47 protein-coding genes are annotated in these 51,863 nt (G+C 66.7%); 13 read left to right on the top strand and 34 right to left on the bottom strand.

The window, feature by feature from the left end; all coding sequences use genetic code 11:
* Nucleotides 1-39: 39 nt before the first annotated feature.
* From AX708_RS18510 to AX708_RS18490, 5 genes are all read right to left on the bottom strand, one after another.
* Entirely contained in the window at nucleotides 40-894 is an 855-nt protein-coding gene (locus tag AX708_RS18510; protein WP_067490575.1) for a DUF6492 family protein, read from the bottom strand.
* Nucleotides 891-2,288: a hypothetical protein gene (locus tag AX708_RS18505; protein ID WP_066529701.1), complete on the bottom strand. Its 1,398-nt coding sequence runs from the start codon at nucleotides 2,286-2,288 to the stop codon at nucleotides 891-893. Before AX708_RS18505 ends, AX708_RS18510 begins: the two co-directional genes overlap by 4 nt.
* Before the next feature lie 162 nt (nucleotides 2,289-2,450).
* Nucleotides 2,451-3,323: a glycosyltransferase gene (locus AX708_RS18500; protein ID WP_066529696.1), complete on the bottom strand. Its 873-nt coding sequence runs from the start codon at nucleotides 3,321-3,323 to the stop codon at nucleotides 2,451-2,453.
* Between the two features lie 275 nt (nucleotides 3,324-3,598).
* Entirely contained in the window at nucleotides 3,599-5,806 is a 2,208-nt protein-coding gene (locus tag AX708_RS18495) for a polysaccharide biosynthesis tyrosine autokinase (protein WP_066529694.1), read from the bottom strand.
* Between the two features lie 101 nt (nucleotides 5,807-5,907).
* On the bottom strand, nucleotides 5,908-6,633 hold the full coding sequence (locus tag AX708_RS18490) for a polysaccharide biosynthesis/export family protein (RefSeq protein WP_197426080.1): 726 nt from the start codon (nucleotides 6,631-6,633) through the stop codon (nucleotides 5,908-5,910).
* A gap of 196 nt (nucleotides 6,634-6,829) precedes the next feature.
* Here AX708_RS18490 and AX708_RS18485 point away from each other — a divergent pair, with 196 nt between their 5' ends.
* The gene (locus tag AX708_RS18485) at nucleotides 6,830-7,381 is read left to right on the top strand and encodes a hypothetical protein (RefSeq protein ID WP_066529693.1); all 552 of its coding nucleotides are present in this window, start codon (nucleotides 6,830-6,832) and stop codon (nucleotides 7,379-7,381) included.
* Nucleotides 7,382-7,390: 9 nt separating this feature from the next.
* On the opposite strand, the gene wecB is transcribed toward AX708_RS18485, so the two are convergent.
* The 5 genes from wecB to AX708_RS18460 form a co-directional block, all read right to left on the bottom strand.
* Nucleotides 7,391-8,527 carry a non-hydrolyzing UDP-N-acetylglucosamine 2-epimerase gene (gene wecB, locus AX708_RS18480; RefSeq protein WP_066529691.1) on the bottom strand — a complete coding sequence of 379 codons (1,137 nt, stop codon included), beginning with the start codon at nucleotides 8,525-8,527 and terminating at the stop codon, nucleotides 7,391-7,393.
* A complete protein-coding gene (wecC, locus tag AX708_RS18475) occupies nucleotides 8,524-9,828 on the bottom strand; it encodes a UDP-N-acetyl-D-mannosamine dehydrogenase (protein ID WP_082745573.1) in 1,305 nt (434 codons plus the stop codon). The genes wecB and wecC overlap by 4 nt, the downstream gene beginning before the upstream one ends.
* Nucleotides 9,829-9,948: 120 nt before the next feature.
* On the bottom strand, nucleotides 9,949-10,737 hold the full coding sequence (locus tag AX708_RS18470) for a WecB/TagA/CpsF family glycosyltransferase (protein ID WP_156443397.1): 789 nt from the start codon (nucleotides 10,735-10,737) through the stop codon (nucleotides 9,949-9,951).
* Between the two features lie 450 nt (nucleotides 10,738-11,187).
* Nucleotides 11,188-12,438: a glycosyltransferase family 4 protein gene (locus tag AX708_RS18465; RefSeq protein WP_082745572.1), complete on the bottom strand. Its 1,251-nt coding sequence runs from the start codon at nucleotides 12,436-12,438 to the stop codon at nucleotides 11,188-11,190.
* 2 nt (nucleotides 12,439-12,440) lie between these two features.
* Complete coding sequence (locus tag AX708_RS18460; protein ID WP_066529689.1) at nucleotides 12,441-13,706, bottom strand: nucleotide sugar dehydrogenase; 1,266 nt, start codon at nucleotides 13,704-13,706, stop codon at nucleotides 12,441-12,443.
* Nucleotides 13,707-13,903: 197 nt separating this feature from the next.
* On the opposite strand from AX708_RS18460, the gene AX708_RS18455 reads away from it, so the two are divergent.
* Genes AX708_RS18455 through AX708_RS18445 form a run of 3 tightly spaced genes read left to right on the top strand, consistent with a single transcriptional unit; the run spans nucleotide 13,904 to nucleotide 16,072 of the window.
* Entirely contained in the window at nucleotides 13,904-14,986 is a 1,083-nt protein-coding gene (locus AX708_RS18455) for a CaiB/BaiF CoA-transferase family protein (protein WP_066529687.1), read from the top strand.
* Nucleotides 14,986-15,435: a MaoC family dehydratase gene (locus AX708_RS18450; RefSeq protein ID WP_066529685.1), complete on the top strand. Its 450-nt coding sequence runs from the start codon at nucleotides 14,986-14,988 to the stop codon at nucleotides 15,433-15,435. Before AX708_RS18455 ends, AX708_RS18450 begins: the two co-directional genes overlap by 1 nt.
* Nucleotides 15,436-15,478: 43 nt before the next feature.
* On the top strand, nucleotides 15,479-16,072 hold the full coding sequence (locus AX708_RS18445; protein WP_066529682.1) for an exopolysaccharide biosynthesis protein: 594 nt from the start codon (nucleotides 15,479-15,481) through the stop codon (nucleotides 16,070-16,072).
* A 203-nt stretch (nucleotides 16,073-16,275) separates the two neighbouring features.
* Here the strand turns inward: AX708_RS18445 and AX708_RS18440 are convergent, their stop codons facing one another.
* From AX708_RS18440 to AX708_RS18425, 4 genes are read right to left on the bottom strand one after another with little or no spacing between them, the layout of a single operon-like run.
* The gene (locus AX708_RS18440) at nucleotides 16,276-17,682 is read right to left on the bottom strand and encodes an efflux transporter outer membrane subunit (protein ID WP_066529680.1); all 1,407 of its coding nucleotides are present in this window, start codon (nucleotides 17,680-17,682) and stop codon (nucleotides 16,276-16,278) included.
* A gap of 4 nt (nucleotides 17,683-17,686) precedes the next feature.
* Nucleotides 17,687-18,673 (bottom strand): efflux RND transporter periplasmic adaptor subunit, encoded by a 987-nt coding sequence (locus tag AX708_RS18435; protein WP_066529678.1) that lies wholly within the window; start codon nucleotides 18,671-18,673, stop codon nucleotides 17,687-17,689.
* A gap of 42 nt (nucleotides 18,674-18,715) precedes the next feature.
* The gene (locus tag AX708_RS18430; RefSeq protein WP_066529673.1) at nucleotides 18,716-19,447 is read right to left on the bottom strand and encodes an ABC transporter ATP-binding protein; all 732 of its coding nucleotides are present in this window, start codon (nucleotides 19,445-19,447) and stop codon (nucleotides 18,716-18,718) included.
* 14 nt (nucleotides 19,448-19,461) lie between these two features.
* Nucleotides 19,462-20,598, bottom strand: coding sequence for an FtsX-like permease family protein (locus tag AX708_RS18425; RefSeq protein WP_066529671.1), 1,137 nt, complete (start codon nucleotides 20,596-20,598; stop codon nucleotides 19,462-19,464).
* A gap of 94 nt (nucleotides 20,599-20,692) precedes the next feature.
* Here AX708_RS18425 and AX708_RS18420 point away from each other — a divergent pair, with 94 nt between their 5' ends.
* The 3 genes from AX708_RS18420 (at nucleotide 20,693) to AX708_RS18410 (ending at nucleotide 23,977) form a co-directional block, all read left to right on the top strand.
* Complete coding sequence (locus AX708_RS18420; RefSeq protein WP_066529668.1) at nucleotides 20,693-21,355, top strand: TetR/AcrR family transcriptional regulator; 663 nt, start codon at nucleotides 20,693-20,695, stop codon at nucleotides 21,353-21,355.
* A gap of 108 nt (nucleotides 21,356-21,463) precedes the next feature.
* Nucleotides 21,464-23,431 carry an ATP-dependent zinc metalloprotease FtsH gene (ftsH, locus tag AX708_RS18415; protein ID WP_066529666.1) on the top strand — a complete coding sequence of 656 codons (1,968 nt, stop codon included), beginning with the start codon at nucleotides 21,464-21,466 and terminating at the stop codon, nucleotides 23,429-23,431.
* A gap of 129 nt (nucleotides 23,432-23,560) precedes the next feature.
* Nucleotides 23,561-23,977, top strand: a complete 417-nt coding sequence (locus AX708_RS18410; RefSeq protein WP_156443396.1) for a hypothetical protein — start codon at nucleotides 23,561-23,563, stop codon at nucleotides 23,975-23,977.
* Here the strand turns inward: AX708_RS18410 and AX708_RS18405 are convergent, their stop codons facing one another.
* From AX708_RS18405 to AX708_RS18340, 14 genes are all read right to left on the bottom strand, one after another.
* A complete protein-coding gene (locus AX708_RS18405) occupies nucleotides 23,978-24,736 on the bottom strand; it encodes a ParA family protein (RefSeq protein ID WP_066529662.1) in 759 nt (252 codons plus the stop codon). It abuts the gene before it with no gap.
* A gap of 104 nt (nucleotides 24,737-24,840) precedes the next feature.
* Nucleotides 24,841-25,905 (bottom strand): DUF3667 domain-containing protein, encoded by a 1,065-nt coding sequence (locus AX708_RS18400; protein WP_066529660.1) that lies wholly within the window; start codon nucleotides 25,903-25,905, stop codon nucleotides 24,841-24,843.
* 97 nt (nucleotides 25,906-26,002) lie between these two features.
* Complete coding sequence (locus AX708_RS18395; RefSeq protein WP_066529658.1) at nucleotides 26,003-26,734, bottom strand: ParA family protein; 732 nt, start codon at nucleotides 26,732-26,734, stop codon at nucleotides 26,003-26,005.
* Between the two features lie 201 nt (nucleotides 26,735-26,935).
* Complete coding sequence (gene rpoZ, locus AX708_RS18390) at nucleotides 26,936-27,280, bottom strand: DNA-directed RNA polymerase subunit omega (RefSeq protein ID WP_066529655.1); 345 nt, start codon at nucleotides 27,278-27,280, stop codon at nucleotides 26,936-26,938.
* Nucleotides 27,281-27,376: 96 nt separating this feature from the next.
* Complete coding sequence (locus AX708_RS18385) at nucleotides 27,377-28,591, bottom strand: methyl-accepting chemotaxis protein (RefSeq protein WP_156443395.1); 1,215 nt, start codon at nucleotides 28,589-28,591, stop codon at nucleotides 27,377-27,379.
* 20 nt (nucleotides 28,592-28,611) lie between these two features.
* Nucleotides 28,612-28,989, bottom strand: a complete 378-nt coding sequence (locus AX708_RS18380; protein WP_066529769.1) for a response regulator — start codon at nucleotides 28,987-28,989, stop codon at nucleotides 28,612-28,614.
* 131 nt (nucleotides 28,990-29,120) lie between these two features.
* Nucleotides 29,121-29,462, bottom strand: a complete 342-nt coding sequence (locus tag AX708_RS18375; RefSeq protein ID WP_197426079.1) for a hypothetical protein — start codon at nucleotides 29,460-29,462, stop codon at nucleotides 29,121-29,123.
* Nucleotides 29,462-31,699: a chemotaxis protein CheA gene (locus AX708_RS18370; protein WP_066529649.1), complete on the bottom strand. Its 2,238-nt coding sequence runs from the start codon at nucleotides 31,697-31,699 to the stop codon at nucleotides 29,462-29,464. The genes AX708_RS18375 and AX708_RS18370 overlap by 1 nt, the downstream gene beginning before the upstream one ends.
* Nucleotides 31,690-32,118, bottom strand: coding sequence for a response regulator (locus AX708_RS18365; protein ID WP_066529646.1), 429 nt, complete (start codon nucleotides 32,116-32,118; stop codon nucleotides 31,690-31,692). Before AX708_RS18365 ends, AX708_RS18370 begins: the two co-directional genes overlap by 10 nt.
* Nucleotides 32,115-32,990 carry a protein-glutamate O-methyltransferase CheR gene (locus AX708_RS18360; RefSeq protein ID WP_082745571.1) on the bottom strand — a complete coding sequence of 292 codons (876 nt, stop codon included), beginning with the start codon at nucleotides 32,988-32,990 and terminating at the stop codon, nucleotides 32,115-32,117. The genes AX708_RS18365 and AX708_RS18360 overlap by 4 nt, the downstream gene beginning before the upstream one ends.
* A 14-nt stretch (nucleotides 32,991-33,004) precedes the next feature.
* Entirely contained in the window at nucleotides 33,005-33,625 is a 621-nt protein-coding gene (locus AX708_RS18355; RefSeq protein WP_066529644.1) for a HEAT repeat domain-containing protein, read from the bottom strand.
* On the bottom strand, nucleotides 33,616-34,731 hold the full coding sequence (gene cheB, locus AX708_RS18350; protein WP_082745570.1) for a chemotaxis-specific protein-glutamate methyltransferase CheB: 1,116 nt from the start codon (nucleotides 34,729-34,731) through the stop codon (nucleotides 33,616-33,618). Before cheB ends, AX708_RS18355 begins: the two co-directional genes overlap by 10 nt.
* A gap of 20 nt (nucleotides 34,732-34,751) precedes the next feature.
* On the bottom strand, nucleotides 34,752-36,338 hold the full coding sequence (locus AX708_RS18345; protein WP_066529641.1) for a chemotaxis protein CheW: 1,587 nt from the start codon (nucleotides 36,336-36,338) through the stop codon (nucleotides 34,752-34,754).
* 29 nt (nucleotides 36,339-36,367) lie between these two features.
* A complete protein-coding gene (locus AX708_RS18340; RefSeq protein WP_066529764.1) occupies nucleotides 36,368-38,332 on the bottom strand; it encodes a methyl-accepting chemotaxis protein in 1,965 nt (654 codons plus the stop codon).
* 214 nt (nucleotides 38,333-38,546) lie between these two features.
* On the opposite strand from AX708_RS18340, the gene AX708_RS18335 reads away from it, so the two are divergent.
* From AX708_RS18335 to chrA, 3 genes are all read left to right on the top strand, one after another.
* The gene (locus AX708_RS18335; RefSeq protein WP_066529637.1) at nucleotides 38,547-39,353 is read left to right on the top strand and encodes a helix-turn-helix domain-containing protein; all 807 of its coding nucleotides are present in this window, start codon (nucleotides 38,547-38,549) and stop codon (nucleotides 39,351-39,353) included.
* A 61-nt stretch (nucleotides 39,354-39,414) separates the two neighbouring features.
* Nucleotides 39,415-39,759 carry a hypothetical protein gene (locus AX708_RS18330; RefSeq protein ID WP_066529635.1) on the top strand — a complete coding sequence of 115 codons (345 nt, stop codon included), beginning with the start codon at nucleotides 39,415-39,417 and terminating at the stop codon, nucleotides 39,757-39,759.
* Nucleotides 39,760-39,919: 160 nt separating this feature from the next.
* Nucleotides 39,920-41,269 (top strand): chromate efflux transporter, encoded by a 1,350-nt coding sequence (gene chrA / locus AX708_RS18325; RefSeq protein ID WP_082745576.1) that lies wholly within the window; start codon nucleotides 39,920-39,922, stop codon nucleotides 41,267-41,269.
* Here chrA and AX708_RS18320 read toward each other — a convergent pair.
* The 5 genes from AX708_RS18320 to AX708_RS18305 all read right to left on the bottom strand — a co-directional run bounded on the left by AX708_RS18320 (nucleotide 41,266) and on the right by AX708_RS18305 (nucleotide 46,220).
* Complete coding sequence (locus AX708_RS18320; protein WP_066529631.1) at nucleotides 41,266-42,069, bottom strand: lipid II flippase family protein; 804 nt, start codon at nucleotides 42,067-42,069, stop codon at nucleotides 41,266-41,268. The two genes, chrA and AX708_RS18320, sit on opposite strands and share 4 nt — an antisense overlap.
* 36 nt (nucleotides 42,070-42,105) lie before the next feature.
* Nucleotides 42,106-42,879, bottom strand: a complete 774-nt coding sequence (locus tag AX708_RS18315) for a sulfite exporter TauE/SafE family protein (protein ID WP_066529622.1) — start codon at nucleotides 42,877-42,879, stop codon at nucleotides 42,106-42,108.
* A 37-nt stretch (nucleotides 42,880-42,916) separates the two neighbouring features.
* On the bottom strand, nucleotides 42,917-45,361 hold the full coding sequence (locus AX708_RS18310; protein ID WP_066529621.1) for a TonB-dependent receptor: 2,445 nt from the start codon (nucleotides 45,359-45,361) through the stop codon (nucleotides 42,917-42,919).
* A 91-nt stretch (nucleotides 45,362-45,452) separates the two neighbouring features.
* Entirely contained in the window at nucleotides 45,453-45,620 is a 168-nt protein-coding gene (locus AX708_RS20135; RefSeq protein WP_082745569.1) for a YezD family protein, read from the bottom strand.
* Between the two features lie 159 nt (nucleotides 45,621-45,779).
* The gene (locus AX708_RS18305; RefSeq protein WP_066529620.1) at nucleotides 45,780-46,220 is read right to left on the bottom strand and encodes an Rrf2 family transcriptional regulator; all 441 of its coding nucleotides are present in this window, start codon (nucleotides 46,218-46,220) and stop codon (nucleotides 45,780-45,782) included.
* 131 nt (nucleotides 46,221-46,351) lie between these two features.
* On the opposite strand from AX708_RS18305, the gene AX708_RS18300 reads away from it, so the two are divergent.
* Both AX708_RS18300 and AX708_RS18295 read left to right on the top strand, forming a co-directional pair.
* On the top strand, nucleotides 46,352-47,554 hold the full coding sequence (locus tag AX708_RS18300) for a phosphatidylserine/phosphatidylglycerophosphate/cardiolipin synthase family protein (protein ID WP_066529617.1): 1,203 nt from the start codon (nucleotides 46,352-46,354) through the stop codon (nucleotides 47,552-47,554).
* 102 nt (nucleotides 47,555-47,656) lie between these two features.
* Entirely contained in the window at nucleotides 47,657-48,778 is a 1,122-nt protein-coding gene (locus AX708_RS18295) for a diguanylate cyclase (RefSeq protein ID WP_197426077.1), read from the top strand.
* A 42-nt stretch (nucleotides 48,779-48,820) separates the two neighbouring features.
* Here AX708_RS18295 and AX708_RS18290 read toward each other — a convergent pair whose 3' ends face one another.
* Nucleotides 48,821-50,722: a serine protease gene (locus tag AX708_RS18290; RefSeq protein ID WP_197426076.1), complete on the bottom strand. Its 1,902-nt coding sequence runs from the start codon at nucleotides 50,720-50,722 to the stop codon at nucleotides 48,821-48,823.
* A 230-nt stretch (nucleotides 50,723-50,952) separates the two neighbouring features.
* On the opposite strand from AX708_RS18290, the gene AX708_RS20990 reads away from it, so the two are divergent.
* Nucleotides 50,953-51,863, top strand: a 911-nt coding sequence (locus tag AX708_RS20990; protein ID WP_197426427.1) for a hypothetical protein, incomplete at its 3' end; no start/stop codon positions are given.

The following is a 51,863-nucleotide window of genomic DNA, read 5'->3' as shown; positions in this document are numbered from 1 at the left end:
GTACATCAACCGTTCAACCACCGAGGAACTGTCCGGAAATTAAGGGGCAACTACAAAGATACGCGCGCGTTGTTCTTGCGAGAGGCCGAGATTCGACTGCACAACAACGCAGGCGTGGCGCGGCTCGAGTCCGTTCAAGAACGCCGCCATGCCGGCGCTGTCATCGAGATCGTAGTCCCATGAGCAGTGGCAGAAGCCATGTTCGGTTGCGGCGATGAGGTCCTGGTGTGGTCCGGGCACCGCGTCGCAATAGGTCCCGTAGAGGACATATTCGGAAAAGCGGAAGTTGCCGCACAGAACCTGCGCCCAGTTCTTTCCCGTCGTTTCTTCGATACGTGCGATCATCCCGCGCATCACCTTGGGCGAAACCTGAATGGCGGGAATGATGTAGTCGTAGCCCGGGTAGCCTATCTCCGGCACGCCGAGGCAGCGCTGCGCGATGCGGTTCCACAGCTGGTGCTGCGGACCGTCACCGCGGCCTGGCGCGCGGAAGAACTTCACCCGGCTGCCCTCAAAGACATCGTCTTCGGCAAGCGCCCGGTGAAAAATCACGTCGCTGTCGACCACCACGACGGCGTCTTCCTCCAATGTGGCGCTGAAGCCGATCTTGATCAGCTGCTGGTAGATCCAGCCGCGCACTGGCATCAGGGGGAAACGCCACCAGATGCGACGTCCCGGCAGGTTGATCTCGATGAACTGCGGGAGGATCGTCTTGCAGTCGATGACCTTGCGCCGGTCGCTCGCATAGTGCTCGAAAAGTGCGTAATCGGAATGGTCGACGAGGACGTAATGGGTAACATCGGGCATGTGCCGATCGATGCTGGCGCAGAGCTTGGCGAAGTCAGCCGTGTCCCCGACGTAGGTTTTCGTAAAGAGGGCGAACGTGCGGCTCATTTCATGCTCCGTATCTGCGATGCAGGCGAAAGCCTGTACGAGCGTTTGGGGGGATGAGGTGGCACTCGCATGAGAGGGGAAGGCGCAACAAGTCGCTGCGGCACATATTGAAGCCGCCATTGCGAGAGCGTTACGCCGGCGCCGGTCACCATCAGCATCCACGCCGCGACACCTTCCCATAGGTGTACGGTAAAGCCGCTGAAGATTACGGCCACCAGAGAGGTTCCGATCGCGAAGGCGGTGCGACGGACGTCCGGAGGAGCGCGCCTGCACTGCACTGCCAGAGCGGCAACCGTGCCCGCATTTGTCAGGAATGATGCGATGGCCATGGGCAATCCCAAGAGCATTGCCGATATCAGCCAGTACGAGTCGACCGATGGATTGACCATCCACTCTGGACGTTCCCAGTCGCGCAGTCCGATCCCGAAGAATGGATTGTTCACGACCTCCGCCCCGGCATATTCCCAGATCAGTTGTCGATAGTAACTGCTGCTCGAGTCGAGCAGAACGTAGCGTGTGAAAACCGAAAGCGGCCCGTTTTGGCTCACCGCCGAAACAGCCAAATAGGCAAGAAAGAAATAAATCCCGGCAGTGAGGAACACCGGAAACTTGCTGATGCGCTGAACCCAGTTCATCACCATGAACGTCACGCATAGTATGAAAGCAATGATTGCCCCGGAACTGACGGAAAAAATGCAACCAAGCGAAACCATGATAGCGAATATCTTGGTGGTCATCCGACGCGGCAGATACCACGCCAAGGGGATGGTTGCGGCCAAGAAAACGCCGCCCAGAATGGGGTGGGGAAACGGTCCGGCGGCGCGATACAAACCGAAGCGCGTTTCGTCCTTAACGCGCTCCATGGCTTTCCCCAGCAAGTCGGCGAGAAATGGGCGGAGGATAAGGCGCCCCTGCAGCGATTCCACCGCCATCATTGCCGCTGCCGCCGCGAACCCGGGGAGCACTGCCAGGAAGTAGACGCGGAAATTGTCGGGACTTCGCAAGGTTGCTCGGCCGACGAGATAGGCCAAAGCGAAGTCGGCGCCTCGCGAACCCCCTGTCACGATCGCGGCGGTGATCGACTCCGTCACGAGCAATGCGATGATGTGCCAGATGGCGGCAATGGCTACGAAGAGATCGATCAGGTTCAACCTCGGAACATGCTTGAAAGCCTGCGATATCGCGAAGGGCGCGAGCACAAAAAGGAACGCTCGGTAGGGGAAGAGGTCTGCTCCTGCGACCTCCACCGTCAATTCGCGCGGCATGAGGCACGCATAGGTCAGCAAGATCGGAACCCACACGTGGGACGGGATCGCGGAGAAGAATGACTGCGCTTTGCGGGGCGCGGGGCGTGGAGCGGCTTGGCGCTGCGCGGGCACCACGAAGTCTGTCACGCCACCTGCTTGGCGAGCGATCGGACCGGTTGCACCGGACCGGCGTCCCGCAAACGCAGCACCATGGCTCCGGTTCTGGTTCATTTATCGCTCGATCCGACATTGGCACAGCGCGGAAGGCCTTGGGAAATCAATCAATCCTCCATGTCGTCACACAGCCGGTCAGGTGGCCCGGGCGCTATTGTCGCGGGCCCAGACCGATGCCTTCCCGCGTACCCGGTTCCAGCGGGCAAAGACCCGCGAGGCAAGCTTGATCGCGAAGAACACCGCCAGGTCGGAGGGCGCGGCGCCGCTCCGCAAAGCTTTGGACCATCCCCCGCGCTGATTGGTATTCACGAAATGTTGGCTGGGATAGATCTGTCCAACTTCGGCGTTGCCGCTCTGACGGCGTGCCTCGATCCTGATCTGTTCCTGCACTGTGCGCGGGGGACGGACAACCGAGAAGACCGGTTGTCCATTGCTGTCCTCGGCAATGTACCGCATCGCCTCGTCTGGAAACCGGGTATGAATCCAGATATCATCCCCGATGATGGGCGGGAATTGCCCGATCTTGGCAAGTGCGTCCTCAGATAGCCCATAGCAGCCCGCGCCACCCTTACCGGCCTTCGCATAGGGCTGGCGAAGCCATGCGCGATAATAGGCTTTCATGAGAGCACTGCAGCGCGAGAGCTCCATTTGGATCGCCGGAGCTGCAGTCATGACACCCGGCTCACGCAAAGCAGCGGCAAGCGCGGCGAGCGAAGAATAGCTGCATTCGCAATCCGCATCGAGAATGATGCGCGGGAAATGCGAAGCCGCCTGGTTGGCCGCATTTATGGCGCCGGTCTTCGAACCCTTGGGCAGGTCGAGCACGATGGCGTCAGGAGCAACAGCCCGCGCAATTGCCACGGTGCGGTCGTGACAGCCATTTGCGGAAACGATGACTTCCGGGCGAGCATTGGCAGGCGCTCCAGCATAGATTGCCTGTAGGCAGCGTTCGATCACGCTTTCTTCATTATGTGCTGGAATTATTACACAGAATGGTGCCGCGCTCATGCTCTGTTCCGGGTCGAAAAAACTGATGCCATTTCATTCTGATTAACCAGACGGCGGTGGGCGTCCCAAATCCACTTATCCCGGCACTATCGGCCTTGTGTTGCCGCGCTGAGACAGCAGAACCGGCCTCAAGAGGTCAGGCACACGATACCTGAAGCGCCCCACCTCAAACACCCTGCACCGGTGATCTGCCGCATCGAGGTGGCCGATGTTCTAGCATGCAACTCAGCAGGCAGGGGCACAGCGTAACGAGGCCGCAAATCCCGTATCCGGTGTCACGACGAGCCATCGTTGCCATATCGATAGTACGTATACTGGTACGCATAATCCCCGCCTGCCTCAAGTGCCCGGTACTTGGTCAGGACGCTGCCGAGCAGGTTGGCGCCGACCGCGCGCAGACGGTTGATCGAAGTGCTGGCTTGCGCAAAGCTTGTCCGGTTTGCTTCAATCACAAGCACGGTTGCGTCGGCCACCTTGGCGGTTTCAGCTGCGTCGGCAAGGCCCAGCATCGGGGCGGAATCGATGATGACCAGCGAGTATTCAGCGCGGCAAGCCTCGATGAAATCGGCGAAGGCCTGGGAAGAGACCAGTTCCACCGGGTTGGGCGGAATCCCTGCGACGGGGAGGATCGCGAGTTTGTCCATGATCGTCTCGATCTTTGCTTCATCAAAGCTCGCGTGGCCGAGCAGGACTTCGACAAGGCCTGCCTGCGGCCGCTCCATATCGAGCAGATGGTGGATCGATGGCTTGCGCAAATCGGCGTCGATCAGCAGCACGCTGCGCCCGAGCCGCGCAAACAGCTGCGCAAGGATGAGCGCGGTCGTACTCTTGCCTTCGGCGGCTTGGCTGCTCGTGAATTGCACCACCGCGCCGTGGCGCGGCACCGCGAAGTCGATCGTTGAACGGATCGCCGCATAGGCTTCCATCAGCGTGCTGAACTGCTGGCCTGTCTCTTTTGCCAGGTCCTCGACCTTAACAAACGGGGTCTGGCCGAGGAAGGGCAGACCGAGGCGATCCTCGATGTCCTCACTGCGGCGGAACTGGTCAACGAACACCTCACGCAGCATCGCAAGGCCGCCGGCAGCCGCAACGCCCAACACCAGCGCGAGCAGCAGGTTGCGCGTCAGGCTCGGTGCAATTGGCGAGTCGGGCACCATTGCGGTATCGAGCGGGGTGATCGAACTCGACTGAAGGTTCGATGCGGCATTGATCTGGTTGAAGCGATCGAGCAAGTTGGTGAGCTGCGCGCGCAGGGCCTCGGCCTCGCGCTCGAGGCCGGTGTATTCGACCTTCTTGTCTTGCTCTACCAGAGCGTCCGAAGTCACCGAAGCCAGTTCGCGCTGCATCGCTTCCTCTTGCTGCCGTGCGACCACGAACTGCCCGCGGATCGATGCCTTTACGTCGGCCCCGGTGCGTTCGATCTGCTGGTCGATCAGCGACAGGCGTGAGCGGATGTCGGCGATTGCGGGAAAATCGTCATTATAACGCTGGCGCAGCACCGAAAGCTCGGCGCTGAGCTTGGCGCGCTCTGCGGTCAATTCTTGTACGACCGGGCTGCCGAGGACCTCGGGGATCTGGGCGGCCGGCAAGTTCGAGATCGCGCGCCACTTTTGCTCGGCGGCAATCCGGTTGGCACGTACCTCAGCGAAGGTCTCGTTCACGCTGGACAGGTTGGCGCCAACGATGGTGCTCGAAGCACCTTCTTTGTCGCTGCCCATCGTTTGCTGGGTGACGATCCCTGAATTGCGGGCATAGGCATTCGCGGCGAGTTCGGAATCGTTCAGTCTGGCGCGGACCTGCTCGATCTGCTTGAGCAGATATTCGCGTCCATAGGCGTTGCTGTCGATACTGCGCCGCACATCGGTCTGGACGAAAGCCTTGGCATATCCATTGGCGATCTCGGCTGCGAGCGTCGGTTCCTCGGAGGTGACGCTGATCGCAATGATCTGCGATTCGGTGGGCAGGGTCGCAGTGACGCTGCTCTGCAAGATTTGCGCGGCAAGCTTGACCTTGTCTTCTTCCCATTGCGCGTCGGTGCGGTTGGCGGGACGGCCCTCATCGACGTCGGCCCCGAGGAGATCGTTGCGCTTGCCGAGGTTGAGCTCACGGGCGACCTGTTCGGCGAGACTGCGGCTCTGCACAATCTCAACCTGGGTTTGCATGAACGCCTTGATCTCGCTCGGCGAAACGATCTGGGACGAAGCGTCTCCTTCCACGATCTTGTTGCCCCACGGCGAGACACGGACTGTCGCGGTTGCCTCGTAGGTCGGTGGGGTCAGCAGGGTGAACGCGATCCCGCCCATGAGAGCCAGCACCAGCACGCTGCCGATCAGCCAGCGCTGCCGGAACAGCGCGCCGCGGAGCCAAGCAACATCGAACTGCGGGCCCTTGGGCTGCTCGACATAGTTTGCTGGAAGGTACTGGTCGCCCCAAACGCTGACGCTGGTGGGCTCCGAGGCCTCAATAAAGGAGCGTTCGTTCATTCAATCAACATCCGTTTTGGGCGCACTCTGGACTGGCGCGAGGGATAGGCCATTCGCTAGACGCACTTCAGCCTACCCAAATCAGGCAAGCCGGCAGCTGTTCATCGGACTCCAGCCGCCGCAAAGATACCGAAAGCAGGCAGTGCCTTCAGCAAATCCTCCCAGAACACCGAAAGCCCATCGGTGCCCATGACCACCCGATCGCCCGGTTCAAGCACCGGATCGAGCATCGTGCCACGCCGAACCTGCTGGTAGTCAAACTTGGCAATCATGATCCCCTCCGGGCTTTCCCGGAAGACCGCCACCTGCTCGACCTTGGCGACCCGCTTGGGGCCAGAAGCAAGCGCAATCGCAGTCGACAAGCGTGCGCCGGGCTGGAAGCTGTAGACGCCCGGCTTTTCGACCGCCCCCTCAACGGTAACCAGATGCGATGCAAATTCAGTGACATTGACGCTGACCATCGGCGATTTCAGGCCGAGCGCGGCGAAGCGGCGCGTCAGGTCTTCTTCAAACTGCTTGGCGGTCATGCCAACAGCCGGGATCGAGCCGAGCATCGGCAGCGAGACATTGCCCTCAACCCCGATCCGCAAGCTTTCGACCGAGAGATCAGGTTCGCGGAAGACAGTGACCGAGATCTTGTCGGTCGGGCGCAGCAGATAGACGTCGGGGAGGCTGGTGGAATAGCCGGCCTGACCCAGTTCGCTGACCGGTTGCGTGACCGCAGCGCCGATGTTCGGTTCGGGTGTTGACGCACAGCCCGTCAGTGCCGATGCGGCCCCAATGACCATCGTCATGGCCAGCCCAGCTTTGTACTTGCGTTCCTTCACCTGTCCCTCCTTCATGGCACGAATTCGCTTATACGCTCGATTTCTGCGGTGCAACATTATTGCGGCCTGCTGGCGTACCGATGCCCCCTCCCGCGCTGCCGTGCGTTCCGCTTCGTCCCGGCTTGATGCAACCCTGCACGGGCTGTAACAGCCGGGTCGATCTGAACGACCCTGGCCTGATCAGGAGCAACGTAACGTGGCCACCGCAGCACCCTCGATCCTGAGCTTGATGGCCGCCGGACTCTACACGGTGATCATTGCAGTGTGTCTGTATGCCGCGACGGTCGCAAGGCGGTCCTCTCAGCCGCGCGCACATTACTGGATCTGGGGGCTGATCGGTCTGGGCTTCGGTGCTTTCGCGCTGCTGCGCATCGTCGGGGCCGAGGAAATGCTGCGCATGATGTTGCGTGATCAACTGTCGAACGACGGCATCTATGCTTCGCGGCGTTCCATTCAGCGCCCTGTGGTCATTGTCTTGATGCTCATGTTCGCCGCGTCGATGCTTTGGGGCCTGATGCAACAATATCGCGCAGCGGTGCATGGCAGGCGGAACACCGCGCTCTTCATCGCCCTGGCCGCAGTAGCAACGATGCTGTTTGTGATGGGGCTGCGGATTATCTCGCTCCACCAGGTCGACTGGGTTCTCTATGGCCCTGCCAAGCTTAACTGGTTCCTCGATATCGGCGCCAGCCTGACTGTGGCGGCTGCGGCCGTCTATTATGTTCGGCTGGTTTGGCGGCGTATCTGAACCGCCACGTCAGTGCAGCGATTCAATGATCTGAGCGATCTGGCGGCTGGCAGTGCCATCGCCGTAGGGATTATGGGCCGCTGCCACCCGGCGATAGGCTACCGGATCATCGAGCAGCCGGCTCGTTTCAGCAAGAATGGTCGCGGCGTTCGCGCCAACCAGCTTCGCGGTTCCGGCGGCGACGCCCTCGGGCCGCTCGGTGGTGTCGCGCATCACCAGAACTGGCTTGCCGAGGCTCGGTGCCTCCTCCTGGATTCCACCGGAGTCGGTGAGCACGATGTCGCTCGCCGCCATCATGGCGACCCAGTCGAGGTAGTCGAGCGGGTCGATCAGCGCGATGTTGCCGTGGCCAGCAAGCACCGGACGCATCACTTCGCCGACATTGGGGTTGGGATGGAGCGGGTAGATGATGGCGACATCGTCGCGCGCCGCAAGCGCACGCAGTCCCTCTGCAATCTCCCGCATTCCCGCACCGAAGTTCTCGCGCCGATGGGCGGTCACAGCGAGGATCCGCTTGCCCGCAAAGCGCTCCCTGAGCGGCGCGATTGCAGGGGCGAGCGACGGATCGGCGGCAATCTTCGCCTGTGCAAACATCAGCGCATCGATCACCGTGTTGCCGGTCACATGGATCGCACTTTCCGCAACATTTTCAGCGCGCAAGGCGTCGGCTGCCGTCTCGGTCGGGGCAAAGTGCAGATCCGCTACAACGCCGGTGACCTTGCGGTTCACCTCCTCGGGCCAGGGCGAATAGATGTCGCCGCTGCGCAGACCGGCTTCGACATGGCCAACCGGAATCCGCCTGAAATAACATGCGAGGGTCGCCATCATGGTGGTCAAGGTATCGCCGTGGACCAGCACCCGATCGGGCTTCAACCTGTCCAGAGCCTCGCCAAAACGTGTCAAGATGCGCGCCGAGAGGGCATCCAGCGATTGGCTGGGCTGCATCAGGTCGAGGTCCAGGTCGGGCCTCAGCGAGGCTAGAGCCAGCACGGAATCCAGCAATTCGCGGTGCTGAGCGGTCACCACCACCTGGACATCGAAGCGCCCTGTCTCGCGCAGAGCGGCCACCACCGGGAACATCTTGATCGCTTCGGGACGGGTGCCGAAGGCCACCATGATGCGCGGCTTGCCGAGGGCGGACGTCATCGCCGCAGCATGCCGCGCGTGTCGAACACCAGCTTGCCCGCCAGATCGGCAGGCGACAGATGCTTGAACGCGGTGTGATCGACCAGCACCACCACAATCTCGGACTGACCCAGCGCGGCGTCAAGCGTCACGAGCCGGGCACCCGTGCCGTCGAAAGCCTTGGGCAATTTGTCGGTGAACGGCTCGACCACCAGAATGCGGTCCCCGTGGGTGTGGGCCAGCGCCTCGGCGATCTCGAGCGCGGGGCTTTCGCGGAAGTCGTCGATGTCGGGCTTGAAGGCGAGGCCGAGCAGCGCGACCTTGCCCTCGGGCGCGGCATCGAGCAGCGCGCGGATCTTGACTTCGGTGTGAACCGCCTTGTGGTCGTTCACCTCGCGCGCGGTGCGCACCAGGCGGGCGGCCGAAGGCGCGCCCGATACAAGAAACCACGGGTCGACCGCGATGCAGTGCCCGCCCACGCCCGGGCCGGGCTGGAGGATGTTGACGCGCGGATGGCGGTTGGCGAGGCGGATCACCTCCCACACGTCCACGCCGATCACGTCGGCGATCATCGACAGCTCGTTGGCAAAGGCGATGTTGACGTCGCGGAACGAGTTCTCGACCAGCTTCACCGTCTCGGCCACACGCGCGGTGGTGTAGAGGCAGTCGCCCTTCACGAAAGAGGTGTAGAGCACCGCAGCACGCTCGGCGCAGGCGGGCGTGACGCCGCCGATCACACGGTCGTTGTGCACCAGTTCGTTGACGATCCGCCCCGGCAGCACGCGCTCGGGGCAATAGGCCAGCGCGATGTCCGCCTCGTCATCGCTGCCGTCCTTGGGCACGACGAGATCGGGACGCAGCTCGCTGATGATGGCGGCCACCCGCTCGGTTGTGCCGACCGGCGAGGTGCTCTCGACGATCACACAAGCACCCGGCAGGATCTTGGGCGCGATGGCGCGGGCGGCGGCCTCGACATAGGTGATGTCGGGCGATTTGCCCTCGCCCAGCGGTGTGGGCACGGCGATCATGTAGAAGCTGGCGGTGGGCACCTCGGTCGAGGCGACCAGTGTCTGCGCCGTGATGGCGTCGTGAACCAGTTTGTCGAGATCGCGTTCCTCGATATGGACGCGCCCCGCATTGACCGTGTCTACGACCTTCTGCGAGACATCCACCCCGCACACGCTCCAACCATAGGAGGCGAGCAAGGCTGCGGTCGGCAGGCCGATGTAGCCCAGACCGATCACCACGACCTGATGATCGGGCGCCGCGTAGCCGAGAGCCTTGCGCCCAAGCGCCTCGGTGGCATCGAAAGGAGCGTTCATGCAGTCATTGTCCCGGTTTTCACACCGGCTTATGGCCGCACAGCCCTTAAGAACGCGTTAGTCATGCCGAGAATCATATCCGTCGCAGCCCGGCCCGGCCCTGCGCCGCGGCCACCCGAGCTATGGCTTATGCCAGTTCATGGCGATCAGAATGACCCTTGGTCCTGTCACGAGATAGCGTCTCCAGAGGCGGCGCGGTTCGCTGAGCAGGCGAAACGCCCACTCCATGCGCAGAAACTGGATAAATCGCGGCGCGCGTGCCTTGCGCCCGATCAGGAATTCGACCGATGCGCCAATGCAGAGGGCCACTCCGACCGTGCCGTCGAGGTTCGCACAGCGATGGGCAATAATCTCGCTTCGCGGCGCGCCGATTGCAAAAAGTATATAATTGAACGTGTTCAATTTTATAAACTCTTCGATGGCGGCGATGGCCGGTTCGTTCGAAAGAACCCCCATGGGCGGAATATGCTGCATCACGTGGACGGCAGGATAGCGCGCGTTCAATTCTCCCAGCATGGCTTCATCGCCACCGATCAAGCCGACTTTGCGACCGTCGAAGTACCCCTCTTCAAACAGCATTGCGGTAAGATCGCTGCCGGTGACGACCTGAAGCCTGACGCCCCGAAACAGCGCCAAGGTCTGCAATACGCGGCTATCACAGGTTCGAATGGTGGCTGCGGCTTGGGCCCGGCGAAACTGCTGCTGGATGCCGTCTTCCAGGGCACCATTCATCATCACGACATGATCGACATTCGGCGTCGTAACAAAAGAAAAGCTTTTCGCCTGAGACAAGCGGTCGAGTTCGGCAGCAATCTGCCGATAACTTTCGTTAACAAAATCAATATCTAGGAAGTTGGTTGTGGGTAAATTAGAGGCCATGGCTGACATCATCTCGTGCTGAGCAGACACCCTCTCTCTCTCCACGGCGGAAAATTAGCTAGTTAGGAGCCAGTAAACTCATCAATACAATCTCGACAACGATAAAATGTTATTGTCAATAAAATAATGATCCGACCCAGCATCCGCACGAGCGCCAATTATCTGATATATTCTACCGAGGGTCGCGTCAGTAAAGATGGTTGAAATATATTACAGCCGGCGTCATAAATTCGAGTGGGATGACATGTTGTTTTTGCTGATGAATGTTCGCCTTCGCGCGCAGTAATGCTCGGCTTGACTATGTCGAAGCGTGGGTCGCTTCGCATGGCGAGCGGGCGACCGCCACTTGGCGACGCCACCGCTATGCCGATGTGAGCATGGCACGATTTGGTCCCCCACCGCCAACCACATGAACATGACCCTTGCAGGACCTGGCAACGAGGTCGTTATGCGGCGTTCTCTGGCGGCAATCATCGGTGGCTACTCGGCCAAGACCTGTCGATAGGCGGCCAGCAACGGAGCGATCTGGTGCTGCCAGCTGAGTTCGTTCACCACCCGCTCGCGGCCATAGGCCCCCATCCTCGCCCGGGCTGCGGGATCATCTATCAGCGCGACAATCTTTTCGGCCATATCGACCGGATTGTTGGCCTCGGCATAGAGCGATGCCTCCTGCGCTGAAAAGCGCCCTTCGGTGACATCGAACTGCACCATCGCCTTGCCGAGGCTCATGTACTCCATGATCTTGTTCATCGTCGACTTGTCATTCATCGCGTTGACCCGGTCGGGGTTGACGCCGAGATCCATGATCGAGAGGACCTCAAGCAATTGCTGATCGGGTGCGCGGCCGGTGAATGTGATGTAGTCGGCAAGGCCGCGCGTCTGGACCATCGCCCGCAATTGAGGCAGCATCGGGCCGCCGCCGACCAGCACGAACTGGATGTCCTCACGCTGCATGTTGCGCACGATATGCTCGACGGCGTCGATCAGCAGGTCGATCCCCTCCTGCTCGCCCAGCACCCCCACATAGCCGACCATGTGCGCGCGGCCGTTTTTCCATGTTTCGACCGGATCAACCCGCTTGAGCTGCGACAGGTCTGGGCCCGAGCGCACCACATGGACACGCTCGGGTGCCATGCCGCCGCGCTCTATCGCGATCTTGCGATAGGAGCCGTTGGTGGCGATCGACACATCCGCCGCCCGGTAGGTCAGCTTTTCGAACAGGACCATGAGACGCCAGAAGAACCCGCGCTTGTTGAACTTCGCCTCGTAAAGCTCAGGGCTGATATCGTGGTGGTCGAAGATGTAGCGCACGCCCAGAGCCTTGAACGGCAGGGCGACGAGGAAGATCAGATCGGGCGGATTGCAGCCCTGGATCACGTCGATGCGGCGCTTCAGATGGATTTTCCACGCCAGCACCGTTTCCCACAACAGCGCCGCGCCATATTCGGCGAGGAAGCCGATCGCGCCCTTGGCTTCGAGCGGGAGCGGGTGGCGGTGGATTTCGATCCCGTCGATCACCTCGAAGCGGCGCTCGTAACCCTTGCCGGTCGGGCAGATGATCGAAACATGCGCGCCTGCGGCCTTGAGCGTGCGCGCCTCCTGCCACACCCGCCGGTCGAAGGGCAGGGGGAGGTTCTCGACCACGATCAGCACATGGCGGCCCTTGAGCGGCTCGCCCGGGATGATCGCTGGGATGCCTTCTTCGGCGCTATGCGTTGCGGGCTGGTTCATCGTCAGGCGATACAGCTGGTATCGACGACGTTGGCGGGGTCGATACCGAGCGTGTCGATCAGCCGACTGGTGGCGATGATGCGGGCATAATCGCGGCTTACGGCCGTCTGCTTGTCGACCATCAACCCGTCGATGCGCGGCAGCACCGAATAGGCATAGCCGAGGTTCTGCCCCACCAGATTGTCGGGCGCGACCCTGGGATCGTAGATGTCGAGATCATAGCCCGCCTCGAGCAGCTTGCGCGCCATGTCGACCGCCGGGCTCTCGCGCAGATCGTCGGTCTCCAGCTTGAAGGCGAGGCCGACCAGCAGCACCTTGGCCCCCGGTTCGAGGCCTTTGGTCGCGTGCAGGAACTGGTGATGCTTGTGCGCTTCGTTCGATCGGATCAGCGAATCCACCAGATGCGTCGCCGAGCCGGTATCTGCCGCGATATACTGGAGCGCGCGCACGTCCTTGGGCAGGCACGACCCGCCGAAAGCGCCGCCGGGGCGGGTGTAATAGGCGCTGAGGTTGAGCTTGGTGTCGCTCTTGAAGATCGCGTGGACTTCCTTCGCGGAAATGCCGAGGTTCTGGCACACGCGCCCGATCTCGTTGGCGAAGGCGACCTTCACCGCGTGCCACGAGTTGTCGACGAACTTGGTGATCTCCGCCTCGCGCAGGCCGACTTCGAAGAGCGGTGCCTCGATGCCCTCGTTGAGCTTCGCCATGTTGGCGGACAGCTTTCCGCCGAGTGTGCCGATGACGATCTTGGGGGGATGGAAGAAGTCCTCGATGGCCGAGGCTTCGCGCAGGAATTCGGGGTTGTAGACCAGCTCCACAGCAGTTTCGGCAGCCTTGCCGAGGTGGCTCTGGATGATCGGCCAGATGATGTTCTCGCAGCTGCCCGGACGCATGGTCGAACGGTAGGCAAGCGTCAGCGGAGCCTTGCGGTCGGGCTTCAGGGCGGCGGCGATCGCGCGGGTGACCTGCGCGATATAGCTCATGTTGTGCGCGCCATCGACACCACTCGGGGTGCCGACGCAGACGATCGCGATATCCGCGTCGTCGAGTTCGTTCGTCAGGTTGGTCACAGCCGAAATGCGGCCATCGGCATGGGCAGCGGCGATCAGCTCATCGAGCCCGGGTTCGTAAACCGGCGCACGGCCCGAATTGAGGGCGGCGACCTTGGCTTCGCTGACATCGACCCCGATAATCGTGTGGCCCTGGCTGGCGATGCAGCCGGCCGCAGTCGAGCCGACGTAACCCAGTCCGAATATGGCAACTTTCACGATCGATCCCTCAAGGTGCGACCCTTCGGACGGCGGCTCCGCGTAGCAAGTGCTTTTCCGCGTTGCAATGCACAAGGGCGATCCGGTGCGATGAAAGTGCCGGCAGCTGCGGCGTATCTTTCGAGGCACGGGCTGGCAATGTCGAGACTTGCCCTCGGTCGGGCAGCTTGCTTAAGCGGGGGCAAAGGGAGAGACACATGAGCCAATCTTCGGGGCCGCTTGCCGGCCTTCGTGTTCTGGAATTCGCCGGGATCGGGCCGGGGCCGCATGTCGCGATGCTGCTCGCCGATCTCGGCGCCGAAGTGGTGCGGGTCGATCGGCCGGGCGGGCGGCCGACCAACCCGGTGGTGGAGCGTGCAAGGCACCGGCTGGCGGTGGACCTCAAGAGCGACGAGGGCCGCGCGGATGTGCTCGCCGCCGCGGCCAATGCCGATGTGCTGATTGAAGGCTTCCGCCCCGGCGTCATGGAGCGTTTGGGCCTCGGGCCCGAGGTGCTCCTCACAGCCAATCCGCGCCTTGTCTATGCCCGCATGACCGGCTGGGGGCAGGACGGGCCGCTCGCGCAGGCCGCGGGGCACGACATCAACTACATCGCCATCACCGGCGCGCTCGCCGCCGTCGGCAAGCCGGGTGAGACCGCGACCCCGCCGCAGAACCTCGTCGGCGATTTCGGGGGCGGGTCGATGTATTGCGCCTTCGGGATCATGGCCGCGCTCTACGAACGCGAGAAGTCGGGCAAGGGCCAGGTGGTCGACGCCGCGATCGTCGACGGGGCGACCAGCCTGATGAGCTTCTTCTTCGGCGTGCGGGGCGTGCCGCACCTCTCCACCGAGCGGGGCAAGGGCATGCTGGGCGGGGCGGCGCATTTCTACCGCTGCTTCACCTGCGCCGACGGCAAGGAGATCAGCCTCGGTTCGATCGAGCCGCAGTTCTATGCCGAGATGCTGGCGCGGGCCGGCGCACCGGCCGAGCTGGCAGAGGGGCAGATGAACCCGGCCAACTGGGACGACTACGCCGCGAAGCTGGCGGCGCTGTTCCTGACCAAGACGCAAGCCGAGTGGTGCGCCCTGCTCGAGGGCACCGACGCCTGCTTCGCCCCCGTGCTCGGGATCGAGGAGGCGCGCGATCATCCGCACATGAAGGCGCGCGGGGCCTATCTCGAGCATGATGGCACCTGGCACACCGCCCCCGCGCCGCGCTTCAGCCGGACGCCGGGCGCGGTGCGTTCGAGCGCCGACGACGGGGCCGAGGTGGTCGCGCGCTGGGCGGAGGCAGGCTGATGGCGGGCAAGTTCTTCGAGGAATGGCAGGTCGGCGAGCGGATCGAACACCCGATCCGCCGCACCGTGACCGAGACCGACAACCTCCTGTTCTCGACGATGACCCACAACCCCCAGCCGCTCCACATCGACGTCGAGGCGGCGAAGGCAAGCGGGTTCGGGCAGATCCTCGTAAATTCGACCTTCACCTTCAGCCTGCTGGTCGGGCTGTCGGTGGGCGAGACGACACTGGGCACGCTGGTCGCCAACCTCGGCTTCGACAAGGTGGTTACCCCCAAGCCCGTCTTCATCGGCGACACCCTGCGTGCCACCTCCGAGGTCAAGGAGCTGCGGGAGAGCAAGTCGCGCCCCGATGCCGGGATCGTCACCTGGGTCCACGAGATGCACAACCAGCGCGATGAAGTGGTGTGCCGCTGCGAGCGGTCGGCGCTGATCCGGCGCCGGGGGTGAACAATTCGCGCCCCTGCTGTGTAACCCTCCCGAAGGAGGACCCATGGCCAAGGGCAAGCAAGCGGACAGCATCGGCGATGTCGTGGGCGGCATCGAGGATATCGCGGAGAAGCAGGACAAGGTCGCGATCGACGACCTGCTGGATGAATTCGGCGACCGCTCCTTCGCGCCGCTGATGCTGATCCTTGCGCTGGTCGGGATCACCCCGGTCGGCGCGATCCCGAGCGTGCCGACGATCCTCGGGGTCTGCATCGCGGTGATCGCCGCACAGATGGCATGGGGGAGGGAGCATGTCTGGCTGCCGAAGTTCGTCACCCGGCGCGGGATCAAGTCCAAGCGGCTGGCCAAGGGCAAGGACAAGTTCGACAAGGTTGCCGATGTCATGGACAGCATCGCCAAGCAGCGGCTCAAGGCGCTGGCGAGCGGTCCGGCGCGGCGGATCGTGGCCGGGCTGATCGTGGTCCTGTGCCTCGCGCTGCCGGTGCTCGAACTGGTGCCCTTCGCGGCGGCTGCACCGTTTCTTGCCGTGGCAATCCTCAGCCTCGCGATGATGGTGCGCGATGGGCTGGTGCTGCTGATCGGCGGCGCAGTGGCGTTGGCGGCGCTGGCTTACGGGGTATGGTGGTTCGTCGCCTGAAGCGGACAAAGGTGACACCGTGTCCACTTTGGTGCCTTGAAAATTCTACTTAAAAACATATGGTTGCAAGCTAAAAAAGTTAGCGGACAAAATGTTTTGCCGCGCGAAAACTGGCGTTTCGGCAGGTGCCGGTGCGCAAGTAAAGGGGGCTCACGATGCGAAAGAACGCGCCCGGATAGCCGATCTGCGCCGTGTAGGAAAATCTACTCAGCCGCCCGCACCTCGCCGCCGAGTGCCTGCCACAGCACGATCCGCGCGCGCTGCGCCCGGCCGAGCGCGGCTGCCGCCGCCTCGCCGCTCGAATCCGCCGCGCGGCGGGCTTCGAGCACGTCGAGGAAGCTGGCGAGGCCGGCGCGGTAGCGGGTTTCGGCAATCGCGGCGGCGCGGGAGAGCTGGTCGCGCTGGGTGATCGTCAGCGCCGCTTCGGCATCGGCGGCGGTGACCACGCCGTAGGCGGCCTCGGCATCGCCCAAGGCCTGATAGACCGCGCCGCGATAGGCGGCAAAGGCGGCGCGCTTGTTCGCGGCGGCTCCGTCGATCTGCGCGGCCACCCGACCGAAATCGAGCAGCGGCCCGGCAATCCCGCCGGTGAGCGTGCCGACCACGGAATCATCGAAGAAATCCGCCGGGCGGAACGAGAGCAAGCCGATCACCCCAGACAGCGTGATGCGCGGGAAGCGCGCGCGTGCGGCAGCGGCGAGATCGGCGTCGGTCGCGGCGAGCTCGGCAGCGGCGGCGGCGACGTCGGGCCGGTTGGCGAGGAGATCGGAGGGCAGGCTCGCGGGCGCTGCCGCAGGCGCGAGCGCCGGGGCGGGTCCAGCAAGCGCGGCGCGCACGGTGGCGGCATCCTGCGCGGTCAGCGTCACCAACCGGCCGACGAGCTGCGCGCGCTCGCTTTCGAGCGCGGCGAGGCGGGTGGCGGAACCGCTCGCGGTCGCCTCGGCACGAACGCGGTCGAAACCGGGGGCGATGCCGGCATCCTCGCGCACCTTGGCGAGCCCGGCGAGCTGGCGCGCGGCCTCGCCGTCGGCCTTGATCGCCGCGGCGCGCGCATCGAGCACGCGCCAGTCGGTGACGCTCGCGGCGATCTCGGCGAGCAGCGCGAGGCGCACGCCCTGCGCCTGCGCGGTGGCGCCGTCGATCCGGGCGAGCGCGGCGCGTTCCTGCGCCTTCAATTGCCCGAAGATGTCCGGGTCCCAGCTCGCTGTAATGTTGGCACCGTACGAGGTCTGCTCGCGCGGGATGAAGCCCTGCTGGCCCGCCTGCCCGAACTGCGCCGGGTTGATGCGGTTGCGGGTGACGCTGGAATCGGCGGTGATGTTGGGCAGGCGCGCCGCCCCCGCGCCCCGGGCTCCGGCGCGCGCGGCGTCGATCCGCGCGGCGGCCTCGGCGAGGTTGGGTGCATTGGCGAGCGCGGCCCGCGAGAGCGCGGCATAGGCCGGGTCGCCGTTCGGCATCAGCGCGGCGAGCGCGGTGCCGGTCGCGGCCTCAGGCTGGTTGAAGAAGGCGCGCGGTAGCTCCGGCGTCGGCGTGGCGACCTCGGGCACGCTCGCGCAGGCGGCGAGCATCATGGGGAGCAGCGCGGCCCCGATCACAGGCAGGCGGCGCATCGCCTCAGCCCTCCGTCTTGGCGGGGGCACCCGCCTTGGCCGGGATGAAGGCGTCGATCTGCTGGCCGACGCGGAAGGCCTCTGACGGGGGCAAGGCGTAGATCAGCTGGAGCACGCGCACATCGACGCGCTCGGCGGCCGAGTTGGTGAGCGAGCGCTTGGGCACCACCTGCGGCTCGGCGCGCACGAAGGTGGCCTTGACGTGCAGTTCGGCCGCGCCGCGCGGGCTGATGACGGCAGGCTCGCCGATGGCGACGCGGCTGACCTCGTTCTCGTCGATATCGACGCGCACGTGAAGCGGGTTGGTCTCGCCCATCTGGATGAAGGGGGTCGAGTTGCCGCCGCCCTGGGTGGAGACGAACTCGCCCGAGCGGATGTTGACCGCGAGGATCTCGCCCGCGATTGGTGCGCGGACCACGAGGCGCTCGATCTCGGTGCGCGCGGCGGCGGCGGCGGCCTGCGCAGAGGCAAGACGGGCGCGGGCGAGGCCGAGGCGGGTGGTCGCGGCGGCTTCCTCGCCCTCGGCGCGGATCACTTCGGAGCGGCTGACCGCAGCGGGATCGGCGAGGCCGCGGTAGAGCGCGAGCTGCTGGCGCGCGGTCGCCTGCGCGGCGCTTGCCTCCGCGATCGCGGCGCGGGCTTCGGCGATGGCGGCGGTGGACTGCGCGAGGCTCGCCTGCGCGGCGCGGGCGTCGACCGTGAAGAGCACGTCGCCCTTGGCCACGCGGTCGCCCGGGCGCACCCGGACATCGGTGACGAGGCCCGACAGCGCCGAGCCGATGTCGATGATCTCGCTGGCGGGTTCCACGATCCCCGCGCCGGCGACCCGCGCTTTGCCGGCGAGGTCGCCGACCGCCTTGGGCGGCTGCTCGGCAGGCTCGGCGGTCGAGCGGTCGGGCAGGCCGACGAGGATCAGCCACGCGGCGATCGCAAGGCCGATCACCGCGAGCGCGGGGAGGATCTGGCGGGCAAAACTCAGATTGCGGAGCATGGCGTCCTCGGCGGGTTCTGTTGGGAGAGAGGGGAGGGGGTATCAGTGGTCATCGGGCATCTCGGTGCCGTCATGGGTGATGCGCCCGTCTTCGAGCACGATGATCCGGTCGGCGAGATCGAAGATGCGGTTGTCGTGGGTGACGATGATGCAGGCGCGGTCGGGGGCGACGGCGACTTCGCGCAGCAGGTCCATGACGCGGCGGCCCGAGCGCGCGTCCAATGCGGCGGTCGGCTCGTCGCAGACGACGAGGCGCGGCTCGTGCACCAGCGCGCGGGCGATGGCGACGCGCTGCTGCTGCCCGCCCGAAAGCTGGCGTGGCAGCTTGTCGGCCTGGTTGCCGATGTTGAGCTTGTCGAGCAGCACCTTGGCCCGCTCGCGCGCCTCCTTGATCGGCACGCCCTGCGCGATCAGCGGCACCGCGGCGTTGGCGGCAGCGTCGATCGAGGGGATGAGGTTGTACTGCTGGAAGATGAAGCCGATGTTCTTGAGCCGGAACTTCACCAGCTCGGTATCGGTCAGCTTGTAGATGTCGGTGCCGAACACGCGCACCTCGCCCTCGGTGGGGTAGAGGATGCCGCACATGATCGAGATGAGCGTGGTCTTGCCCGAGCCGCTCTCGCCCACGACGTAGGTGAGCTCGCCCGGCTGGATGTCGGTGTCGATCCCGTGCAGCACGCGGATGGTGGTCTGCCCGGCCTCGAAGTCGCGGGTGATGCCGCGCGCGCAGATCGCTGCCTCGGGGGCGCAACCGCCGATGGTTGTCGTGTCCATAATCGGGCCCTCGCTCACCGGAACACCGCCGCAGGTTCGGTCCTGAGCACCGAGCGGATCGCGACGAAGCCCGTCAGCGCGAGGATCACCACCACCGCCGCGAGGCTGATCAGCGGGATCTGCCACGGGATGTAGAACCCCTTGAAGAAGGGGTTCGCCCCGAAGCCGCGGATAAAGGCGACCGTGCCGATCACGCCGAGGCCGTAGCCGATCATCCCGACAAGGCCCGCTTGCACGCCGACCATCTGCATGATCTTGGCGTTGGTGACCCCGATCGCCTTCAAGGCGCCGAACTGCTTGATGTTGTCGCGCAGGAACAGGCTGAAGGTGAGGCCGACGATGGCGACGCCGACCACGAAGCCCAGGAACACGGTGATCCCGAAGTTGACCGGGATGCCCGTGTTCTCGATAATGAAGTTGACGCCGGCGCGGGCGAATTCGGCGCGGGTTTCGGCCTTCAGCCCGGTCTCCTTCTCGATCCGCGCGGCGACGCCCTCGGCAGTTTCGCCCGGCGCGATGCCGACCAGCACGAAGCTCAGGCGGTTGCGGGTGCCGGGGACGAAGTTGAGCGCGTTGGAATAGCGGGTGTAGAGCACCACGGTGCTGGTGAAGGACGGGATCGCGTCAGAAATACCCCGGATCACCGCGCGCTGGTCGTTAAGTTCAAGCCGTTCGCCCAGCGGGCTGGCGCCGTTCGAGAACAGGCGGGTGACGCCGACATCGTCGATCACCACGGTATCGGGGGCGAACAGCACGTTCTTGTCGGCGTTGGCCATGCGCTTGGGCAGGCCGATCAGGGTCGCGTCGTCGACGCCGATCACCGCCACGCCTTCAAGGTCGCCGTCCTTGGTCCGCACGTTCGCCTGCGCGCGCAGGTGCGGCACGGCCCATTCGACCCCGGGGATCGAGCGCACCTTGTCGAGCGCGGTGCCCGGCATGGCGTAGCTGACATCGGTGGTGCGGCTGACCGGGTCCATCACCCACACCTGCGCTTCGGGCGCGTTGTAGACCCCGCTCGCCCCGCGTTCGACGAGATTGACGAAGATCGTCATCTGCTGGGTGATGAGCAGAGTGGAAAAGCCGATACCGAACAGCAGCCCATAGAATTTCTGGGCGTCCCCGGTGAGCATCCTGATGGCGATCCAAAGCACTTGGGCGGAACCTTTATCACAAGGTGGGGTTGCGTGAGGGAGAGACTCAGCGCATTATTGAACGGTCGCGTTTAACTGAACGGAGCCGTTCACTTTGTCAATCGGGCATTCAACCGGTCCTGAAAAAAAACCTGTCGGCCGGAAAGCCGGTCGCCCGCTCGATGCCGCCAAGCGCGCGGCCATCGTTGACACGGCTGCGCACCATTTCTTCCACCACGGCTATGCCGCCTCGGCGATCGAGCAGATCGCGGCCGACGCGGGCGTTTCCAAGGTCACGATCTACAACCAATTCGGCGACAAGCGCGCGCTGTTCGCCGCTGCGGTCGAGTGCGAATGCGAGAAAATGCGCGGCCATTTTTCGCTCGAGGCCATGCCGCAGGGCACGATCCGCGAGCGACTGACCGCGATCGGCGAGGCGATCTTCGCCTTCCTGTCGCGCCCGGAAATGATCCAGTTCGAACGCCGCATTGCCGCCGAGACCGAGACCGAGCCCGCCATCGGCCTCGCCTTTCTCGAAGCCGGCCCGTGGCGCATGAAACAGGGATTTGGCGCATGGCTGGCGCATGCCTGCACGCTTGGAGAGCTGGCGATCCCCGATCCCATGCTCGCCGCCGAACAATTCGTGTCGATGTGCAAGGGCATGGGCGATCTGGAACGCCGCTTCGGCGCCAGTGTCAGCGCAGCAGAGCGCGACCGGCGGATTGCGGGCGCGGTCGATGTGTTCCTCGCCGCCTATGCCGCGCCGCAAGATCGATGATTTGCATCGCCGTGTTCGAAAATTAGCATCACCCGCGCGGCCGCGCATTATCTTGCCATTCACCGAGGGGCTCCTACATTGCGAGGCTGACGAAAGGACTCCGCAAGCATGAGCCAGCCAAACGATCCCCAGCCGCAAGGCGATGGCCCCAACCCGTGGGTCAAGCAGCTGATGATCTGGGGCGGGATATTCCTTGCCCTGCTGCTTGTGGTCACCATGTTCGGCGGCGCAGGCCAATCGAGCGGTAACGCGATCCGCTATTCCGATTTCCGCTCCTACGTTGCGGAAGGCAACGTGCAGGACGTGCAGATCAGCAGCGACTCGATCACCGGCACGCTCAAGAACGGCGACAGCTTCACCACGGTGCCGGTCCCGAACGATGTCGAGATCACCAAGCTGATGGAAGAAAACGGCGTGCGCTTCACCGGCAAGCAGCGCGAAAGCCAGAACCTTCTCCTCATCATCCTGCTCAATTCGCTGCCCTTCATCCTGATCCTCGGGATAGCGTTCTTTGCGCTTCGCCAGATGCAGAAGGGCGGCGGCGGCGGCGCGATGGGCTTCGGCAAGTCGAAGGCCAAGCTGCTGACCGAACGTTCGGGCCGCGTCACCTTCGATGACGTTGCCGGGATCGACGAGGCGCGCGAGGAATTGCAGGAGATCGTCGAGTTCCTGAAGGACCCGCAGCGTTTCTCCAAGCTCGGCGGCCAGATCCCCAAGGGCGCGCTGCTGGTAGGCAGTCCCGGCACCGGCAAGACCCTGCTCGCCCGCGCCATCGCGGGGGAGGCGGGCGTGCCGTTCTTCACCATCTCGGGCTCGGACTTCGTCGAGATGTTCGTGGGCGTCGGCGCCAGCCGCGTGCGCGACATGTTCGAACAGGCCAAGAAGAACGCGCCCTGCATCGTCTTCATCGACGAAATCGACGCGGTCGGCCGTTCGCGCGGCCACGGCCTCGGCAATTCGAATGACGAGCGCGAGCAGACGCTGAACCAGCTGCTCGTCGAGATGGACGGTTTCGAGGCGAACGAAGGCATCATCATCATCGCCGCGACCAACCGTCCCGACGTGCTCGATCCGGCGCTGCTGCGTCCCGGCCGTTTCGACCGTCAGGTGGTTGTCCCCGTTCCGGACATCGACGGTCGTGAAAAAATCCTCGGCGTGCACATGAAGAAGGTGCCGCTCGCCCCTGACGTGAACCCGCGCGTGATCGCGCGCGGCACCCCGGGCTTTTCGGGCGCGGACCTTGCGAACCTTGTCAACGAAGCCGCGCTCCTCGCCGCGCGCCGCAACAAGCGGCTGGTGGCGATGCAGGAGTTCGAGGACGCCAAGGACAAGGTCATGATGGGAGCCGAGCGTCGCTCGATGGTGATGACCGACGACGAGAAGAAGATGACGGCCTATCACGAGGCTGGCCATGCGATCGTCTCGGTGCACGAGCCTGCCTCGGATCCGATCCACAAGGCCACGATCATCCCGCGCGGCCGTGCGCTGGGCATGGTGATGCGCCTGCCGGAGCGTGACAGCTACTCCTACCACCGCGACAAGATGCACGCGAACCTCTCGGTCAGCATGGGCGGGCGCGTGGCGGAGGAGATCATCTTCGGCCACGACAAGGTGTCCTCGGGCGCCTCGTCCGACATCCAGTACGCGACCAATCTGGCGCGCAACATGGTGACCCAGTGGGGCATGTCGGAAAAGCTCGGGCCCTTGCAGTACGAGGAGCAGTCCGAAGGCTATCTCGGCTACGGCCAGGCCCAGCGTACCTTCCGTTCGGGCAAGACCAACGAGCTGATCGACACCGAGATCAAGGGCCTCGTCGAAGGCGCCCACCAGCGCGCGACCGAGATTCTGACCACGCACGAGGACCAGCTTCACCTGCTCGCTCAGGCGCTGCTCGAATACGAGACGCTTTCGGGCGAGGAGATCAACGCGCTGCTCGAAACCGGCAAGATCGACCGCCCCGATGCCCCGCGCGGACCGGTGCTGGCAGCACCCGTGCGCGGCTCGGCGATCCCGCGCGCGGGCAAGCGCTTCGGCACCGCCAAGGACAGCGGCGACGAGGCGGCCCAAGGCGCCTGAGACGCGCGCCCGAGGCTTTCACCACCCGATCAACAGAAGGGCGTCCGGAGCGATCCGGGCGCCCATTTTTCAGGCGATTTCAGTGCCCGTTAAGCTGTTCGGCGTCAGCTCAACCTGCGGAGACCACACATGATCGCTACATTTCGTTCACTTGCCACTGCCGCTGCACTCATATCGCTAGCCGCACCGCTCGCGGCGCAGCCTGCCGCATCGCCCGCACCTGTGACGCTCGGCGCGTGGATTGCCCGCGACCAGGAGGTGGGGCGGCTCGCGCCCTCGCCCGAACGCACTGCCGCGCTCGATGGCTTGCAACGCGATGTGGTCGCGGCCTTGCGGGCGGCGCGCGCTGCAGTCGATGCCCAGACCGCTGCTTCCGCCACCGCCGGTCAGCCGGCCGGCACCACCTGCCTGCCGCCGCCGGGCACGGTCGAAATCACTTCGGGCGAGATCGGAAGCTGGATCTACACCCGTCCGCCAAGCGAATACGGTGATGGCCTGGAGCAGGTCATGATACGCTTCCTCGCCTACCGCTTCCCCTGCCGCTGATCAGGCCGGCTGCGCTGACGCCTTGGCGGCAAGCTGCGCCAGCTTGCGCTCGATCCCTTCCCACAGCCGCGTGAAGGCGAGAGCCGCCGGCGAGCGCGGCGCGAAGTCGCCCACCGGCCGGCGGTGCACGGCGCATTGCTCCACTGCGCTGACCATCGGGATCGCCGGCCACGCCGGGTTGGCCTCCAGCGCCTCGAGGTGGAGCGAGCGGCGCCGGTCGATCATCGAGAGCACCGGCAGGATCGGCGGCGCGCGCCTGGTGTTGCGGCGGATTTCCTCGGCCACGAACGCGAAGGCCCGGGCCGACAGCGGCGAGGGCGGCAGCGGCACGATCACCAGCGTCGCGGCGCGCATGACCTGCGCGGAGAGCTCGTTGAGCACCGGCGGGCAATCGAGGATCAGCCGGCCGTAGTTGCGCTCGACCTGCTGGCAGAGCGTCGCCAGCCGGTTCCGCTGCCCCATCCGCATCAGCATCGTGTCCAGTTCGCGCAGGCTGATGTCGGCGGGCAGCAGGTCGAGCCCGGCGTAATTGCTCGGGCAGATCAGCGTGTGGGCCGGAATGTCGCCCGCAAAGAGGCTGCGCGCCTGACGCTTGCGGGGCGTGTCGAGCGCGAACATAAAGCCCGCGCCGTCGGAGGGATCGAGGTCCCACAGCAGCGTGCGCCGCGCCGGGTTCTGCGCGCTGCACCAGGCAAGATTGGTGGCAATCGTCGTCTTTCCGACGCCGCCTTTCGCGCTGTAGACCGCTATGACCGCCATCACGCACTCCTGCGTGTGCTCCTGCGCCGAAGTTAGCTTACCGGCAAGGACCTCGGCAAGGTGTTCCCGGGACGGGACAGGCCGCGCCGCGCCGGTGAACGCGGTCAGAAGGCGCCGATCAGCAGCAGCACCTGCAGGAACAGGATCAGCACGGTCTGGGTGCACAGCAGCAGCACGCACCACCGCCAGAAGGCCGAGAAGCGGCTGAGCCCATAGGCATGGCGCAGCTGCTTGTAGAGGTGCAACGGCGCCGCGATGATGAACAGCAGCGCGGCCCAATCGCCGCCACCCTCGACAGTGCTGAGGATCGACATCACGATGAACAGCAGCGACATGAAACTGAGCGAATAGGTGATGAAGATCGCGTGGTCATAGGACTTGTATTGCCGTCGCCACGCGAACATCAGCCACAGGAACGGCAATGACAGCGGGATCAGCAGCCAGCTGAACTTGTAGCCGTTCGATTGCAGCTTGTAGAGCATCAGGCTGGGGTTCTTCTTCCACTTCTTGATGATGCCCTCGTCGAGGAACTCGATCCCCGTGGCGGAGAAACCCATATCGCTGGTGTCGATTTCCACCGCGCTGCGGGGCTGGGCGTCGAGCACCTTGGTGAGCCCGGTCAGCTCGTTGTCGATCCGGCCGCGCCGCGGATCGCCTTTGGGCAAGCGGTCGCGTTCCTTCTGGAGTTCGGTGATCTGCTTCTGGATCTGGGTCCGGACCACCGAGCCGCTGTTGGTCGCCCCGTCGACCAAGCCCTCGGTCAGGTCGGTCGGCGCCGAGATGCCGACCATCTGGAACACCGCGAACATCGCGAAGACGGTGAACAGGAACATCGCCATCGGGCTGACGAACTTCGCCCGCTCGCCCGCGATGTAGCGCCGGGTCAGCTCGCCGGGCTTGAGCACCAGCAACGGAAGCGTCTCCCACAGCTTGCCGTCAAGATGCAGCACCCCGTGCATGATGTCGTGTCCGATCGCGGCAAGGCTGCGGTGGATGTGGGCCTTCTGGCCGCATTCGGGGCAGAAATTGCCGGAGAACACGGTCTGGCAATTGGCGCAGACGACCGGCCCTGCGGCTTGATGCGCGCCATCGGCATGGGCGTGATCGACGGTGCGGCCGAGCAGCCCGCCCTCGATCGCCGTCCCAATCCCCTCGCCGAAATCGCTCATGCCCAACGCCCCTGCCTGTCAGGGCATATAGGCGCAAAGCGCGCGGGCGCGGAAGCGGCTATTTGCCCCGTGCCCTGTGCTTGCGGGCTTGAGTGACCTACTTGCTGGCGAGCTTCCGCTCGATCGCGGTCCACAGCTGCGCGATGGCGCGCGCCGCGGGCGAGCGCGGGGCGAAGGCGCCGACCGGCTGGCGCAGGCTCGCGCATTGCTCGACCGCGCTCGCCAGCGGGATCGCGGGCCAGGTCGGGTTCGTCTCGCGCGCCGCCTTGTGGAGCGAGCGGCGCAGGTCCAGCATCGAGAGCACCGGCAGGATCGGCGGGTGCCCCTTGCCGATCCCGCGCACTTCCTCGACCACCACCTCGAAGGCGCGGGCGGACAGGGGGGAAGGCGGCAGCGGGACGATGACGAGGTCCGCCGCGCGGATCACCTGCGCGGAAAGCTCGTTGAGCACCGGAGGACAATCGAAGATGATCCGGTCATAATTCTTGCCCAGCGTTTCGGTCAGCTTGGCGAGCCGCTTCTTCTTGCCCAGCCGGTCGAGCTGGCGGTCCAATGCGCGGATGCTCTCGTCGGCAGGCAGCAGGTCGAGCCCGCCATAGGCCGTTGGCTGGATCAGCTTCTCAGGGTCGCTCCCTTCGGCGAACATGCTGTCCGCACTGCGTTTTTTCTTGGCATCGACGCCGAGCAGGAAGCCCGATCCGTTCGACGCGTCGAGATCCCACAGCAGGGTCTTGCGGCGCGAGATGGCGCTTGCACACCACGCCAGATTGACCGAGAGCGTGGTCTTCCCGACCCCGCCCTTGACGCTGTAAACCGCGATCGATGCCATGCGTCCCGCCTCGTGTTACAGTTTGATTACAGCCACAAGGGATAGCGCCGCCGCCGCCAATGGCAAGCATCGGCGCAGCGGAGTCAAACTGCGGTCAAGCGCGCGGGTCCGGCCCCGCCAAAGCAAAAGGGCCGGCCTTGGCCGACCCTTGCAAAACCTTGCGGCGGGGCGCCGGAGGGGGAGCCCCCGGCCCGGGCCGGATCAGCCGTCGTAATCGCCGCCCAGCGACGAGGTGCGCGCGGGCGCGGAGGCGGTGATCCGCAGCGCTTCGGCCGACTGGCTGAGCGAGCCGATCTCGTCGGCCTCGTCCTCGTCATCGGGGAGGATCTTCTGGAGGCCGACCACCAGCGATTCATGCAAAGCCGCGGGCGTGATCGTCTCTTCGGCGATCTCGCGCAGCGCCACGACCGGGTTCTTGTCGCGATCGCGATCGATGGTCAGCTCGCTCCCACCCGAAATCTCGCGCGCACGCTGCGCTGCAAGCAGCACCAGGTCGAACCGGTTGGGAACCTTGTCGACGCAATCTTCAACGGTAACGCGTGCCATGGGCGGGCCTTCTGCAAGAATCGCGAAAATAGGGAAGCGCGCGAGCTAGGGGCGAGGGCGCGCGAAGTCAAGAAAAAGGCGGGCAGGCCAGCGGCGTCAGAACAGCTCGATCCGGCGCAGCGGTGCCTCGGTGGAGAGGTCTGCGGGCGCCTCGCCGCCGCCTCCGAACACCGCGTGCACCACCTTCTGGCTTTCCATCACATAGCTGCGCTGCTGATCCTCGAGCAGATCGCGCACGCTGCGGCGCCCTTCGACGCCGCCCGCCGCCTCGGCCGCGAGCGCGCGCAGATCGCCGAGGGCATCGCCGACCTGGCCGAGCCGCTGCTTCATCACGTCCTGGAACTGCAACCGCCCGAGGATGTCCGAAAGCGAATGCACCAGATCGCCGTGCCCTGCCTCCATGACGGTGATGAGCTCGCCCAGCCGCGTGCTGATCGCGGCGATCTCGGCCTGCGCCGCGTCGAGTTCGCCCATCAGGCGTGCCACTTCCTGCGTGCCCGCATCGTTGCGGCCGGGCATGGCGGCGCTGATCTGTGTCTGCATCCGGTCGGCAAAGGAGTTGATCCGCTGGCCGACATTGCGCGCGCCTTCCGCGGTCTGGGTGGCGAGCGCGCGCATCTCGGTCGCGATCAGCCCGAAGGCCTTGCCGGCCTCGCCGTGGCGGTGCGCCTCGACCGAGGCGTTGACGGCGAGGAAGAAGGCCTTGTCCGCGACCTGCGAGATCACGTCGACTGCGGCGCGCAGCTCGTGGAACTCCTGCGCCAGAAGCTCGAGCCCGTGGTAATTGCCCGCGATCATCCGGTCGCGTTCGCCCAGCATCGCATTGAGCCGTACGATGATCGCGCCGGGCACGGCGACCGCCGCACGCATGGTGCCGACGCCCGAGAGCGAGTCGGCGATGCGCTCGCGCTGCCCGGACGATAGGCGGCTCACCGCCTGCACCTGTTCGACCACCGCCGTCACCCCGTCGGCAACGTCCTGCTGCACGCCGTCGATCTGGCCGCGCAGCGTATCGAGGAAGGGCAGGGTCGCCGCGATATCCTCGCGCAGCGGCTCGGGCAGGCCGGCCGGGCCGAGAATGGTCACGCCGCCGCCGAAACCGAGGAAGTCGGAAGCGCGCCGCTTCATCGGGCCGATGAAGGGCGGCGGGACCGGGTGTTGGCGCTGCGCCAGCACGAAGGCGCTGCCCGCCGCGCAAATGAGCGCGGCGGCGACCCACGCGCCCTCCCACACCGCACCGCCGAGCGACGCGGCGAGCAGCAGCGCGCCGGCCAGCCAGCGGCGCGGATGCAAGTGACGGACGAAAACCACGGGAGCGCGCCTGGAGAGGATCAGGCCGCCGCGGGCAGCACCTGGCGGATCACGCCGAGCAGGTCAGGGCCCGAGAGCGGCTTGACCAGCCACCCGGTCGCACCCAGGCGGCGGCTCTCGTCGCGCTTGGCCTGATCGCTTTCGGTGGTGAGGGTCAGGATCGGAGTGAAGCGGCAGACCGGCAGGGCGCGCGCGCCGCGGATGAAATCGAGCCCGCCCATGTTGGGCATGTTGATATCTGTGATGATGAGCTGCGGCCGCAACCCGCCCTGAAGCAGCGCGAGCGCCTGCGCTCCGTCGCTGGCGCTTTCGACCGCGAAGCCGTTCATCTCCAGCGTCGTGCGCAGGCTCATGATCATGGTCGGGGAGTCGTCGACGATGAGGATGGTCCTGGTCATGGGGCCGGTTGTCCTTGCCTTTCGCTTCGCGGCGCGCGGCCCCATGGACTGGCGCCTTGCGCGGCATTTTTGCCCAAGCGGGCTAAAACGGGGCGTCATCCTCCCTCGGGAAAACCCCTAGGGAGCGACACTCAGACGGTGACGGCCGCTGCCTTCGGCCTCGCGGCAGTCCGCACAGCGGGGGCCTTGCGGCGGCGGCGGCGCACGGGTTTGGACGGCGGCTCGGGCGCGACCGGAGGAAGCGCGAGCACGGGGGCCAGCCAGCGGGCGAGAAGCGCATCGCGCGGGGGCGCGATCACCGGAGGCGCGAGCGCCATCAGGCATTGGAGGATCGCGGCGTGGATCGTGCTGCACTCCGCCAGATCGACGCTGCGACCGGGCGCGGCGGTCAGCCACGCGGCCAGATCGCCGGCTTCCTCGACCGTGCAGGCGCCCTCGAACACCGCGCAGCTTGCCTCGTAGCGGACCGGCATCACAGCATCTCCTTCACGTTGAGCACCAGCAGCACCCGCCCGTCGCCCAGCACGGCGGTGCCCGAAAAGCCGCTCATGTGGGCGAGGATTCCGGCGAAGGGCTTGAGGATGATGTCCATGCAGGTGCCGAAATCGTCGATCACGAGGCCGACGGTGGCCTCGCCGAGGCGCAGGATCAGGACGGCTTCGAGCTCGGCCGGGCGCGGCGCCATGCCGAGCAGGCTGCGCAGCCGGGCGATTGGGATCACCTGGTCGCGCAGCACGATCGCCTCGGCGCTCTTGAGGCGGCGGATGTCGGCGGGATCGACCCGCACGGTCTCGATCACCAGATCGATCGGAATGCCGTAGGCCTGCCCGCCGAGGTCGATGGTCAGCACCCGCGTGACCGCCATCGACAGCGGCAGTTCGAGCCGCACGTGGGTGCCCTCGCCGTGGCGGCTTTCGAGCGTGACGGTGCCGCCCAATCGCTCGACGACGGTGCGCACCGCGTCCATCCCGACGCCGCGGCCCGAAAGGTCGGAGACGGTCTCGGCGGTGGAGAAGCCGGGGAGGAAGACCAGCTGTACGGCCTGCGCATCGGTCAGCTGCGCGGCGCGTTCGGCATCGATGAGGCCGCGTTCGATGGCCTTGGCGCGCACACGGGCAGGATCGACCCCGCGGCCATCGTCGGTGACGTCGATCACCACCCGGTCGGCCTCCTGGAAGGCGGCAAGGCGCACGGCGGCGGTCTCGGGCTTGGCCGCGGCAAGCCGGTCGGCGCGGCCCTCGATCCCGTGGTCGAGACTGTTTCTGAGGATGTGGGTGAGCGGCTCCGCAAGCGCCTCGATCACGTTCTTGTCGGCCTCGGTCGCTTCGCCCTCGATCTCCAGCCGGACCAGCTTGTCCTGCTTGCGGGCGATGTCGCGCACCAGCCGGGGGAAGCGCTTGAACAGGTCGCCGACCGGCATCATCCGCACCTCCATCACCGCGCTCTGGAGCTGGCGGGTGATGCGGTCGATGACGGCGTACTTGTCCTTGATCTCGCGCGCCAGTTCGCGGCTGCCGAAACGGGTTTCGGCATCGCGGGCAAGGAAAGGGAGCGCGTTCTTGGCGACCACCATTTCGCCCACGAGGTTCATCAGGGTGTCGATCTTTGCCTGCTCGATCCTGAGGGTGCGGTCGGCGGGCGGGTCGGCACGGGTTGCGGTTTCGGGGACCGCGGCGGATACGGCCCCGGTCTCGGGCGCAGGAGCGCTTTCCGCCAGCAGCGCGGCGATTGCGGCGGCGGGATCGGCGGGCGGTGCGGGAAGGCCGAGCGCGGTGGCAAGATTGCGCAGCGTGGCGACGATGTCAGCGGGCGCGCGGGCGCGGTCGGGCAGGGCGAGCGCGCGGCGCTGGGCCTCGACCAGTTCCAGCGCAAGCGCGGGGAGGGGGGGGCTCGCCGCCTCCGGCGTCTCCGGAGCGGCCGGGGCATTGTCCCATGCGCCGATGCTGACCGCGTCGGGCATGTAGCGGAAATGGTCCTCGATCGCGGCCCGGTCCGCGTCCGACACCAGCCGGAAGGCGAGGTTGCAGGCATAGGGATCGAAGGTCGCCGCCGCCGGCCAGGGCTCGCGCGGGGCGAAGTCGAACCACACGAGGCCCGGCACGCCTTGCGCGATGCGCAGGGGGTCATCGCCGCTGAAGAAGCAGGCCTCGTCGGGGGTGTATTCGATGGTGGCCAGCGGCGCGCCATCCGGCAGACCGGCGGCATCGGCCCATGCGTGGCGCACCGCTGCGGCGACAGGGGCGTGGGCGGTGTCGGCTCCCTCCAAATCTGTCAGCCGCGCGCGGTAGATCGCGGCGTAGCGGCGGGCGGTCTCCATCAGCTCGGGCGGCAGGCTGCCCTCAGCGGCGAAGATCCCGACCCAGCGGCCCACGTAATCGAGCCCTTCGAACAGCGCATCCGCCGCCGCGCTGTCCATCCTGAGGCGCCCCTCGCGCATTGCGCCCAGGAGGTCCTCGCCTGCGTGGACGAGGTGGACCAGCGCGGGCAGATCGAACAGCCCGGCCGCGCCCTTGATCGAATGGACGGCGCGAAACAGCGCGCCCATCGCCGGGGTGTCGCCCGGATCGCGTTCGAGCGCGAGCAGCGCCTCGCCTGCTTCCTCGAGCAGCGTGCGGCTCTCCTGGACGAAGCTTGCGGCGAGCTGCGCCATCTCGGCGCCCATCTCTCCGGCGGGTGGCGGGGTGGGGGGTGCGGGCTTCTTCAGCGGCATGGCACACCTGTCATCAGCTTGACGGTTTCCACGAAACGTTCGGGATCGACCGGCTTGGTGAGGTAGAAATTGGCCCCCGCCTGGTACGCCCGGACGATATCACCCTCGCCGGCTTCGGTGCTCAGCATCATTGCCGGGATCGCCTGCAGCGCTGGGTTGCGGCGCACCTCGGCGAGGAAGGCGTAGCCGTCCATCTTCTGCATGTTGATGTCGACCACGAACAGGTCGAACTCCTGTTCGAACGCCAGCTCGAGCGCTTCGAGCCCGTTGACTGCCTCGCCCACCGCATAGCCCTCGCGGCCGAGCAGCTGGGCGCAGAACAGGCGCACGGTGAGCGTGTCGTCGACTACCAGCACGCGGGGCCGGGGGGCGGGACCGGGCAGGAAGGGGTGCTCCCCGAAAGGCTGCGGGATCGTCATGAGAGGGGCCTCTGGTGGACGAGGGCTTCGGGAAACTTGCGGGGGACGAACAGGCCGGAAATGCGGCTCATGCTCTCCGAGTGGCCGAGCGCGACGAAGCCGCCCGGGTTGAGCGCGTCGAAGAAGTGCTCGGCGGTCCGGCGGCGCGATAGATCGTCGAAATAGATCAGCAGGTTGCGGCAGAAGATCACGTCGATCCCGCGCACCCGCGCCATCGCGATCGGATCGGCGACGTTGATCAGGCTGAAATCGATCGAGCCGCGCAGATCGTCGATGATCCGCCAGCTTTCCTCGCCGATCTGTTCGAAATAGTTGCTGCGGATGCGCGGCCCCACGCGGTGAAGCGCGCGCGCGCCGTAGACGCCGGCGCGCGCCGCTTCGAGCGCGCGGCTGTCGATGTCGGACGCCATGATCTCGATGTCGAAATCGCTCGCACGCGGCCAGTCCTCGAGCACCGAGATGGCGATCGAATAGGGTTCCTCCCCGGTCGAGCAGGGGACCGACCAGATGCGGATCGGTGGATCGCCGGGGCGCTTGCGGTCGGCGATCTCGTCGAGCATCCGGCGGCTGAGGCAGGCAAGCTGGTAGTCCTCGCGGAAGAAGTAGGTCTCGTTGACCGTCATGACGTTGATCAGCGCCTGCAGTTCGGCGCTGTCGTGCTCGAACTTCACCAGCGCCATATACTCGCGCAGGGAGGCGCAGCCGGTGGCCGCGATGCGCTCCTCGAGCCGCTTGTCGATGAAGTAGCGGCGGCTGGCATCGAGGCTGATGCCGGTCTTGCGGTAGAAGAAATCGCAGAAGCCGACGATATCCTCGAACGCGAAGATCGCCGGACCGGTCTTGCCGGTATCGAGGAAGGGGGAAGCGGCCACGACCCTATCGCGCTTCAGGCGTCGTCAAGTCGGCGCAAGGCCATGTCGACGGCAAAGCCGAGATAGGCGCTGCCCGCAAAGCGCGCCCGGATCCCCTCCAGCGCCGCCGCAGCGCCGGGCGCGCCGGTGCCCCCGAGCGCTTCGGCAAGGTGCGCGGCGACATTGGGCTCAGCCTCGCTTGCGGCGCGCGCGATCAGCCAGTCGCACGCCTCGGCGCGGTGGAGCCCGGCGGCGAGCAGCACGGCAAAGCTGCGCACATCGGGATCGGCATGGTGGCCGAGCGGTTCGAGCAGCGCGGTCGCCGCATCGGGCATTGCGCCGAGGGCTTCCAGCGCACCGTTGCGCAGGGCCGGGTCGTCGTCGGCGAGCAGGCTCGCGGTGGCCTGCGCCGCTTCGAGGCTGCCGTTGGTTGCCAGCGCCGAGAAGGCCGCCTGCCGCACGCTGCGGTCAGGCTCGCTGCGCAGCACCCAGACGAGCGTTTCGACCGCATCCCCCTCCGCATTCCCCGCAACGCCGAGCGCCTGCACCGCGCGGCGGCGGATGGCGGGATCGGGATCAGTGATGCTGGCGGGCGCGAGATCGGCCTCTCCGGGCAGCGCGGCGTCAGGGCGCGCGGTGGCTTTCATCAGGCCCATGAGCTTCTCCTTTGGGGCGCGCGCGCTTGCCCGCGCATGCGGGCATGGGCGACCCGCTCGAGCCGCGCGGCGATCTGGGAAGCGGGGAGGATTTCCGAGGCTCCGCCGCGCTCGACCAGCGCGCGCGGCATCCCGTAGACGACGCAGCTGTCCTCGCTTTCGGCGAAGGTGTGGCCGCCCGCCGCGCGCAGTTCTGCAAGCTCGGCCGCGCCGTCATCGCCCATCCCGGTGAGCAGCACGCCGATCAGCGAATCCGCGGTCACGGTCTTCATCGCCGAGGCGACCAGGCGGCTCATGCTCGGGTGCCAGGCATGCTCCTTCGAGGCGGGCAGCATGGAGGCGACAAGATTGCCGCCGCGTTCCTGGACGATCATGTCGGCATCGCCGCGTGCGAGGTAGATCGTGCCCGCACGCAGCTCGGTCTGGCGGCGCACTTCCTCGACCCGCATCAGGCAGCACTGGTCGAGGCGCTGGGCGAAGTGGCGCGTCACGCTGGCGGGCATGTGCTGGCAGACGAGGATCGGCATGGGATAATCATTGGCGAGCGCGGAGAGAATTTCCTCGAGCACCGCCGGCCCGCCGGTCGACGCACCGATCAGGGTCAGCGCCTCGTTGCCCGGACCATAGCTCGCCCCGCGCGCCCGGGGCCGGGTCGGGGCGCGCATGATCGCATCGCGCCGCGCGACCAGCCGCTGCCTCAGACCCATCGCCCGCCGCACCCGCGCGCCGCAAGCCGCGAGCACCTTGGCGATGATGACGTCCTCCTGCTCGCGCAGCGCGGTCGAGACGGTGCCGCCCGGCTTGTGGACGAAATCGACCGCCCCCAGCGCCACCGCCTCCAATGTGGCAAGCGCGCCTTCCTCGGTCAGCGAGGAGATCATCACCACCGGCCGCGGAAATTCCTCCATTATCCGGCTGAGGCAGGTCAGCCCGTCCATCTCGGGCATGTTGATGTCGAGCGTGACGACATCGGGCTGGTCCTCGGCGATGCGCGCCAGCGCCTCGGCACCGGTGCGCGCGGTGACGACCTCCAGCCCGCCGCGGGTCAGGATGTCGCCAATCTGGCGGCGCATCAGCGCGGAATCGTCGACGACGAGAGCCTTCATGGTCGCGTCCCCTCGGGCTATCAGGCGGCGGTTGCCACGGGTTCGAGGTCGATCAGCTTTTCGGTGTCGAGCAGCAGGATCATGCGGCGCGTGTCGGGCAAGTTCGCCACCCGGCGGATCATCCGCCGCGCCGGATCGGTCATCTCGGGCGCGGGCTTGATGTCGGCCCGGGCGATGCGCATCACCTCCGCGACGCTGTCGACGATGAAGCCGGTCTGCGTGCCGCTGATGGTGAAGACGACGATGCGCTGGCGATCATGGTCCTCGCACGGGGGCAGATTGAAGCGCGCGCGCTGGTCGACCAGCGGGATCACCGCGCCGCGCAGGTTCATGACGCCGCGGATATAATCCTCGGTGCGCGGCACCTTGGCGAGATCGTCGGGCACGCGGACGATTTCCTGCACCGTGGCGATATCGACCCCGAATTCCTCGTCCTCGAGCCGGAAGACGACGAATTGTTCCATATCCTCGGCGCGGGTCGCGGTGCGGCTGGCGGTGTGGTTCATGGCGGCCTCCTGATTGTCCTCGACACCCTTGATCGCCTCGGCGACGGCGGGGGCTTCGAACATCGCCTCGGCCGAGAGGATCGAGACGAGCCGCTTGCCGCCGTCCAGACGGCAGATGGCGGTGATTTCGGCAAGGTCGCGGTCGGCAGCGAGCATCGGGGGCATGGCATCGACCCCGCTGCGCCGCACGCGCAGCACCTCGTTGACCTTGTCGAGCAGCAGCCCGACGACCAGCGCGCTCCCTGTGTCACTGGCGCCTTCGCCCAGCGAGACCACCGCCACACGGTCGGTCTCGGCGGAGTCCTTGGCGGCAAGGCCGAACAGGCGGCGCAGGCTGACGACGGGGAGCAGCCGGTCGCGCAGGGCGATGACGCCGACGACGCTGCTCGCCGCCTTGGGTACGCGGGTCACGGCCTCGGGCAACTGCACGATCTCGCGCACCGACTGGATCGGCAGCGCATATTCCTGCCCGGCGACCTCGAAGCTGACGAGCTGGATTTCCTCGTCGGCGGCCGTCTGTGAGCCCTGCGTGGAGGTGGCGGAAGGCTCGTTACCGGATGCCAGCAGCCCCGCGCCCGCCATGCTGCCAATCGTCAGGGCATCGAATTCCTGCCCGATCAGCCGCGCGGTATCGAGCACCATCACGAGGCCCAGCGCGCCCTGGTCCTTGATGACGCCGCGCAGCAGATCGGATCGGACGCTGGTCTCGACCCCGGCGGCGTCCTCGATCCGGCCTGCATCGACCGAGACCACGCTCACCACCCGGTCGACCACGATGCCGACCGGCTGGCCGTGATCGAGCACCACCACGCGGGTCGCATCGTCCGGCTCGGCCGCCTCGCAACCGAACAGCGCGCGGGTGCTGACCACCGGCAGCACCGTGCCGCGCAGGTTGGTGAGGCCTTCGAGGCTCGGCGGGGTGAGCGGCACCCGCACCACCTGCGGCATGCGGATGATCTCCTTCACCTCATCGAGGCCGACCGCGAAGGTCTCCCCGTCGACGGTGAAGACGGTGAACTGCCGCTGGCCGCTGCCCCCGGCAAGGTCCACGGGCGGCGGAACTTCGCCCGCAGCGGCGGTTTCGATCTTGCAATGCTTCATCGCATCGGCCCTTTCGCAGGCGGGAGCGCTTACGCGTTCGACTGGAGCTCGTCGGCCATCGAGGCGACATCCTCGATCGCCACGGCAAGCTCCTCGGCGCCCTGGCTCTGCTGCTTTGCAGCGCTGGCGGCCTGCGCCGAGGCCTGGTCGGCCTGGGTCGCGGCGGCGGCGATCTGGTTGATCCCGGCCTGCACCTCGGTCACCTGCCGCAGCATCTCGTCGGCGGCCTCGCGGATCGAGCGGTTGCCGCCCAGCACCTCGGCCATGTCCTCGGTCACCTTGGCAAGATCGGCGGTGATCGCCTTGTTGGTCTCGACCTCGCTCAGCGCGGCGCTGCTGATCTCGTCGAGATCGCCCGCGACATTGGCGATCTGTTCCTGGATGGTGCGCACCAGATCCTTGATCCGATCGGCGTTCTCCGAGGATTCCTCGGCGAGATTGCGGATGTCGTTGCTGACCACCGCGAAGCCCTGGCCGAAATCGCCCGCGCGCGCGGCTTCGACCGAGCCGTTGACCGCGAGCATGTTGGTCTTGATTCCGACCGTGGTGATCGCCTCGACGATCTTGTCGATCTTGCGCGAGACCTGTCCCAGTTGCGTCACCTGCGCGCGCAAGGCTGCGTTGCTGTCGACCGAGGCGGCGACCCCGGCGATCATCTCCTCGACCGAGCTGCGGCTTTCGGCGATGAGGCCCGAGACCGCCTCGCCGCGCTCGAGCCCGGTCAGCGCGGCCTCGGCCGAAAGCTGGGCGCCCTTCCTGATCTGCTCGATCGCCGCGCCCGACTGGTTGGCGGCGGCCGAAGCGGTCCGCGCGCCGCCCGCGATCTGGTCGATGGCGACGAGGATCTGGCTCGCCGAACGGTTGATTTCCTCCACCGCGCTCGAAAGTTCCTCCGCCGCCGAGGCGACCTCCTCGGCGCTCTTGCGCACGTCGGTCGAGTTCTTCATTTCCTCGGCGACTTCGGAGAGGTTCTGCGCGGTCTGGTCGCATTCGCGCAGCGCGCTCGCCTGCTGGTCGAGCGTCGCGGTCACTTCCTCGCAGGCCGCCGACTGTTCGGCCGCCGCGCTAGAGATCGCTTCCGACCCCTTCTGCGCCTCGATCACCGCGGTCTCGCTTTCCGCATTGAGCCGCGCGATGGTCTCCGCGCCGGCGACGATCGCTTCCATGTCCTGCCGCAGGGCAGCGAGCCGGATGGTCACGTCCGCGCCCTTCTGCGCCTCGCTGCGCGCCGCCTCGGCCGAGGCGAGGATGCCCTCGGCGATCACCTGCACCTCGGCCTGGATCTGGCCGACCAGCGACTGGATTTCGGACGCGCTCTTCTCGGAGGTTTCGGCCAGCGTGCGCACCTCGTCGGCGACCACCGCGAAGCCCTTGCCGTGCTCGCCCGCGCGCGCCGCCTCGATCGCGGCGTTCAGGGCGAGGAGATTGGTCTGGTCGGCGATCCGCGCGACTGCCTTGACGATCTCGCCGATATTGGTCGCCTGGGCTTCAAGGTCGCTCACGGTCTTGACCGAAGCGGTCTGGCGCTCCGAGGCGGTCTCGAGCGCGCGCACCGAGGCGTCGATCTGGGTGCGGTTGGATTCCAGCAGGCGCTGCAGGTCGCGGGTGCGATCGAGCGAGACATCGGCCGCGCTGCGGCAATCGCGCACCAGCGTGCCGATCCGCGAGACATTGTTCAGCGATTGCTGCGAGGCGCTGGAGGCCTGTTCGGCGCCCGCGGCGATCTGGGTCATCGCCGATTGCAGCAGTTCGAGCGCCTCGGTCGCCTCGGCAACACCGCCCGCGAACTGCGTGCTGGCCGCGGCGATCCGCTCGGCGGCCTGTTGCTGGCGGGCATAGGTGCGCGCGGCGCGCTTCCTCGCGTCGGCCTCGCGGGCGGAAGCCCCCTCTCCGGTGGTCTTCGCCCGCGCCTTGCTGCCGCCCACGGCCTTGTCGGCCAGCACGCCATTGGGGACGCCCGCCCCGTTCAGATTTTCCCTCTTTACCAGCGCCATCACCTTCACTCCAGAATGTCACGGGGCGTGCACCGGCGGGATGCAGACGCTTTCGAACCGGATCGTGTGGGCGAGGGTGTAGTGCGCCAGAGCGTTCACGAGCCTTGCACGCGGCGTCCGTATTTGTGCGGGTTGGTGGTGGCACGGGGAGGTGACCTGTCCCGGCGCGCCGCGCCCCTTCGCGCGCGGCCTGCGATGGTGTAAGCGAGCCGCCGTGCCCACGCTGCCGCAGACCCGCTTCATCACCGCCGCCCCGCCTGCCGCCATCGCGCAAGGCGTGTTCGAGCTGTGGCAGCTGGAGGATGACGGGCGGCTCCATGCGGGCCTGCCCAAGCCCTATGTCGAACTGGTCGTCAGCATTGCCGGGGTCCACTGGTGGCGGTCGGCGATGGAGGGGGCGGAGCAGCTCTATGGCGATGCCTGGGTGACGCCGATCCAGTCCGGCCCGCGCTATGCCCGCTCGGTCGGGCGCCGCCATCTGATCGGCGCGCGGCTCGAGCCGTGGGCGGCGCAGGCGCTGCTTGGCCCGCTGCCGCCAGGCGACGGCACCCCGCCGCCGCGCCTCGCCGAGGTGTGGGGCACCGATGAGGCGGGCGCGCTGGTGGCGCTGCTGCGCGCGGCGGACAGCGACGTGGCGCGCTTCGCGCTGTTCGGGCGCTGGCTCGCCGAGCAGAGCGCGCTCGGCGGGGATCGGCCCGATTTCGGCGCGCTTGCCGATGCCGCGCGCGCGGGCGCGCTGGCCGAGGCGCTGGGGGTGCACCCGCGAACCTTGCGCCGCACCTTCGCCCGCGCGGCCGGGCTCAGCCCCAAGCGCTGGCTGCGGCTCCACCGGCTCGATGCGGTGCTGCGCCGCGCGGGCTCTGGCGGAGCGGAGCAGTCGCTCGCCGACCTCGCGCAGGAGCTGGGCTATGCCGATCAGGCGCACCTCACCCGCGATGTCGGCGCGCTGACCGGCGCCACCCCCGCCGCGCTCCAGAAGCGCGGGGGCAACCTGCCGCCGCATCTTTTTCCGCTGAGCTGACCGCTTTTTTCAATCCTTCGCCGCGCCGCCGCGCCAAAGGAGCGGCAAAGGAGAACGGGCGATGACGATGTTGCGCAAGATTGGCGGGGTGGTGGGCGGCGTTCTGGCGGCCGGACTGGTGATCGCCGGAGTCGAGACTGCCGGGCACAGCATGACGAGCGGGGAGGCGGTGTTCGCGCTCGCGGCCGCGGGCTACGGTCTCGGGGCGCTGGCGGGCTCGGCGGTGTGCGCGGCGCTGGCGGGGCGCGGCCTCAGCATCGCGGTGCCGGTGGTGCTGGGCGTGCTCGCGCTGATCAACCTTTTCGCCTTTCCCCACCCCCTGTGGTTCGTGCCCGCCGCAGCGGTGATGCTGGCGGCGGGATGGTGGATCGGCACGCGCCTTGCCGCGCGGATCGGGGCGGGCTGAGCCCCGCGCCTCGCACCCCCTTGCACCCCGCCGCCCTCCCCGTTAGCAGGTGAGGGCACGGGGACGAGCAACCTCCCGTCCAGGCCGAGACAGGCCCAAGCGTTGCCTCGTCATCACCCTTGCCGTGCGGCTGCGCGGCGGGGCCATTTTCGAGGTTCGCATGGCCGACACGGACGTTTCGATTGCTGCACCGGGCGAGGGCGTGACCGCTCCCGCCCCCACCTTCCCTGAGCTTCTCTCCGCCTTCACCCGCATCGGGTTCCTGAGCTTCGGCGGCCCTGCCGGGCAGATCGCGCTGATGCACCGCGAGCTCGTCGAGGAGCGGGGCTGGGTGGCGGAGGAGGACTTCCTCCACGCCTTGAATTTCTGCCACCTGCTCCCCGGCCCCGAGGCGCAGCAGCTGGCGACGTGGATCGGCTGGCGGCTCGCTGGGGTGCGCGGCGGGCTGGCAGCGGGGCTGCTGTTCGTGATCCCGGGGGCGTGCATCATTCTCGCGCTGTCGGTGTTCTATGCGCTCGCCGCGAACCTCGGCTGGGTGGCGGCGCTGTTCCTCGGGGTGAAGGCGGCGGTGCTGGCGATCGTGGTGCAGGCCTTGCTGCGGATCGCCAGGAGGGCGCTGGACACGCCAATGAAGAAGGGGCTGGCGGCGACGGCCTTTGCCGGGCTGTTCCTGTTCGACCTGCCGTTCCCGCTGATCGTGCTGGGATCGGGGGTGATCGGGATGATCATTGCCCGGACGCGGCCCGAGTTGCTGGCGCTGAAACCGGCGAAGGGCGGCGGCGTGCTGCCCCCCCATCCGTGGCGCACCACCATTCTCTCGGTGCTCGTCTGGGGCGCGATCTGGGCCGCGCCGATGGTGCTGATCGCCGCGACGCTGGGGCAGGATCATGTGCTGTGGAAGGTCGGCGCCTTCTTCTCGCAGCTTGCCATCGTCACCTTCGGCGGCGCCTACGCGGTGCTTGCCTATATGGCGCAGGAGGCGGTGCAGGGCTTCGGCTGGCTTCAGGCGGGCGAGATGGCCGACGGGCTGGGCCTTGCCGAGACCACGCCGGGGCCGCTGATCCTGGTGACGCAGTTCGTCGGCTACCTCGCCGCCTTCCGCGCGCCCGCGCCGTTCACGCCCTTGGTGGCCGGGCTGCTCGGGGCGGGGCTGACCACATGGGTGACTTTCGCGCCTTGCTTCCTGTGGATCTTCGCCTTCGCGCCGTGGATCGACCGGCTGGGGAATGCGGTGTGGCTCAAGGGCGGCCTTGCTGCGGTGACTGCGGCGGTCGTCGGCGTGATCGCCAACCTCACCGCGTGGTTCGCGCTCCATGTGCTGTTCGCCCGCGTCGGCGAGGTCCAAGCGGGGCCGCTGCGGTTTGACTGGCCAGAGCTTGCCAGCTTCGACTGGCGTGCGGGGCTGCTGGCGGCGCTCGCCTTTGCGCTCGCTTTCGGGGCAAAGTCGGGGGTGCTGCGGCTGCTGGCGGTGTGCGCGGCGGGGGGGCTTGCGCTCGGCCTGCTTGGCTAGAGCCAACCCGCCGCCCAGGCGATCACAACCGCGGCGGGCACCAGCACCACCTGCGCCAGCAGAGTGCCTGCCAGCCGGCTCAGCGAGACCCAGATCATCGCGCGGCGAAAGGTCGCCTCGGACACGCTGCCGTCGACCACATCGTCGGTCAGCGCGGAGATCTGCGGATCGATCAGCGCGAACAGCAGGATCGTCGCAAAGCCGTTGACGATGGCGGTCATCTGCGAGGCGGTGACGCGGAATTCGGGGACGAGGTAACCGGCATAGAGCGAGGCGATCACGCCGACGGCCAGCAGCGCCTGCGCCAGCGCGTTGGCGACGAGCACGCTCCAGCTCACCCCGCGCGGGCCCTTCAGCGATTGCAGCGTCCCGCCCGAAGGGATCGCGACCGAATCCCGCAGGGTGGCAAGCCCCGAGGGCGTCATCGCCCGCAGGATCAGCCCGGCGGTCGAGCGGCTGCGCTGGAAATAGGTGATCGCGGCGGCGAAGACTCGCTGCCCGGTCGGCACCAGCACGATGCCGAGCGCGACCGAGGCCGCGGCGGCCAGCAGCACCAGCCGCAGGTCCCAGATCAGGGTGGCGCCGTCGCCGCTCGCCAGCGCCGTCTCGATCCGCTTGGCGAGGAAGGGACCGAGAAAGCCGTTCGAGGTGCGGCTCACCAACAGCAGCACGTTGAAGAGGGCAAAGGACAGTGCGATGCGCCCCGTACGCACCCCCGCGATGCGCGCCGCATAAGCGAGCGCGCCAATGAGGTTGATCACGCCCGTGAGCGCGCAGATCAGCAGCAGTTCAGTGTCCATCCCGGTGTCTCGCAGGTCGGCCCTAGATGATCGGCCCTAGATGATCGGCCACGCCTTCCAGATGCTGTAGGCGCTCGTCACGATCAGCACCAGCGAGACCGCGAGCAGAAGTGTGCGCGGCTGGACGCGGCTGGCGAGGATCGCCCCGAACGGCGCGGCGACCACCCCGCCGAGGATCAGCCCGCCGGTGATCAGCGTGAAGGCCGCCGGGCCGAGCGTCAGCAGGAAGGTGACCGAGATCGACAGGGTGAGCAGGAATTCGGCGGTGTTGACTGTGCCGATGACCTTTCTCGGATCGCCGCCCTGGATCAGCAGGTTGCTTGTCACGACAGGGCCCCAGCCGCCCCCGCCCGCCGCGTCGAGAAATCCGCCCACCAGCGCCAGTGGGCTGGTGAACTTGGGGTCCTCGAAGCGCGGTTTGGCCATCCGGATCGCCCGCCACAGCAGGTAGAAGCCGATCCCCGTGAGGTAGAGCATCACGAAGGGCCGCGCGGCGCTCGCGTCGATATTGGAGAGGATATAGGCTCCCGTCACCCCGCCCAGCACCCCGAAGGGCACCAGCCGCCGGAACAGCCCCCAGTCGACATTCCTCTGCCATGCGTGGCTGATCCCCGAGGCGCCGGTGGTGAACAGCTCGACCAGGTGGACGCTGGCCGAGGCGCTTGCCGGGGGCACGCCCATCGCGCTCACCAGCAGGGTCTGCGTGGTGACGCCGAAGGCCATGCCCAGCGCCCCGTCGATCATCTGCGCGGCAAAGCCGATCGCGATGAACGGCAGGATGTCGAGAAGGAGCTGGGTCAGGTCCGGCATGAGGCATGTCCTCTCTGCGAGGGGTGGAAGGGGGGATCTATCGGAAGGTAACGGCGACGGTTCCGCCCCAGGTGCGCGGATCGCCGGGCAGGCCTGCAATCAGGCCGGTGTTGCCCGGGCCAACGAAGAGCTGTTCGAAGTAGTCTTCGTCAAACGCGTTCCTCACCCATCCGAAAATGTTGAGCCCGCCTTGTGTACGGAAACCAAGGCGGAAATTGGACAGGCTGTAGCCATCGACAAAGGTGTAGACCGAAGGCGACGGGTTGGACGAAAAGTCCGACCGGTAGCTGCCGTCATAGCCGAGATAGACCTCGCCCTCCTGCCCGAGCACGCGCGCGGGCACGTTACCCTCGGCCCCGAACGAGAAGGACCACTTCGACACGCCCGGCAGGCGCTGGCCGGAAATGTCGCAGTTGGCCGGGCTGAGGCCGCCGGGGGTTCCGGGTGCGGACGGCGTCTGGCCGGCGCCGACCGTGGTGCCGCCCGCAAACTCGGGCGGGCAGGGCGCATCGGTGAAGCGGACGTATTTTGCATCGGTATATGCGCCGCTCGCATAGGCGATGAAGCGCTCGCTCGGGCGGATCTGGAAGTCCGCCTCGATCCCCTGCGAGCGGACCTTGCCGGCATTGGCGAGATAGCCGCGCAGCACCCCGAACTGGCCGTTGTTCACGGTCGCCTGATAGTCGCGGATATCGGTGCGGTAGGCGGCGAGGTTGAGGGTCGCCTTGCGGTCCCAGAACTGGCTCTTGAGGCCCAATTCGAAGTGATCGACCTTCTCCGGCCGGATCGTGCCTGCTGCTGCGATTGGCACGCCGTTGGCGTCGGTCGGCAGCCCGTTCTGGTTGATCCCGATGGTCTTGAAGCTCCGCGCATAGGTGCCGTAGGCGAGCACATCGGGCGCGACTTCATATGACGCCGTCAGGTCATAGGTGAGGTTCCAGTCGGTATCCTCGGGCGCGCTTTCCTGCGGCGTGAAGACGGCAAGCTGGGCGCGGGAGCGGGCGTCGGTCTCGCGGCCGGTCAGCTCCACGCCGGTGCCGGTGAACACCCGGCGCTGGTAGAAGCCCGATTTCTTGTCGTAGTTGAGCCGCGCGCCCGGCTGGATGGTGAAGGCGTCGGTCACCTTCCAGGAAAGCTGCCCGAACAGCGCCGCGCTGGTGCTCTTGAGGAACTGGAGATTGCGCGCGGTGAGGCCGTTCAAAACGCTCGGCTCGTTCGACAGGGCGTTGTTCGGCGCGATCGTCCAGCGGCTCGAAGCGATGCCGTGCTGCTCAGTCCCCTGCGTGTCGATCCGCTGGTCGAAGGCGAAGGCGCCGAGCACGAAGTCGAATGCCTCGCCCGAATAGGCGTAGCGGAATTCCTGCGTGTACTGGTCCTGCTGCGAGGGGTTCTGCGAGAGGCGCACGATCGACAGGCCGGTGAAGTCGCGGTCGTTCTCGGGCTTCCAGTCCCAGGTCCGCCAGGCGGTCACCGAGGTGAAGGTGCCCGGCCCCACGTCCCAGGTGATCTTGAGCGCCGCGCCCGCGATGACGTTGCCCGCGTTGAGGTTGGAATCGAGGTCGGTCAGCCGGTCGAAGGGATCGGTGCTCGGCGGGGCATAGTTCTGCGCGGCGGCGAGCGCGGCGAACTGGCGGTTCAAGGGCCGCTGGGTCGCCCCGGTCCGCACGAAAACCGATCCGCAGCACACCGCGTCCTGCTTGTTGTAATCGCCGACGAGCTTGATCTTGAGCGTGTCGGTCGGCTCCCACAACAGCTGGGCGCGCAGGCCGATATTGTCGAGGCTCTGGATGTCCTCGCCGGTCACGACATTGCGGATCGTGCCATTGCGGCTGGTGCCCGAGAAGGCGATGCGCGCGGCCACCTTGTCCGAAAGCGGGCCGGACACCGCGACCCGCGCCTGCTGGTAGTTGTAATTGCCCACGCTCACCTCGGCGCGGCCCTCGAAATCGAAGGTCGGCTGGTTGGTCTGGATGTTGATCGCGCCCGCGGTGGTGTTCTTGCCGTAAAGCGTCCCCTGCGGCCCGCGCAGCACTTCGATCTGCGCGACATCGAGGAAGTCGAAGGTCGCCGAGGCGACGCGCGAGTAATAGACGTCGTCGACATAGATGCCCACGCCCTGCTCGAACCCGTCGCTGGTGAGGCCGAAGGGCACGCCGAGGCCGCGGATATTGACCGCGGTGTTGCGCGGGTTGGAGGAGTAGAATTGCAGGGTGGGGGCGAGCTGCTGCAGGCGGTTCACGTTGAACGCCCCGGTCTCGTCAAGCTGCTTGGCATCGAGCACCGATACCGCGAGCGGAATGTCCTGCGCGCTTTCCTGGCGTCGGCGGGCGGTGACGATGATGTCGTTGCTGGTGTCGGTCTGCGCCTCTTCGGCAGCCGCAGCGTTGTCCGTCGCGGCGTCCTGCGCGGTGGCGGGGACGGCGGTGAGCGCCGCAAGGCCGGCGCCGAGCAATAGCGCGGTGCGGAGGGAAATCGGATGCATTGTGTCTCGCCTTTGCAAGCGGGCGGGCATCCGGCGGTCCGGTCTGCGGGTCCCTGTTGTGTGGTGGTGGAGGAGGTCACGGGACGGGCCGTCAATCGGTCAGCCGCTTCCTCTCGGTAACGTCGATCTGCATGACCTTGCCGTCATGCACGGTGAGCTGGATCGCGCCGTAGCGCAGGCGACCGAGCGCCTCGCTCACCAGCGCCAGTGCTTCGGGCAGCACGCCGCCGGAAGCTGAGCCTTTCTCAGAGTGGTCCATGGATGGGCCTTTCCTTGCGCGGGGAGGTGCCCGCTGCGCAAGGAACTAAACTCTAGTGATTTGCTTGACAATAGGGCCGGCGCGCAGAAATTCTGTAGTCGGACGAAAGGTGGGCTTTGCGCGACCATCGGCGGCCGCCGCTTCGGCCGGGTGTGCCGCTCAGGCGGTGTCCTCGGCAAAGGCGGGGACCGGCACGATCGGGTCGGACAGGCGGATCGTATCGAGGATCTGCGCGGTGCGGTCACGCACGTCGAGCATCAGTGCGCGAGTGCGGCACTCGCCTTCCTCGAGGCAGTTCTTGCACTTCTCGTGAGCGTAGCGGCTGGCGCAGGGCACCAGCGCAAGGCTGCCGCGCATGTGGCGGATGAGGTCGCCATAGGTGATGTCGAGCGGCGGGATGGCGAGCCAGTAGCCCCCGTCGCGCCCGCGCAGCGATTCGACCAGCCCCGCGCGCGCGAGCTCGGACAGGATCACGGTCAGGAACTTGGCCGGGATCTTCTGTTCATCGGCGATGGCGGCAAGCTGCACCGGCCCCTGCCCGTAATTGTCGGCGAGGTGCTGCATCGCGCGGATCGCGTAGCGGGTCTTCTGCGACAGCATGGGAGAATGTCTATCCGCCGCGCCAGGTTTGCGGTCAAGGGCGGGAGACGTCTTGCTCCACGCTCGCAAGCCTGCCCCCGTTCACCGCGCGGGGCTGTCGGGTTGCCGCAAAGCCTGTCTACAAGGACGGCATGGCCACAGCCTCCACCGAATCGCTGCCCGAGGCGTCGGACACCGCGACCGATTACTGCGACCTCGAACCCTTCGGCCTCACCGCAGCGGGGCACGACTTCACCTTCTATCCCCACGGGCAGGACCGGCTGAAGGCACTCGTCGCGCTGATCGGGAGCGCGCGCGAAACCCTGCGTGTGTTCTACTACCTGTTCGACAGCGACGTCTCGGGCACCATGGTCCGCGATGCCCTGGTCGCCGCCGCGCGGCGGGGGGTGAAGGTCGACCTCATCGTCGACGCTTTCGGCAATGATGCGGGCGCCGCCTTCTTCGAGCCGCTGGTCGAGGCGGGCGGCAGCTTTGCCCTGTTCAGCCCCAAATGGGGCGCGCGCTATCTGGTGCGCAACCACCAGAAGTTCACCATCGCCGACGGCGCCCGCGTGATGACCGGCGGAGCGAATGTCTCGGACCACTACTTCGCCATCCCCGCCGAGAACGGCTGGTGCGACCTCTCGGTGTTAATCGAAGGCCCGGTGGTGGAGCAGTTCATCCGCTGGTTCGGCCTGCTTCAAAGCTGGGTCGCCAATGCCGAGGCGGGCCGCACCACCCAGCTGCGGCGCCTGCGCGACATCGTCAAGGAGTGGGACGGCGGGGACGGCCCCGTCCGCCTGCTGGTCGGCGGGCCGCTGGTGCGGAAGGGCCACTGGGCCTGGGTGCTGCGCAAGGACCTGGTCACCGCCATGCGGCTTGACACGGTGTCGGCCTATTTCTCCCCGCCGCGGAGCTTCCGCCGCCTGTTCGCCCGCATCGGCCGGCGCGGAGAGGCGCGCATGATCATGGCCGGAAAGTCCGACATCGCTGCCGCGATCGACATGGCGCGGCTGCTCTACGGCAAGCTGCTGCGCGCGCGGGTGAAGCTGTTCGAATTCGGCATCTGCAAGCTGCACATGAAGCTGCTGGTGGTCGACGACATCGCCTATGTCGGCAGCGCCAATCTCGACAAGCGGTCTTTCCGCATCAATGTCGAGCTGATGGTGCGGATCGAGGATGCGGCGGTCGCGGCCGAAATGCGCAAGCTGATCGACCACATGGCCGCAGCGAGCGAGCCGATCACCCCGGCCTGGTATGCCCGCAACAGCACCTTCCTCAACCGGCTGCGCTGGCGGATCGCCTATTGGCTGAGCCTTGCCGACTATCGCATCAGCAAGGCGGGGACTGTCTAGCCGGTTAGCCGGACGGGCTTACTATCGTTAACGCGGACTTTACGGCTTCTCCCTAGGCATGGAGCGATGCGGGGGATGATCCACAGATTGCGGGCACGCGTGATGCCGCCCATTCCGGAGGCGATCCGGGACGAGTTCACCCTGCTGCGCGCGCGGCGGATGGAGACGCAGACCAACGTCATGTACGTCATGCTGCTCGCCACCACGCCGACTGCGGCGTGGGCGGGGGCGGCCGACCTCCACTGGGCGATCAAATACGGCATGCCCGCGCTGCTCGCTGTGCTGTGCGTGCTCGGCCTGATCGAGAACGCGGTGAGCCGCCGCCGCCACCTCAGCCTGCGCCGCGCGCAGCTGCTGGTGGGCAAGGCGGCGAGCGTATCGGGCTGGGTCGCGGTGATGTGCAGCACCTGGGCGGTGCTCAACTGGTTCGCCTCGCCCCCCGAGGCCCATGCCGCCTTCGCAATGATCATCGCGATGGGCGCGCTGGCGACCGCCTACTGCCTCTCGGCGATCCGCTTTGCCGCGATCCTCAACCTCGTCATCGGCGTCGTGCCGATGTCGGCGCTGATGCTGCTCTCGGGCCGCCCGCCGGAGATCGCCGCGGCGACCTCGCTGGTACTGGCGACGCTGATCCTCGTGCGGTTCATCCTGCAGGGCCACGCGATGCTGGTCGATCTGCTGCAGTTGCAGCACCAGACCCGCGACCTTGCGAACACCGATCCGCTCACCGGCCTTGCCAACCGCCGCGCGCTCGACGCGCGGATCGCGGGGCTGCTCGGCAAGGGGGGCGAGGCGCCGCCCTTCACCCTGGTGCTGCTCGATCTCGACGGGTTCAAGCCGGTCAACGACCGCCACGGCCATGCCTTCGGCGACCGGCTGCTGTGCAGCGTTGCCGAACGGCTGCGCGACGTGGTGGGCGAGGGCGGTCTGGTGGTGCGTCAGGGCGGCGACGAGTTCGCGGTGCTGATCCCGCCGCACTCGCCGCTGCGCGATACGCCGCTGGCCGAGCGCCTGCTGATCGCGCTGGTGCGGCCGCATGTGATCGAAGGCGTGCCGATCCAGGTCGGCGCCAGCGCCGGGACCGCGCAGTGGCCGACCGACGGCGCGGACGCCGACGCCCTGTTCGACCACGCCGACCGCGCGCTCTATGAGGCCAAGGCCGAGACGCGGAGCAAGGGCGGTGCGGCAGTGCTACCCGCGCACAAGAATTCGCTCAGCGCGTGAGGCTTTGTTGGTTCGGCGTGACCGGACTGGACCGAGCGCGGGCTAGTTGCAGCTGGCCGCCGAAACTGTCGGCGTAATGCCTTCCTTACGCAGCAACTCGGCCAGGATCACTGTACCGACCGAATACTGGATCGCTTCCGTCTTGTGACTCTGTGTGTTGATGCCGACTACGCGATGGCAATGATCGAATAGCGGCCCGCCGGAATTCCCTCCGGAGAATTGGGCGTCCGACTGGATCAGCCGGGTGGTTCCGCGGCCATTCGACTGGATTGCGTATCCATCAAAGATCCGTGAGACGACACCGCGCGTGAAGGAGGCCACCACGGCGCTGTCCGCGATCGCCACATCTGCGGCGCCCGGATATCCTACGGCCCAGACCTCTGCACCCCGGCTCGGCTCCCGCCCAGCGATGGCGACGATCCGCCCGGGCAGGTTCGGCACGCGGACGATTGCGATGTCGTGGATCGGATAGCGGGCGATCACCGTGCCCTGATAGGAGTTCTCCGGATTGTCGAGATTCTTGCCGTCCGGGGTCAGGTAGACGGTCGGGCTATCCTCGACGACATGGACATTGGTGACCACGATCCCGGGTGCGACAATGAAGCCGGAGCCGCGTGTGCGGCGCAGCCGGTTGCCGACATAGACGATCGACCGGTCCACCCGTGTCGAGTTGAACCGCCCGCCTGAAGTTGTTGGCGGGACGCTGTCCGCCGCCGCTGCCGCTGCTGCCGCGCGTATCCCCGCGATCCGGGCGCGTTCCTCGGCTGCCGCGAGGGTCTTGATCCGCGCCTTGGCCGAAGTGATCGCTCCGGTCCGGCCGTTCGCGGTCAGCGCGCGCATGATCGCCGGATTGGTCTCGAACACGGCGAGGGTCTGGCGCGCGGTGGTGCTGTCGGGGGCGGCCGTGACGGCACTGGTGAGGAGCTCGGCGATCTCGCCCGCCCGGAACCCCAGCGCCGATTGCACCAGCTCCCGCGCGCGCAGCGTGCCGCGCAGGTTGACCGCGGCGGCGCAGGAATCGATGTCGGCCGAGGCGGATTCGAGCGACAGCAGATCGATGATCGCGCCCGGCTGGCGGTCCGCCAGCAGCTGGATCAACCCTTCCTGCACCGCCGGGACCAGCCGGTCGCGGATCTGCGCGCGCAGGACGGTCTGGCGCATGCCATCGATAGGATCGTAGATTTCCGCGAGCTGGCGATCGATCGTCACCAGCTTCTGCCGCGCCTCCTTGCGGCGCGGGGTCTGGCCGACCGTGCGCTCGAACTCCTGCCGCATCCGCGCGGCCTCCGACAGGGAGATCGCGCGGCCATCGGGCGTGCGCCCGGCGATGGCGGCGTCGAGCTGGGCGGCGGCGCGCTCCTCGGCCGGGGTCAGGGCGAGCTCGGCATAGGCCGAAAGCCGCTCGGCACGAAGCTCGGCGATCGCGGCGGCAAGGTCCGAACTGCTCTCGGGCAGCTGGGCGACCGAGGCCTTCATGCTCGCCAGCGCGGAGCCGAGCTGCGTTCCGGCGAGGCTTTCGATCCGGCTCAGCCCGGGCATCAGGCAGCGCGCGCGTGCATCGGCGACGCTCGCCGCCGCGCCGCCCCAGGCGAAACTGCCGTCCCAGCCGATGTTGTGGAACACCGCATCGCCGGTGGCATTGCCCAATGTGACGCGCGCCGCGCCTCCGGACATCCGGCACGGCGTCAGCCGCACTCTGGCCTCGGCGTTCACCAGCGCGCAATCCGCGCCTTCGCCTTGCGCGACCAGCGAGACGAAGCGCGTCTGCGGCGTGCCGCCGGGCAATCCGTCGAGGATCGCGAGCTCGACCTGACCCTGTTCGTTGTCGGCCAGTTCGAGCCAGATGCCGCCCGTCATCATCCCGCGCTGGACCGAACCGGTGCGCTCGACCCCCTGTCCGGCGAGCGTCGCCGCACAGCCCAGTGCGGCTGCGGCGATAGCCATGCGCGCCCAGCCGCGCGTGCTTTTGCCGATTGCGGCCAACTGCCTGCTAACCATCACCTGACGCCCCCGCCTGCGATACTTCGATTGGCTGCAATGATGCTTCGAATTGTCTGGCGTAATCAAGGTGAAAATGTCCGCGCATATTGACAGAATCGGGACCGCGCCAAATAGTTTACACAGCATAACGGGGGAATGTGATGCGCATGACACAAGGACATGCCGCTAGGGCCTTGGCCCTGCTTGCGGCATCGACGATGCTGCTGCCGGCGGGCGCGATGGCGCAGTCGCAGGCGCCCAAGCTCAAGGACGCCATCGCCGTGTGCGAGTCGCAGCGCACGCCCTTCGTCCAGATCCGTGACCGCAACCGCGAACAGACCGGCGGCAAGGCGATGGTCGGCGCGCTGATCGGCGCGCTGGGCGGGGTCGCGGCCGGTGCGCAGGTCCGCAACAGCGATGGCGGCAGCAGCACCACCGCGATGGTGCTGGGCGGGCTGATCGGGGCCACGGCGGGCGGCTATCTCGGCTATCTCGAAGCGAAGCGGCAGATCACCTCGGACAATCGCGAGCTCGTCAAGCTGATCAACAGCGACGCGCAGGGCTATGCCTCGCGGGTGCAGGGCATGATCGGCTCGATCCGGTCGACCGCCGAATGCCGCCAAGGGCAGATCACCACCTGGTCGCTGCGGCTCGATGCCACGCGCCGCGAATTCGACGCGCGCGAATCCGCCCGCGCCGCGACACTGGCCGCCATCACCGATCCCAAGCAGCGCAAGAAGGCGGAAAAGGACAGCAGCAAGGCCTCCGCGGCGGATCGCAAGATCCTCGCGCAGATGGATGTCGAGCGCGATCTCATCGAAGGCGCGATCCGCGACGACAAGAAGCTGCAGGACGACGTCCTCAAGTATTTCGATATCGACATCAACGGCATGGCCCAGGCCCAGGCCGAGGTCGAGGGCACCAGCCCGGCATCGCTGCGCGGCGCGGCCGAGGCCTATGTGGTCGAGGTGAAGCCCCCGGCGATCATGGCGAGCCTCGGGCCCGGCGGCTCCTCGACGAGCTCGGCCTTCGGTTCGGCGGGCTCGGCTTTCGGCGGGGGCAGCTCGGCCGCGCCGGCCGGAACGATGGCACCGATTCCCGCCGC

The organism is Erythrobacter sp. CCH5-A1 (assembly GCF_001557115.1).
Lineage (GTDB): Bacteria > Pseudomonadota > Alphaproteobacteria > Sphingomonadales > Sphingomonadaceae > Erythrobacter.
Note: the sequence above shows the minus strand (reverse complement) of the source record. Positions and strands in the feature narration are given on the sequence as shown.

Bases quoted from the DNA above. Each gene is read 5' to 3' on its own strand.
- AX708_RS18510 (WP_067490575.1), bottom strand. From the start codon at position 894: ATGAGCCGCACGTTCGCCCTCTTTACGAAAACCTACGTCGGGGACACG.
- AX708_RS18500 (WP_066529696.1), bottom strand. From the start codon at position 3,323: ATGAGCGCGGCACCATTCTGTGTAATAATTCCAGCACATAATGAAGAA.
- AX708_RS18495 (WP_066529694.1), bottom strand. From the start codon at position 5,806: ATGAACGAACGCTCCTTTATTGAGGCCTCGGAGCCCACCAGCGTCAGC.
- wecB (WP_066529691.1), bottom strand. From the start codon at position 8,527: ATGACGTCCGCCCTCGGCAAGCCGCGCATCATGGTGGCCTTCGGCACC.
- wecC (WP_082745573.1), bottom strand. From the start codon at position 9,828: ATGAACGCTCCTTTCGATGCCACCGAGGCGCTTGGGCGCAAGGCTCTC.
- AX708_RS18465 (WP_082745572.1), bottom strand. From the start codon at position 12,438: ATGAACCAGCCCGCAACGCATAGCGCCGAAGAAGGCATCCCAGCGATC.
- AX708_RS18455 (WP_066529687.1), top strand. From the start codon at position 13,904: ATGAGCCAATCTTCGGGGCCGCTTGCCGGCCTTCGTGTTCTGGAATTC.
- AX708_RS18450 (WP_066529685.1), top strand. From the start codon at position 14,986: ATGGCGGGCAAGTTCTTCGAGGAATGGCAGGTCGGCGAGCGGATCGAA.
- AX708_RS18445 (WP_066529682.1), top strand. From the start codon at position 15,479: ATGGCCAAGGGCAAGCAAGCGGACAGCATCGGCGATGTCGTGGGCGGC.
- AX708_RS18440 (WP_066529680.1), bottom strand. From the start codon at position 17,682: ATGCGCCGCCTGCCTGTGATCGGGGCCGCGCTGCTCCCCATGATGCTC.
- AX708_RS18435 (WP_066529678.1), bottom strand. From the start codon at position 18,673: ATGCTCCGCAATCTGAGTTTTGCCCGCCAGATCCTCCCCGCGCTCGCG.
- AX708_RS18430 (WP_066529673.1), bottom strand. From the start codon at position 19,447: ATGGACACGACAACCATCGGCGGTTGCGCCCCCGAGGCAGCGATCTGC.
- ftsH (WP_066529666.1), top strand. From the start codon at position 21,464: ATGAGCCAGCCAAACGATCCCCAGCCGCAAGGCGATGGCCCCAACCCG.
- AX708_RS18410 (WP_156443396.1), top strand. From the start codon at position 23,561: ATGATCGCTACATTTCGTTCACTTGCCACTGCCGCTGCACTCATATCG.
- AX708_RS18405 (WP_066529662.1), bottom strand. From the start codon at position 24,736: ATGGCGGTCATAGCGGTCTACAGCGCGAAAGGCGGCGTCGGAAAGACG.
- AX708_RS18400 (WP_066529660.1), bottom strand. From the start codon at position 25,905: ATGAGCGATTTCGGCGAGGGGATTGGGACGGCGATCGAGGGCGGGCTG.
- AX708_RS18395 (WP_066529658.1), bottom strand. From the start codon at position 26,734: ATGGCATCGATCGCGGTTTACAGCGTCAAGGGCGGGGTCGGGAAGACC.
- rpoZ (WP_066529655.1), bottom strand. From the start codon at position 27,280: ATGGCACGCGTTACCGTTGAAGATTGCGTCGACAAGGTTCCCAACCGG.
- AX708_RS18380 (WP_066529769.1), bottom strand. From the start codon at position 28,989: ATGACCAGGACCATCCTCATCGTCGACGACTCCCCGACCATGATCATG.
- AX708_RS18375 (WP_197426079.1), bottom strand. From the start codon at position 29,462: ATGCCGGTCCGCTACGAGGCAAGCTGCGCGGTGTTCGAGGGCGCCTGC.
- AX708_RS18370 (WP_066529649.1), bottom strand. From the start codon at position 31,699: ATGCCGCTGAAGAAGCCCGCACCCCCCACCCCGCCACCCGCCGGAGAG.
- AX708_RS18365 (WP_066529646.1), bottom strand. From the start codon at position 32,118: ATGACGATCCCGCAGCCTTTCGGGGAGCACCCCTTCCTGCCCGGTCCC.
- AX708_RS18355 (WP_066529644.1), bottom strand. From the start codon at position 33,625: ATGGGCCTGATGAAAGCCACCGCGCGCCCTGACGCCGCGCTGCCCGGA.
- cheB (WP_082745570.1), bottom strand. From the start codon at position 34,731: ATGAAGGCTCTCGTCGTCGACGATTCCGCGCTGATGCGCCGCCAGATT.
- AX708_RS18345 (WP_066529641.1), bottom strand. From the start codon at position 36,338: ATGAAGCATTGCAAGATCGAAACCGCCGCTGCGGGCGAAGTTCCGCCG.
- AX708_RS18340 (WP_066529764.1), bottom strand. From the start codon at position 38,332: ATGGCGCTGGTAAAGAGGGAAAATCTGAACGGGGCGGGCGTCCCCAAT.
- AX708_RS18330 (WP_066529635.1), top strand. From the start codon at position 39,415: ATGACGATGTTGCGCAAGATTGGCGGGGTGGTGGGCGGCGTTCTGGCG.
- chrA (WP_082745576.1), top strand. From the start codon at position 39,920: ATGGCCGACACGGACGTTTCGATTGCTGCACCGGGCGAGGGCGTGACC.
- AX708_RS18320 (WP_066529631.1), bottom strand. From the start codon at position 42,069: ATGGACACTGAACTGCTGCTGATCTGCGCGCTCACGGGCGTGATCAAC.
- AX708_RS18315 (WP_066529622.1), bottom strand. From the start codon at position 42,879: ATGCCGGACCTGACCCAGCTCCTTCTCGACATCCTGCCGTTCATCGCG.
- AX708_RS18310 (WP_066529621.1), bottom strand. From the start codon at position 45,361: ATGCATCCGATTTCCCTCCGCACCGCGCTATTGCTCGGCGCCGGCCTT.
- AX708_RS20135 (WP_082745569.1), bottom strand. From the start codon at position 45,620: ATGGACCACTCTGAGAAAGGCTCAGCTTCCGGCGGCGTGCTGCCCGAA.
- AX708_RS18305 (WP_066529620.1), bottom strand. From the start codon at position 46,220: ATGCTGTCGCAGAAGACCCGCTACGCGATCCGCGCGATGCAGCACCTC.
- AX708_RS18300 (WP_066529617.1), top strand. From the start codon at position 46,352: ATGGCCACAGCCTCCACCGAATCGCTGCCCGAGGCGTCGGACACCGCG.
- AX708_RS18295 (WP_197426077.1), top strand. From the start codon at position 47,657: ATGCCGCCCATTCCGGAGGCGATCCGGGACGAGTTCACCCTGCTGCGC.
- AX708_RS18290 (WP_197426076.1), bottom strand. From the start codon at position 50,722: ATGGCTATCGCCGCAGCCGCACTGGGCTGTGCGGCGACGCTCGCCGGA.